Here is a 55280-nt window from a genome sequence, read left to right as displayed (position 1 = left end):
CGGCGCCCGCACCTGGACCCTCACGGACGGCACCGAGCACCCGACCGGCTACTGGGCCGAGGAACTGCTCACCCCCTACCGCGCACTTCGCGATGCGGGCCACTCCGTCTCGTTCGCAACCCCCGGTGGCGTCGCTCCGGTCGCCGACGCCGGGAGCCTCACCGAAGGCGACGCCGAGTCGATCGCCGCGATCGGCGGGCTCGCCACCCCTCTGGTGCTGGCCGACATCGATCCCTCCGCCTACGACGCCGTCTACTACCCCGGCGGCCACGGTCCGATGCAGGACCTCGCGATCGACGAGGACTCCGCCGCGCTGATCACCGCGACGCTCGCCGCCGGACGCCCGCTCGCAGCCGTCTGCCACGGTCTCGCGGCTCTGCTCCCGGCGCGTACGGCGGCAGGGGAATCGGTCGTCGCCGGACGCCGCATCACCGGGTTCACCGACGAGGAGGAGCGCCTCGGTGGCCTCGCCGACCGTGCGCCCTTCCTGCTCGAGAGCGAGCTGCGCGCCCGCGGCGCCGAGGTCGACATCGCCTCGCCGTGGAGCGATCACACCGTGGTCGACGGGCTCCTCATCACCGGCCAGAACCCGCAGTCCTCGGCATCCGCGGCTCTGGCGCTCGTCGCCGCACTCGCCTGATCGAAACCGGCGCCGCGACCTGCGCGGCGCCGGTTCCGACCGTTTTCCACGCCCGCTCCTCCCGCACACGGCGAGGCCTGCCGGTACGGTGAGCGCATGCGATCGACCCCCCGCGCCCTCCGCGTCGCTCTCGCCGCAGTCGCGGCGATCAACCTCGTGTCCGCACTGATCGGAATGGTCGGGCTGACGGTCGGCGGAGGAATGGGGCTGCCGCCGGAGTGGCTCGAGGGCAGCGTCTTCCACTCCTACGTCTGGCCGGGGATCATCCTGGGTATCGTCGTCGGCGGAATGCAGGCGCTGGCTCTCGTCGCGCAGTTCGGACGATTCGCTCTCGCGTGGGGGCTGCACGCCGCCGCCGGCCTCACCATGATGATCTGGATCTTCGTGGAGATCGCGGTGCTCCTCGAGTGGTCGCCGCTGCACGGCATCTTCTTCGCGACCGGCCTCGTCCAGACCGTGCTCGCCGTGCTGGCACTGGGCGCTCGGCCTCGACCGTTGTTCGCGCGCGACATCAGGGACCACTGATGGCGGTACCCGCGTCGAAGGACGAGCTGCTCACCGCGATCCGGACGGAGTATGCCCGCCTGCGCGCCGACCTCGATCGGGTGCCGACGGAGTCCGCCCGAGAACCCGTGCTGTCCGGTCACGTCAAGAGCACGATGATGAGCCCGGCGGATCTTCTCGCGTACTTGATCGGCTGGAACGAGCAGGTGCTCACCTGGCACGACCGTCGCGCCGCCGGGCTCCCCGACGAGATGCCGGCGGCCGGTTTCGGCTGGAATGACCTCGGCGCCTTGGCTCAGCGCTTCTACCGCGACCACGAGGACGCGTCCTGGGCGGATCTGCGGGCACGCCTCGACGACGCGGAGCAGCGGATCGAAGCGCTCGTCCTGGCCCGATCGGACGCGGAGCTATACGGCGCACCGTGGTATCGCACCTGGACGATGGGGCGCATGATCTCGCTCAACACCTCATCGCCCTACCGGAACGCCCGCGGCCGCATCCGCCGCTGGCTCCGGACGCTCTGAGCGCGGGCTCAGGTCCCCTTCCCCGGCGAGCCCCCCTCGATGACCACGCCGGCCAGGTTTCCGACCGCGAACACGATGAAGTACTGCGATGCCGAGGCCGGCGGGGTGTCGTAGAAGTTCTCGAGCACGAAGGGCGCGAGCGCGCTACGGCGCTGGCTATGCTCCTTGCTGAAGCGCACCGCGCGCTGACCGGTTGGAGGGTGGAATCATGAAGAAATCGACCAAGCTGGCATCGTTCGCCGCAGGGCTCGCGATCGTGGCGGGGGCCACGCTAGGGGCTGCTCCGGCGTATGCGGCGAACATGTGGGGATACTCCTCGCAGAACCGCACGGCCTGCATCTCCGCGACGGGGGCGCAGATGGTGGCCATCGCGAAGGCCGGCTACCGGGTCACCAGCTATTCTCCGTGCGTCAAGAGCTTCGACCGCGGCACCTGGTACACGACGACCATCCGTTACTGACGGTCGACGAGACGAGAGAACGCACCCCCGGAGCATCCGGGGGTGCGTTCTCTCTTGTCCAGAGGTCAGCTCTCGATGTGCCGCTCGTCGGGGCCGTCGTAGAAGGACAGCGGACGGATCAGCGCGTTCGATCCGGCCTGCTCGATCACGTGCGCGGTCCACCCCGTCACCCGCGCCGCCACGAAGAGCGGCGTGAAGGTCAGGGTGTCGAAGCCGATCAGGTTGTACGCCGGACCCGACGGGTAGTCGAGGTTCGGGTAGATGCCCTTGCGCGCGACGAACTCCGACTCGAGAGCATCGTAGAGGGCGGCGACCTCGGGGCGGTCGTAGTGCTCCACGAGCGTGTCGAGCGCCGCCTTCATGGTCGGCACCCGGGAGTCGCCCTTCTTGTACACGCGGTGCCCGAAGCCCATGATCTTGCGCTTCTCGGAGAGCGCCTTGTCGAGCCAGGGCACGACGTTCTCGGCCGTGCCGATGTCGTCGAAGATGTGCAGCACGGCCTCGTTGGCCCCACCGTGCAGCGGTCCCTTGAGGGCGCCGATCGCGCCGACCACCGCCGAGTAGATGTCGCTCAGGGTCGAGGTGATGACGCGCGCGGTGAACGTCGAGGCGTTGAAGGAGTGCTCGGCGTACAGGATCATCGAGCGGTTGAACGCGTCGACCACCACGCCGTCCGCCTCCTCGCCGAACGTCATCCAGAGGAAGTTCGCGGAGTAGTCGAGGTCGTCACGCGGGGCGATGATCTCCTGCCCGCGACGGCGACGCTGACCGTAGGCGACGATCGCGGGCAGTGCCGCGAACAGGCGGATGCTGCGCTCAAGGTTCTGCTCCGGGCTGCCACCGGCGTCGAGCACCGAACCGCCCGCACCGGGGTCGGAGGCGCCGATCAGGCTGACCGCGGTGCGGACCTCGTCCATCGGGTGGGCGTCGAGCGGCACGAGGTCGATCGCGGCCTTGACGTTGTCGGCGAGCGCGCGGTGCGTCCGCTCTTCGAGACGGAACGCGGCGAGCTCTTCGGGCGTCGGCAGCTCGCCGTTCCACAGGAGGTAGGCGACGGCCTCGAACGGCTGCGTGTCGGCCAGCTCCTGCACGGGATATCCGCGGTACAGCAGGCTGTTCGTCTCGGGGTTGACCTTCGAGATCGCGGTCGTGTCGACGACGACCCCCGCGAGGCCCTTCTTGATGTCCGGCTCGGTCATGGTCACTCCTTCGTGATGGTGAAGTTGAAGACGCCGGAGTCGAAATGGTTGTACGACTCGTAGTCGATCAGATCGTAGAGATCGGCGCGGTGCTGCATCTCGCCGAGCTTCGAGGTCAGGTGCCCCTCGTCGTTCAGCGTATCGAGAGCACGGCCGGCGGCCCCCATCGAGATGCGCAGCAGCGACACCGGCCAGATGACCAGGTTGACGCCGGCATCACGCAGCTGGTCCGTGGAGAACAGCTCGCTCTTGCCGAACTCGGTCATGTTCGCGAGGATCGGCACGTCGAGCGCCTCGGCCATCGCCTCGAACTCGGCGAGCGTGCGCATCGCCTCGGGGAAGATCGCGTCGGCACCGGCATCCACCAGCGCCTGGGCCCGATCGATCGCGGCATCCAGCCCCTCGATCGCGCGGATGTCGGTGCGCGCCATGATGAGGAAGTTCTCGTCGCGGCGGGCGTCGGCGGCAGCCCGGATGCGCTTGATCGCGGTGTTCTCGTCGACGACGGCCTTGCCGTCGAGGTGGCCGCACCGCTTCGGATTGATCTGGTCTTCGATGTGCGTGCCGGCGAGGCCCGCGTCTTCGAGCTCCTGGATCGTGCGGGCGACGTTCATCGGCTCGCCGAAGCCGGTGTCGGCGTCGACGATCGCGGGGAGGTCGGTCATGCGGGCGATCTGCTTCGCCCGTCCGGCGACCTCGGTCAGCGTCGTGAGGCCGATGTCGGGCAGCCCCAGGTCGGCGGAGAGCACGGCGCCGGAGATGTAGACCCCGTCGAAGCCCTTCTGCTCGATCAGCCGGGCGCTCAGCGGGTTGAAGGCTCCGGGGAAGCGCAGCAGTTCGCCGCTCGCCAGCCGCTCCCGGAACAGCCGCCGCTTCTCGGCGGGCGTGACGCTGGAGTACAGCATCAGAAGAGTCCCGCAGGCGCCGGCGCTGCCTCGAGCAAGCCGGGCTTCGCGACGATCGACAGCTCGCCGACCTCGGCGGCCGTGAGCTCGGGCAGACGCTGCACGAGGGCGAGGAAGCGCTCGATCTCGGCGGACTCGAGCACGGGCTCGGCCAGCAGACGGAACTTCGCGATGTAGTTCTCGCGCGCGAACGGACGGGCGCCCAGCGGATGCGCGTCGGCCACGGCGATCTCGTCGACCACGGTCGAGCCGTCGGTCAGGCGGATCTCGACGCGACCGCCGAAGGCCTTCTCAGCCGGGTCCTCGGAGTGGTAGCGGCGGGTCCACTCGGCGTCTTCCGCCGTGGTGATCTTGTGCCACAGCGCGACCGTGTCGGCGCGGCCCGCACGCTCGGGGGCGTAGGAGTCGACGTGGTGCCAGCCGCCGTCCTGCAGTGCCACCGCGAAGATGTACGGCACCGAGTGGTCGAGCGTCTCGCGCGATGCGGTCGGGTCGTACTTCTGCGGGTCGTTCGCGCCGGAGCCGATCACGTTGTGCGTGTGGTGGCTGGTGTGGATGACGATCGAGTCGATGTTCGCGGGGTCACGCAGCGCCGGGTTCTCGATCCCGAGCTTGCGGGCGAGGTCGATGAGCGCCTGCGCCTGATACTCGGCCGAGTGCTCCTTCGTGTACGAGTCGAGGATCGCGCGCTTGGGCTCGCCGGCGGCGGGCAGCGGCACGTCGTAGGACGCGTCCTTGCCGTCGAGCATCCACGCGATCACACCGTCTTCACCCTCGTAGATCGGCGCGGGGCTGGTCTGCCCGCGCATGGCCCGGTCGACCGCCTCGACGGCCATCTTGCCCGCGAAGGCCGGGGCGTGCGCCTTCCAGGTGGAGATCTCGCCCTTGCGGCTCTGCCGAGTGGCGGTCGTCGTGTGCAGACCCTGGCCCACAGCCTGGTAGATCGTCTCGACGTCGAGCCCGAGCAGGGTGCCGATGCCGGCGGCCGCCGACGGGCCGAGGTGGGCGACGTGGTCGATCTTGTGCTTGTGCAGGCAGATCGCACGCACGAGGTCCATCTGGATCTCGTAGCCGGTCGCGATGCCGCGCACGAGCGCCCGACCGTCCTTGCCGGTGTGCTGGGCGACCGCGAGGATCGGCGGAATGTTGTCGCCGGGGTGCGAGTACTCCGCCGCGAGGAACGTGTCGTGGTAGTCGAGTTCGCGCACGGCCACGCCGTTCGCCCAGGCCGCCCACTCGGGGCTGGTGCGGTGGTCGAGCGCCGCACCGAACAGGTTCGCTCCGACGCCGCCGGTGGAGACGGGGTGGCTGAACGCCTGCGCGCGGGCGGCGTTGATCGGCGCGCGGGTGAGGGATGCCGCAGCCACCGAGGCGTTGTCGATGATGCGGTTGATGATCATGTCGACGACGTCCTGCTCGACCTCGACCCGGTCGGCGGCGACCTCGGCGATCTTCCAGGCGAGCTGGTCTTCGCGCGCGAGGTTCTCGTCGCTGCGGTGCACACGGACGTGATGGGTGACGGTCATTTCTTATCCTTCGCTGTTGCTGGAGTCGAGAGAGTCGAGGATGCCGGTGAGGGCGTTGTGCAGGTGCACGTGGGTGGCATGGGCGGCGAGGTCGCCGTCGCGGGCGGCGAGCGCCTCGGCGATCGTGCGGTGCTCGGCGGCGGATGCCGCGAGTCGGGCGGGCTTGTCGCGGGCCATCCGGCGCACGCGCACGAGGTGCGTGCGCACGGTGCGCAGGGCCGAGGCGATGTAGTCGTTCGCGACGGCCGCATCGAGAGCACCGTCGAACCGGGCGATCAGCGCGTAGTAGGCGTCACGGCCTGCGGGAGCGGTGAGGTCGACGTGCGCGAACTCCGCGGCGAGCTCGGCGAACAGACCGGCGTCCCCCCGCACGGCGGCGAGCCGGGCGGAGCTCTCCTCCAGCGCGCGGCGGATCTCGAACAGCGAGCGGATGTCATCGGCATCCAGGTCGGCGACCACGGTGACGCGCGGCGACTGCTGGACGACGAGACCGTCGCCGGCCAGTCGGCGCAGCGCCTCCCGCATCGGAGTGCGACTCACACCGAGACGCTCGGCCTGCTCGACCTCCCCGAGAACGAAGCCGGCCGGAAGAGCACCCGACTGGATGTCGTCGAGCAGGGCCGTGTACGCGCGATCACTCGCGGAGAAGCGCTCGACAACAGGGGGCATGCCCTCAGTGTATACATAAAGCAGCGGGACGGGCCTCTCAGTCTTTTTCTACGGGCTTCCCGTATACATTCCCGGGGGTGGGCACCGGCTCCACGAACTCCGGAGCGACAGGCTCCCCCAGCTTGACCACGATGACCCCCACGAGAACGAGCACTCCGCCGAGCCCCTGCAGCAGATCGGGAAGCTGGCCGAGCAGCAGCCAGCCGAACAGGAGCGCGGCGACCACCTCGGCGAGCGCGACGAAGGAGGCGAGCCGCGAACCCAGCATCCGTGTCGAGGCGATGCCGAGCAGGTACGCGAGGGCCGTCGCCACGACACCGATCGCCAGCACGGGGACGAACCAGGGCACACTGCCGAAACGGTAGGCGATGTCGTCGGTCGTCCACGCGATCGGCAGGACGCCGATCGCCCCGGCCGCCGTGAGACCGAGTGCACCGATCAGCAGCCCGCTGCCGGCGAGCGCGAGCGGCGGCAGCCCCGTGTCGACTCTGGCCGAGAGCACGAAGTAGGTCGCCGCCCCGACCATGGCTCCGAGCGCCCACAGGATGCCGGCCACGTTCACATCGGCCCCCGTGAGGATGTCGAGCATGAGCACCAGCCCGACGATGGCGATGGCCGCCCCGATGGTGCTGCGGCGCGTCGGCCGCTCGCCCCGTCGCAGCCACAGCCACAGCAGCACCGCGACCGGTGCCGTGTACTCGATGAGCAGCGCCAGCCCCACATCCATGACGGCGACGGCCTGGAAGTAGAAGAGCTGGGTCGCGGTGACGGCGAGCAGTCCGTAGGCGAGGATCATGCCGGCGTTGCGGCGAAGGAGACCCCACCGCCCGCGCAGCGACAAGATCGTGGGGATGAGCAGCACGAGGGCCGCCACCCAGATGCGTGCGGTGACCGCGGCCCCCGGCGTCCACCCCGCGTCGATGAGCCCGCGCGCCCACGCGCCGGACATGCCGAACGACAGCGCGGCCGCGATGGCGAGCGGCAGCCCCAGACGCACACCGCGTGCGGACGCGACCGCCACGCTGTCATCACTCACCCTGCCCATGATCGATGACGCTACTCGCGCACGCTGTAAGATGTCAACGTGATCTTCACCGATGACACCCAAGAGGGCCTCCGCGCCGCCGTCTGGCTCGTGAACTCGGCCGAGGATCCGGACACGCTGGTCGACCTCGACGACGAGCGCGCCTTCCTCCGCGAGTTCCCCTACACCGGACGACTCGACCGCGATGAAGACGAGCTCGCCTCCCTGCGCCGCCTGCGCCCGCGTCTGCGATCCATGCTGCTGGCGCCGCGCGACGAGATGGCCGAACTCGTCAACGCCGCCCTCGCCGAGTCCCGCCTCACCCCGCGACTGCTCCGCCACGACGGGGTCGATTGGCACCTCCATGCCGTGGCCGACGAGCATCCGCTGGCGGAGCGCGTGCTGATCGAGACCGCGATGGCGCTGATCGACGTCATCCGCGCCGAGGAGGGCTCGCGCCTCTCCGTGTGTGCGGATGACACCTGCCTGGCGATCGCCCTGGATCTCTCCCGCAACCGCTCGAAGCGCTACTGCTCGACGACCTGCGCGAACCGCAACGCCGTCGCCGCCTATCGCGCGCGCCGGGCCGCGGACTGACGCGCGGACTCAGGCGCCGATGTACGCGCCCCGCCAGGTGTACGCCGCGATGGTGTCGGCCTTCATCTCCATGCCGTTCCCGGGAGCAGTGGGCGCCCTGTAGGAGCCACCCCGGATGTCGGTCGGCACGACGAAGTGCTCGTGCAGGTGGTCGACGAACTCGATCATGCGGCCCTCGCGGGTGCCGGTGACCGCGACGAAGTCGAACATCGACAGGTGCTGCACCGCTTCGCACAGGCCCACCCCACCCGCGTGCGGGCACACCGGCACGCCGAACTTGGCGGCGAGCAGCAGGTTGGCGATGTTCTCGTTGACGCCGCCGACGCGCACGGCATCGATCTGCATGACGGAGATGGCATCCGCCTGCAGCAGCTGCTTGAAGATGACACGGTTCTGGGCGTGCTCGCCGGTGGCGACGCGGATCGGTGCCACGCCGCGCGCGATCTCGGCGTGCCCGAGCACGTCGTCGGGGCTGGTCGGCTCCTCGATCCACGCGGGGTGGAACTCGGCGAGCGCGTTCACCCACTCGATCGCCTCCGACACCTCCCAGCGCTGGTTCGCGTCGATCGCGATGGGGAAGTCCGGTCCACACACCTCACGCGCCTTGCGGAAGCGACGGATATCGTCCTGCAGGTCGGCGCCGACCTTGAGCTTGATCTGCGTGAAGCCGTCGGCCATGGCCTCGCGGGCCAGCCGCTCGAGCTTCTCGTCGGAGTATCCGAGCCAGCCGGGACTCGTCGTGTAGGCCGGGTACCCGGTGGCGAGCAGCTGCTCTTCCCGTTCGGCACGCCCCGGCTCGACGGCACGCAGGATGTCGAGGGCATCCTCGCGGGTGAGGGCGTTCGTGAGGTAGCGGAAGTCGACGACGTCGACGAGTTCTTCCGGGGTCATCCGGGCGAGCAGCTGCCAGAGGGGCAGCCCCGCGCGCTTGGCCTTGATGTCCCACAGGGCGTTGATGACGGCGCCGATGGCCATGTGCATGACGCCCTTCTCGGGGCCGAGCCAGCGCAGCTGCGAGTCGCCGATGATCGCCCGGTAAGTGCCGCCCATGTCGTCGAGCAGGGGTTCGAGCTCGCGGCCGACGAGGTGGTCCGCGAGCGCGTCGATCCCGGCGACCTGCACGTCGTTGCCCCGCCCGATCGTGAAGACGAACGCGTGGCCCTCGATGCCGTCCTCGGCGTCCGTGCGCACGATCACGTACGCGGCGGAGTAGTCGGGGTCGGGGTTCATCGCGTCCGAACCGTCCAGGCTCAACGACGTCGGGAAGCGGATGTCGGTGGTGTCGAGGGCGACGATACGGGTCACGGGGGTCCTCTCCGTGCACGGCGGATCTCTTCCGTGCGGATACCTTGGAGTGTAAACATCCGATGTCTATACTGTCAACGAGATGGGCCGCAGCGTCGTGGCCTCCCCACCGATCAGGAGAATCATGAAGTTCGCGCGGCTCGGCACCCCCGGCACGGAGATCCCCGTCCTCGTGGAGGGTGACCACTACCTCGACCTCCGCTCTCTGACATCCGATGTGAACGGCGACTTCCTCGAGAGCGACTTCGTCGCCAGGGTCTCGGCGGCCCGCGATGCCGGGGAGCTTCCGGAACTCGCGGATGCCGCGGCGATGCGCATCGGCGCACCGATCGCCCGTCCGAGCGCCGTGATCTGCATCGGCATGAACTACGCCGCCCACGCGGCCGAGTCGGGTTCGGAGCCGCCGACCATCCCCATCCTGTTCCTGAAGACGCCCAACACGGTGGTCGGACCCGACGACGCGGTGACGATCCCCCGCGGCAGCGAGAAGACCGACTGGGAGGTCGAGCTCGGCATCGTGATCGGCGCTCGCGCGGCCTACCTCGACTCCCCCGAGGAGTCGCTCGCCCACGTGGCCGGCTTCGTCGCCGCGAACGACGTCTCGGAGCGGGCGTTCCAGATCGAGGCGTCGGGCGGGCAGTGGTCCAAGGGCAAGATCGCCCCGGGATTCAACCCCACCGGCCCGTGGCTCGTCACTCCCGACGAGGTCGACCACCACGCGCTCGGACTGCGCAGCTTCGTGAACGGCGAGCCGCGGCAGGACTCGAACACGAGCGACATGATCTTCACGGTCGAGCACATCGTGCACCACCTGTCGCAGTACGTGACGCTCGAGCCGGGCGACCTGATCCTCACCGGCACCCCGCAGGGCGTGGCCCTCTCGGGCAAGTACCCCTACCTCGCACCCGGCGACGTGGTCGAGATCGAGATCGACGGCCTCGGCCGGCAGCGGCAGGAGTTCGTGGCATGGGAGGCACAGAGATGAGCGCACTCGACGGACTGGTGGCGATCGTCACCGGCGGAGCATCCGGGATCGGTGCGGCGATCGCACAGCGCCTGCGCGCCGACGGGGCGACCATCGCGATCCTCGACCGCGACACCGCCGCGGCCGACCCCGCGTTCACGGCCTTCACCGCCGACGTCTCGGATCGCGCAAGCGTCGACGTGGCGGTCGCGGCCGTGGCCGAGAGGTTCGGGCGCATCGACATCGTCGTGAACAACGCCGGGATCGGCGCGCAGGGCGACGTCGCGGCGAACGACGACGACGAGTGGGCGCGCGTGCTCTCGATCAACGTCACCGGCATCGCCCGTGTGACGGCGTCGGCACTGCCCTGGCTGCGGAAGTCGCCGGCGGCGGCGGTCTGCAACACGGCATCCATCGCCTCCACCACCGGACTCCCGCAGCGGGCGCTCTACAGCGCGTCGAAGGGGGCCGTCTCGGCGCTGACCCGCGCGATGGCGGCCGACCACCTGCGCGAGGGTATCCGGGTGAACGCGGTCAACCCCGGCACGGCCGACACCCCCTGGGTCGGGCGACTGCTCGACTCGGCGACCGACCCCGCGGCCGAACGCGCCGCGCTCGAGGCCCGCCAACCGCACGGACGGCTCGTCGACCCCGATGAGGTCGCCGCCGCGGTCGCCTACCTCGTGAGCCCCGGGGCCGGTTCGACGACCGGCACGTCCATCGAGGTCGACGGCGGCATGGCGCGGTTGCGGCTTCGCGCGGAGTGAGTTCCGCCCGGCGTCAGCCGCGGCTGCCGCGGAACCAGCCCCGGATGCCGTGACGCGGAGGCTCCACGGTCGGCGCCTGCGGCCGGGCATCCGTGCGATAGAACTGCTCGGCGGTGGTCCAGAAGATCGCGTCGAGGTCATGCCCCCGCGCATCCGCCCAGGCGATCACCGTGTCGGCCCAGCGCGTGCGGGCCGTGGGCTGGTAGGTCGGCGAGCCGTCCTCCGGTGCGTGCGGGTCGTCGTCCTCGGCCGGTCCGATGACCGAGACGGGCCAGTCGCTCCCCCACATCAGCCGCTCGATCCCGAACGCATCGGCCGCCACATCGAGGAACGGGATCAGCTGCGCGGCATCCCAGTCGCCACCGGCCTCGCCGGGCAGACCCGAGAGCTTGCAGAAGGTGTTCGGATGCCGCGCCAGCTCGGTCAGGTCGCGGGCCCATTCCGGGGTCGGCGCCAGCGGAGCCGCGGCCGTGCCCACGGCGGGCTTCCCCAGATGATCGAGTACGAGCCGCAGCTCTGGGATGGCTCCGGCGAGGCGGGCGACATCCGGCAGCTGCGCGGCGCGCACGCACGCGTCGAAGGTCAGACCGCGCGCGGCGACCTCGCGCGCACCGGTCACGAAGGCCGCCGACACCGCCAGTCCGTCGGGCTCGCCCTGCAGGTTGTGCCGCACGCCGACGACGAGCGGCTCGGCCGCGAGACCTTCGAGGTGCGCGACCGTGTCGGTCCCCCGGTCGAGGCGGATGCCGGCGACGATGCCGACCACTCCGAGCGCGGGCGCGAGCCCTGCGACCCAGAGCACCTCATCGAGGAAGTCGTCGTCGACGGTCCCGGCCTGCACGAACACGCACTTCTCGGTCTCGGCACGTTCCAGGCGGGCGTGCTCGAGTTCCAGGTCGGCGAACCGGTACGCCATCGGGCCTTCGAGCCACGTGTAGGTCAGCGCCTCCGGATCCCACAGGTGCAGATGTGCATCGAGAACTCGCATCCCCTCATCCTGCCGCAGACATCGGAGCAATCGCTAGGATGACGCCATGGCTGTGACGGACGACGCGATCGCGAAGATCAAGGCGATGATCGTGTCGGGCGAGCTGACCCCCGGCGATCGCCTGCCTCCGGAGAAGGAGCTCTCCGAGCGGCTCGGTCTCTCCCGCAGCTCGATGCGCGAGGCGGTCAAGGCGCTCGAGGTCATCCGCGTGCTCGACGTGCGGCGCGGCGACGGCACCTATGTGACGAGTCTCGAGCCCCACCTGCTGCTGGAGGCGATCTCGTTCGTCGTCGACATGCACGACGACGACTCGATGCTCGAGATCTTCGCCGTGCGCCGGATGCTGGAGTCGCAGGCATCCGGCCTCGCCGCCACGCTGGGCACCGACGAGCAGATCGCCGAGCTGCAGCGCGAGGTCGAGGGCGTGGATGCCTCCGTGAGCATCGAGGAGCTCGTCGACCACGACATCCGATTCCACCGCGAGATCGTGGCGATGGCGGGCAATGCGTACCTCGCGAGCCTGATCGAGCACCTGAGCAGCCAGACGGTGCGCGCCCGCGCCTGGCGCGGACTCACCGAGACGGGGGCCGTCGAGCGCACCCTGTCGGAGCACCGGGCGATCGCCGACGCGGTCGCCCAGCGCGACCCCGCACTGGCGACCTCGCTGACGACCGCGCACATCGCCGGCATCGAGCGCTGGCTGCGCCACGCGACGGCGCCCTGAGCGGTTCCGGGCGCCCCGGCACCCGGACGCGGAAGTGGGTCTGACGGCGCCGCCGCGAGGGGTGTACCGTCACCGCATGATCACCGACGATCCCACCTTGACCAACCCCGACCACTACCGCACCCTCTGGGAGAACGAGCACGTCCGCGTGCTCGAATACACCGACGTCCCCGGCGACAAGACGACGCCGCACGATCATCCGAACAGTGTGATGATCACCCTCAGCGATTTCTCTCGTCGCCTCAGCGCCGGGGAGCGGACGTTCGACACGGCCCTCACCTCCGGGCAGGCGGTCTGGATACCGGCGCAGCGTCACTCCGGCGAGAACACCGGGACGACGCCGACGCACACCATCCTCGTCGAACTCAAGGGCGATGCGGCGGGCGAACCGATGGCATCGACACTCGGGCCGGAACATCCCGCCGAGGGGTGAGCGCACCCGGATGATCGACGAGGCGGCCGATAGTCTCGAGGGTATGAGCGACTGGACCAGCACCGCGATCGCCCTGCTGGAAGCCGACGCGAACCGCAGTGCCGACACGCACCTGCACCTCTTCCCGCTGCCGCCCGAGTGGGGCATCGACCTGTACCTCAAGGACGAGTCCGTCCACCCGACCGGGTCACTCAAGCACCGTCTGGCGCGCTCGCTCCTCCTCTACGGACTGGTCAACGGCCGCATCCGGGAGGACACCACGCTCGTGGAGTCGTCGAGCGGATCGACCGCCGTCTCCGAGGCGTACTTCGCCCGCATGCTGGGGCTGCCGTTCATCACCGTCGTCCCGCGCTCGACCGTGCAGGAGAAGATCGACCTCATCGAGTTCTACGGTGGCACCTGCCACTTCGTCGACCGCGCCGAAGACATGTCGCCCGAGGCGCAGCGCCTCGCGTCCGACTGCACCGGCCACTACCTCGACCAGTTCACGTTCGCCGAGCGCGCGACCGACTGGCGAGGCAACAACAACATCGCGGAGAGCGTGTTCAGTCAGCTCGCGCAGGAGCGGCATCCGATCCCCACCTGGATCGTGACCGGCGCCGGAACCGGCGGCACGAGTGCGACGTTCGGGCGGTACGTGAAGTACCGCCGCCACGAGACGAAGGTCGCCGTGGTCGACCCCGAGGGCTCCGCGTTCTACGACGGCTGGGCCGGCACGGTCGACCCGCCCGCCGGACGCCCGAGCCGCATCGAGGGCATCGGCCGGCCGCAGGTCGAGGCCTCGTTCGTGCCCACCGTGATCGACGAGATGATCCGGGTGCCGGATGCCGGGTCGATCGCCGCGATCCGGATGCTTCGCGAGCGCACCCTGCACTGGGCCGGCGGCTCAACCGGCACGAACCTGTACGGCGCGTTCCAGCTGATCGCCCGGATGCGGGCCGCGGGCGAGACCGGCAGCGTCGTCACCCTGATCTGCGACAGCGGCGTCCGCTACGCGGGCACGTACTACTCCGATGAGTGGGTCGCGGCGCAGGGCTGGGACCTCGCCCCACATCGCGCGCGGCTCGATCGGTTCCTGGAATCGGGCGTCTGGGGCGAGTGAAGGCGTCGGGCTACGCTGGCCGCATGACAACTCTGATCCTCACCGTCGCGGGTGCAGACCGTCCTGGCCTCGTGGCCGCTGTCGCCGATGTCGTGGACGCGCACGGCGGCAACTGGGAGAACAGCTCGCTGGCGGAGCTCGCCGGCACGTTCGCGGGCGTTATCGAGGTGTCCGTCGCCGAAGACCGGGCACCGGAGCTGAGTTCCGCGCTGCGCGGGCTCCAGGGACAGGGGCTGCTGACCCTGGCCGTGCTCACCGGGACACCGGATGCGGATGCCGCCGACGATCGGCTGCTCCAGATCCAGGTGCTCGGCAACGACCGACCCGGCATCGTGCGCGAGGTCTCTGCCGTCCTGAGCGCGCACGCGCTGAGCATCGAGGAGCTCGCCACCGAGACCCGGGATGCCGCGATGGCCGGTGGCCGCCTGTTCGAGGCATCCGTCTCCGCGAAGGTGCCGGCGTCCGTCGACCTGGATGCGCTGCGCGACGACCTCGAGCGCCTCGCCGCCGAGATCCAGGTCGACATCACCCTCGGCTGACCGCCGAGCCACCGACCTCCCCCGGACAACGAGAAGGCCGCCGTTCCGAGGAACGGCGGCCTTCTCGTGTCCGGCGTCAGACCAGGCGGGACTTCGGCGACACCGAGTAGGTGTGCTCGGCGTCGCGGTTGACCGTGTCGCCCAGTGCCGCGTCGATCGCGGCCAGGGTGTCGGCGTCGAGCTTGACGCCCGAGGCCTTGACCGTCTCGGCGAGCTGCTCGGGACGCGAGGCTCCGACCAGCGCGGCCGCGACGTTCGGGTTCTGCAGCACCCACGCGATCGCGAGCTGCGGCATCGACAGTCCGGCCTGCTCGGCGATCGGCTTCAGGCGCTGGACGGCGGTGAGGATGTCGTCCTGCAGGAAGCTCTTGATGAAGTCGGCGCCGCTGTGCGGGTCGGTCGCGCGCGAGCCCTCGGGCACCGGCTGGCCGGGCAGGTACTTGCCGCTGAGCACGCCCTGCGCCATCGGCGACCAGACGATCTGCGAGATCCCGAGCTCTTCGGAGGCCGGCACGACCTTGCCCTCGATCACACGCCACAGCATGGAGTACTGCGGCTGGTTCGAGATGAGCTGGATGCCGAGCTGCGTGGCGAGAGCGTGTCCCTCACGCAGCTGTTCGGCCGTCCACTCGGAGACGCCGATGTAGAGGGCCTTGCCCTGACGGACGACGTCGGCGAACGCCTGGAACGTCTCCTCGAGCGGGGTCTCGTAGTCGAAGCGGTGCGCCTGGTACAGGTCGACGTAGTCGGTGCCGAGGCGCTGCAGCGAGCCGTTGATCGACTCGAAGATGTGCTTGCGGCTCAGGCCGGTGTCGTTGGGGCCCTTGGGGCCGGTCGGGAAGTAGACCTTCGTGAAGATCTCCAGCCCCTCGCGGCGCTGCCCCTCCAGAGCCTTGCCGAGCACGACCTCCGCCGCCGTGTTGGCGTAGGTGTCAGCGGTGTCGAACGTGGTGATTCCGGCATCCAGTGCGGCGTGCACGGTCTTGACGGCGGCATCGTCACCGACCTGCGAGGCGTGGGTGACCCAGTTGCCGTAGGTGATCTCCGAGACCTTGAGACCGCTGTTGCCGAGATAGCGATAGTTGACCATGGAACAACGCTACTGGCTGCGTGTGATGACGGGGCTGGATGCCGGCATCCGCCGTCATGCGGGAGCTGTGACCGCCCGCCGGCGCAGGACGGTCACGACGCCGCCGACGGCGATCGCGGCACCGGCGAGCGCACTCACGGCGTAGAGGGGCCGCGCCCAGGGCGAGTAATCCGCGCCGCCGATCCCGAACGTATCGGCGAGGCTCATGCCCGGTCCGAACGACGCGACGAAGTAGCCGAGCGTACCGAGCATCAGCAGCGCCAGGAAGCTCATCGCGGGGATCACAGGATCGGCCCGCCCGCGGATCGAGACCACCGCGACCACCACCGCCAGCACCACGCCTATGCCGAGGATGAAGAACACCGGCTCCCACAGCAGGTCCTCGCCCACGGCAGACATCTCGGCGCGGATCTCGTCGAGCGTGCGTCCGGGAACCGCGGCGAGCGGATTAAGCACCAGGATCTGCAGCGCGGCCCACGCCGCGTAGGCCGTGACGGCGAGCACACCGGCGATCGAGATCCACAGGGTCCGGCGCTGCATCCGAGTCATGCGCGTCATCCTAGGAAGGCATCCCGAGAGTCTCCCGATACTCGCGCCAGGCCGCTCCCAGGCGACGGATGCCCTCGGCGAGCACATCGTCCGGTGCGGTGAACGGGATGCGGATGTGGTCGTCCGGAGACACCGACACCGCGAACGCGGCGCTGCCCGCGATCGAGACTCCGTGCGTGGCTGCGATCCTGGCCAGTGCCGCAGCGGAACCCGCGGGAACCCGGACCCACAGCGACAGCCCGCCGCGCGGCGGCTCGACCTTCCAGTCGGGCAGGTGCTCGGCCATCAGCTCCTGCAGCAGCCGGAGGCGCTCCTGGTGGATGCGACTGTTCGCCCGGCGGAGGTCGTCGGCGCGGGCGATCAGGTCGAGCGCGAGCAGCTGCCCCGGCACGCTCGTGGACTGGTCGGCGAGCTGCCGGGCCCCGCGCAGGCGGCGGACGAGCACGGGGTCGGCGCGCAGCCATCCGATCCGCAGCCCCGCCCACACCCACTTCGAGACCGACTCCACGACGATGATCGGGGCGTCCGCCCGCTCGGCCGCGAGGGTCGGCGGCACCACGCCGTCGAAGGAGATGCCGGCCACGACCCGGTCCTCGATCACCGGCACACCGTACTGGGCGGCGAGTTCGGCGACGCGATGCCGCGCGGCGGCAGGGAGCCGCGAGCCCGTCGGGTTCTGGTGGTGCGGATTGAGGGCCACGAGCACGGGCCGCAGCCGGGCGAGCGCCTGCTCGAGTGCGTCGACATCGAGTCCGTCCGGCCCCATCGGGACGCCGTGCACCGTGCCCCCGCGCAGCCCGACCGAGTCGGTGACGCCCGGCCAGGTGATCTCCTCGGCGAGCACGATGTCGCCGGGGCCCACGAGCGCGTTGACGACGAGGCTGATGGCCTGCTGCGCGCCGTGCGTGACGAGGATCTGCTCGGGCGTCGTCGGGGTGCCCTCGGCGGCGTACATGTCGGCGATGAGGGTGCGCAGCGCGGGGAGGCCCGCCGGGTCGGTCTCGGGCAGCAGCGCCAGCTCGAGCCGCGGCTTGTGCTCGCTGATCAGCTGCACGCCCAGCTCGGAGATCTGCGGCACGGTCCGCAGCAGGTCGATCGCATTGGGCAGGGCCGAGAACAGCGCCTCACCTCGTCCCTGCCGCTGCACGGGGGAGATGGATGCCGCCGCACCGGCGACGCGCGTGCCGCTCCCCTGCCGCCGGTCGACCAGGCCGCGCTCGGCGAGATCGGCGTACGCGGCGACGACCGTGCCGCGCGACACGGAGCTCGCCGCGGCGAGGGCGCGCTCCGCCGGCAGACGGTCGCCGGGGCGCAGCTCTCCGCCCGCGATCAGAGCCTCGATGCCGCGGGACAGCCGCGCCGCGAGCGTGCCGTCTCCGTGGGTCCATCGACCCAGCCGGGCGGAGAGCGCCTCCGAGGCGACCTCGCCCGCACGGACGAGAGTCGGCGATGAACCTGCGGATGGCGCAGGAATGGCCGATCCATGGTCCACCGGCCGGGTATTGGCCCTGTCATCGACGCTCATGAGACCTGATTCTGGACCAATGAGCACCTTCACGACCACTCCTCCGGCAGATCTCGGTCCAATCAGGCCCGATTGGACTATCGGTCAGCTCATCGAATGGCTGAGCGACGACTCCCGCCAGCACGACCCCACGCTTCAGCATCCGCTGTCCCTGATCGAAGCGGCGCTGACCGGCGAGCAGTGGTCGCGGCCGCCGTCGACCGTCGCCCTGATCCGCTCGCTGACCCTCGCCGTACCGCAGCACGGGTCATCCGTGATCGCCGACGTCCTGCTCCCGTCGCGAAGCCTGACGCTCGTCGCCTAGGCGCGACGGTGCCCCGGGAGCGCGGGCCAGGTCAGGTGGCCTGAGCGGAGACTGACGGAGGCGATGTCGCCGGAGTCGTCACGATCTCGGCGCGGTCGCGGAAGCCCTCCGCCGTCACCCGGTCCAGGGCGACCTGCTTGCGGATGGCCGCGGCCTTCTCGTACAGGCTCGGGTCGCCGTAGCTCGTGAGCACCTTCACCAGCACGGGCAGCAGCTCGATCATGAAGAACAGTGCCGCGATCAGGATGTGCGCCCACAGGATCGTGGGCTCCTTCTCGCTCAAGCGGTTCAATCCGCTGATCTGGCTGAGCAGCCCGACGGCTCCGGCGTTGCCCTGGGCCACGGCATCCGCGCGCGCGTTGTACGCGGCGAGCGCCTGGTCGTAGGTGTCGCGGGCGGCCGACAGCTGGGACTTCGCCTGCTCGCGGTTCGTCGACTCCGACGTCGAGGTGTTCTCCTTGGCGGCGGTGCCGGCGGCGGCGAGCTCCTCGTTCGCGGTGCGGAGCTGCGCAGCGAGCGCGTCGTACGTCTGCTGTGCCTCGGCGAGTTGAGCTTTGGCGGCGTCCGAGCTCGCGCCCTCGCCGTTCACGCCGGTGCAGCCGGGAACCGTGCCCGCGCCCTCACCGGTCAGCTCGCACTGGTAGAGCACGCGCGCCTGGTCGATCACGGCCTGCTGCGCGGTCATCTTGGCGGTCACGTCGTCGACCGTGGCCTGGGCGGCCGACTCGGTGGCCGAAGAGGACTCCGTCCCTGCGACGATGCCGGTCGCGGCCTGGTTCTCGAGCTCGGCGACCTTGGCGGTGGCGGAATCCAGCGCGATCTTCTCCGGGCCGGTCTCGAGCGCCTCCTGATCGGACTGCGACTGCGTGATGTTGGTCGACGCGACCTCGCGGGCGATGTCGTTGTGGAAGATCTGCAGCACGAGCGGCTCGGCGACGACGAAGCCGATGATCGCGGCCATGATCACACGCGGGATCGCGAGGCCGATGAGCCGCCACACGTTCCGCGTCGAGCTCATGGTCGAGGTGAGGAAGCGATCGAGGTTGAAGATGATGAGCGCCCACACGAGCGCGAGCGGCACGGCCAGCCAGATCGCGGCCTGTACACCGGTGGTGAGCGCGAAGAGCATCGAGATGGCGGAGACCAGCGCGGTGCCGGCGAGCACGAAGAACATCTGCACGAAGCGCGGCGTCTCGCCGGGGACGCGGTCGAGGATCTCGCCCTCCGCGCCACCGAGGATCGCGAGTGTCCGGGCACGGGAGCCCGGAGTGCGCGGGGCACGCTTCTTGCGGGGCTTGCGGACGCGGGGCTCGCGCGGGGGCTTCACGGGCGCGGACTCGTCGGCGGCGACCGCATCGGCGATCGGGGTCGCCTCGGCGGGGTCTGCGACGGGAACCTCGCGGGTGGCGTCGTCGGCGCCGGTCGGCTCGAATTCGCGCAGGAAGTCGAGGTCATCGGTGACGGCGTCGGGTTCGCCGTCGATGATGATCCGACCCTGCGAGTCGTAGCGACCCGGTCGATGGGCGGAATAGGGCATCCGAACAATCTACGAAGTATCGCCTGTGGATACCGTGGAAAAGTCCTTGGAGTGCCTCACAGGTTCCGTGCCGTCCGACGGATTCAGGATGCCGGGAGCAGACGGTCGAGGGCGGCGGCGTAGGCGGACAGCCCGTCGTCGAGCGTGAAGTGTCCGGCGGCGGCGAGGGTGCCGAGCCCGTGGATCAGGCCCCACAGCGCGACGACGTCGGTCGGTCGGTCGAGTCCCACCGCGGCCGCCCCCTCGGCGAGCACGGCCTCGAGCCCGTCGATCAGCGGCGCCATCGTGGCGGTCGGCGATCCCGGGATGCAGACGGTCGGGTCGTAGACGGCGTCGAACGCATGCGGATGCTCGATCGCGAAGCGGATGTACGCCGATCCCCCGTCGATGAGCGCCGCGCGCGGCGTCGCGGCCTTCTCGGCGGCAGCGCGGACCTGGTCGAGGAGGTCGGCCATGCTGCGCTCGGCGATCGCCTTGAGCAGTCCGAGCCGGTCGGAGAAGTGATGGTACGGCGCGTTGTGGCTGACGTTCGCCGCCCGCGCGACCTCGCGCAGGCTGATCTCCGCCGCCGGCATCCGCTCCAGCAGCTGCATGGCGGCGTCTTCCAGGGCACGGGCGAGATCGCCGTGGTGGTAGCCGTCCTTCGAACTTGACATGAGCAACATCATCTCCTATCTTGACACTGTCCACCAGCTTGACATTGTCCAGATAGGAACAACGCCATGACCGCTCTCGTGATCGACGGCCACCCCGACGCCCGCTCCTTGACCGCCGCACTCGCGCAGCGCTATGCCGCGGGGCACGGCGATGCCCGCGTGCTCGCCCTGCGCGACCTCGACTTCGACCCCAACCTGCGCTTCGGCTACCGCGAGCGCATGACGCTCGAGCCCGACCTCGTCGAGGCGAAGCAGGCTCTGCACGATGCCGACACGATCGTCGTCGCGACACCGGTGTGGTGGGGCGCACCGCCGGCCCTCCTCAAGGGCTTCTTCGATCGGGCGCTGCTGCCGCAGCAGGAGTACCGCTACTCGAAGCTCGGCCTCCCCGAGGGCCTGATCCCCGCGCGCCGTGGACGTCTGCTCCTGCTCGCCGACACTCCCTGGTTCTTCCTGCCGCTCACCGGCCTCCCGGCACAGACGCAGATCGTGCGCAACACCATGAAGTTCTGCGGCATCCGCTCGGTGCGCACGCACCGCATGCTCGGTGTGAAGGATGCCAAGGCGGCGACCATCACCCGCTGGCTCGACCGTGCCGAGCAGCTCGGCACGACAGACGCCCGCCGCGCGGGCGGGACTCAGGCCATCGCGGCGGAGGCGGCCTCGTCTTCGGTGGTGGCGACGAGCTGACCGCAGGCGCCGTCGATCTCCTTGCCGCGGGTGTCGCGGAGGGTGGTCGGGATGCCGGCGTCGTTCAGGCGGCGTACGAACTCGTTGGTGACGTCTTTCTCGGATGCCGTCCAGATCGAGCCGGGCGTCGGGTTCAGCGGGATCGGGTTCACGTGCACCCACCCGCGTCCGCGCTGGTTGAGCTTCTCGGCCAGCAGGTCGGCGCGCCAGCCGTGGTCGTTCATGTCCTTGATGAGCGCGTACTCGATCGAGACACGGCGGCCGGTCTTGGCGTAGTAGTCGTAGGCGGCATCCAGTGCCTCATCGACCTTCCAGCGGGAGTTGACCGGGATGAGCTCGTCGCGCAGGTGGTCGTCCGGTGCGTGCAGCGACAGCGCGAACGTGACCGGGATGCCCTCGTCGGCGAGCTTCTTGATCGCCGGCACCAGGCCGACGGTCGACACGGTGATGCCACGGGCGCTCATGCCGAGGCCGTCGGGCTGTGGGGCGACCATCGACCGCACGGCATCCATCACGCGCTTGTAGTTGGCCAGCGGCTCGCCCATCCCCATGAAGACGATGTTCGAGACGCGCTCCATGCTGTGGTCGTCGGACTTCTTGCCGCCGAGCCCGCCCTCGGCGATGAGCCGGTTGGCGCGGACGATCTGCTCGATGATCTCGGCGGTCGACATGTTGCGGGTCAGACCCGCCTGGCCGGTCGCACAGAACGGGCAGTTCATGCCGCAGCCGGCCTGGCTCGACACGCACAGCGTGATGCGGCCGGGGTAGCGCATGAGCACCGACTCGACCAGGGCGCCGTCGTGCAGACGCCACAGGAACTTGATCGTGTCGCCCTTGTCGGTCTCGAGGCGGCGCACCTCGGTGAGCAGCGGCGGCAGCATCCCGGCGACCAGCTGCTCCCGGGTGTCGGCCGGGAGGTCGGTCATCTGCTCGGGGTCGGACGTGTAGTGGCGGAAGTAGTGCGTCGACAGCTGCTTCGCGCGGAAGCCGGGCAGCCCGAGCTCCTTGACCTTCTCGATGCGCTCCGCCGGTGTGAGGTCGGCCAGGTGCACCGGCGGCTTGCCGCGCTTGGGGCTCGCGAACTGCAGGAGCGGACGCCCCTCGGCATCCTTCTGCTGGGTCCATCCCTCGGTCGCCGGGCGCACCTGCGCCGGGCGCGTCTCACGGACCTTGCCTTGGGCCGGCCGACCCTGCGGGGCGGACGCGGATGCTGCGGGGCGCGTCTCGCGCGTGCGGGGAGTCTCGGTCATACCCTCCAGGGTACGCGGTACCGGGTGGGAAGTGCCTGGAGCGCAGGCGGCCCGACCCGACTCACCCCAGCAGCGGGCGCTGTGCGGCGCGCTGACCCTCGTACTCCGCGCGCGCCCGTCGAGCGGTCTCGGTGCGCGAGACCTCGGCCACCGGCACATCCCACCAGCCCTCGCCGTCGGGGCCGTAGACCGTCGGATCGCTCTCGACGTGGATGAGCGTCGTCCGCTCCGAGGCCTTCGCGGCGGCGACCGCGGCGCGCAGGTCGTCGATCGCCGCGGACCCCTTCGCGATCTCGATGACGTCGACGCCGTAGCTGCGCGCGTTCATGGCGAGGTCGACCGGCAGCACGTCGCCGCGCTGGAAGTTGCGCGCCTCGTCGTCGTAGCGGCGGTACTCGGTACCGAAGCGCTCCGAGCCGACCGTCTCCGAGAGGTGCCCGATCGAGGCATAGCCCTGGTTCTGGATGAGCACGACGATGATCTTGATCCCCTCGGCCACGGCCGTCGCGAGCTCGGAGCTCAGCATCAGGTACGAGCCGTCGCCGACCATGACGACGACGTCGCGCTCGTCGCCGGATGCCGTGAGCCCGCGCTTGACGCCGAGTCCTCCCGCGATCTCGTACCCCATGCAGGAGTAGGCGTATTCGACGTGATAGCCGAGCGGATCGCTGACGCGCCAGAGCTTGTGCAGGTCGCCGGGGAGCGAGCCGGCCGCCTGCACGATCACGTCTTCGTCGGCCACGGCCCCGCGCACGGCGCCGATGATCTCGGGCTGGCCCGGCAGCTCGCGGCCCGTGGGGGCGAGCGCCCGGTCGACGACCGCATCCCACTCGCGCTTCTCGTCGGCGATCCGTGCGCTCAGCGCCGGTGCGACGCGGTATCCGTCGAGCTCGTCGCGCAGCGCGACCAGGGTCTCCCTGGCATCCGCGACGACGGGCAGTTGCGAGCCGTGCTTGTAGGCGTCGAAGGCCGCGACGTTGATGTTGACGAACACCGCGTCGGGGTTCTGGAAGGCCGTGCGTGATGCCGTCGTGAAGTCGCTGTACCGGGTGCCGACGCCGATGATGACGTCGGCCTCCGCCGCGATGCGGTTCGCCGCGGTGGTGCCGGTCGCACCGATCCCGCCCAGGTACTGGGGGTGATCCCACGGCAGCGCGCCGCCGCCCGCCTGCGTCGTGCCGACCGGGATGCCCGTGGCCTCGACCAACGCCCGCAGCGCCTGCTCCGCTTCGGAGTAGATGACGCCGCCACCCGCGACGAGGAGCGGCTGCTTCGCGCCGCGGATCGCCGCGACCGCCCGCGCCAGCGGTCCGCGCTCCGGCAGTGGTCGGCGGATGTGCCACTCCCGGTCCTGGAGGAACTCGAGGGGCACGTCCAGCGCTTCGGCCTGCACGTCTTCGGGCAGGGCGATGGTCACCGCACCGGTCTCGGCGGGATCGGTGAGGACGCGCATCGCGGCGAGCGCGATCGAGAAGAGCTGCTCCGGACGCTGCACCCGGTCGAAGAAGACCGAGAGCGGGCGGAACGCGTCGTTCACGGTGAGACCGATGTCGTATGGGCGCTCCAGCTGCTGCAGCACGGGGTCGGCGACGCGCGTGGCGAAGGTGTCGCTCGGCAGCAGCAGCGCCGGCAGCCGGTTGGTGGTCGCGAGCGCCGCGCCGGTGAGCATGTTCGTGGCGCCGGGACCGACCGAGGCCGTGCTCGCGAACGTCGCCCTGCGGCGATGCATCCGGGCGAACCCGACGGCCTGGTGCACCATGGCCTGCTCGTTGCGGGCCTGGTGGTAGGGCATCAGGTCGGGCTGCTCGAGGTTGTACTGCTGCAGCGCCTGGCCGAGACCGGCGACGTTCCCGTGACCGAAGATGCCGAACATGCCGGGCACGGTGCGCTCGCGGAGGTCGCCGTCGACCGTCCACTGCCGCGAGAGGAACTCGACCAGTGCCTGGCCGACCGTCATCCGTCTGGTCTGCATCAGAGTTCTCCCTCTGCTCGGTAGGGAAGCCGGGGATCGATGTCCTGCCCGCTCCAGCTGTCGCGCACCCACGCGTGCGCGGGGTCGTCGGTGATGAGCCAGGCCCGCTCCCGGTCGGGGCCGGCCATGACGTTGAGGTAGTAGAGGTCGTAGCCGGGAGCGGCCACGGCGGGACCGTGGAATCCGAACGGCACCAGCGCGATGTCGCCGGTGCGCACCCGTTCGGCGATGTCGATCTCGCCGGCATCCGAGGAGTAGGTAGCGAACATCCCGAAGGCCGCGTCGGCGGCGGCGGCGTATCCGCTCGAGCGCGTGGGCGCCGCCTCGAAGTAGTAGATCTCCTCGAGCCGGGATTCTCGCCCCGGCACGTGCTCGTCGTGCTTGTGCGGCGGGTACGACGACCAGTTCTCGGCGGGCGTGATGACCTCGCACACGATGAGGCGCTCGGCGTCGAGCGCCTCCGGCGTGCCGAAGTTGTGCACCTGCCGACTGGAGGCGCCGGCGCCACGGAGCTCGACCGGGGTCTCGGCCGCGAGGATGTGCCGCGTGGGATGCACGACCGAGGTGGGCGAAGACGCCACGGCCACCCGACCGGAGCCCGTGATGACGGCCGTGGCCGCCGCCGACAGGTAGAGCACGTCGCTCGGACCGTCGAACACGGAGCGGCGACCGGCGAGCAGCGTCTCGGTGGTCGATCCCTCCTCGGTGTGCGCCACGGAGAACGACCCGGAGAGCGGCACGACGATCCGCTCCACCCCGGTGTCGGCGAGCGCGAGGCTCTCCCCCGCGCCGAGCTCGCCGACGCGGATGCCGGTGTGCGCCCAGCCGGGCGTCGTGTCGTCGACCACGCTCTCCCAGCCGTCGCGGCCGATCGCGCCGCGGCGGTGGAACCAGTTCCCGTCCTCGGTCATGGCCTCTCCTGCCCGCATCCGCTGCTCAGCTGTTCTGGGGGAAGCCGAGGTCGATGCCGCCGTGGAGAGCGGGGTCGAGCCAGCGACTGGTGATCGCCTTCTCGCGGGTGAAGAAGTCGAAGCCATGGACACCGTACGCCTTCGCGTCGCCGAACAGCGATGCCTTCCACCCGCCGAACGAGTGGTACGCGACGGGAACCGGGATGGGCACGTTGATGCCGATCATCCCGACCTGGACCTCGTGCTGGAAGCGGCGGGCCGCCCCGCCGTCGTTGGTGAAGATCGCGGTCCCGTTGCCGAACCGGCCGGAGTTGATCAGGTCGACCCCCTCCTGGAAAGTCTGCACCCGCACCACCGACAGCACCGGACCGAAGATCTCCTCCTGGTAGGCCCGCGAGGAGGTCGGGATCTCGTCGATGAGCGTCGGCCCGAACCAGAAGCCGTCCTCGTTCCCGTCGACCGTCAACCCTCTGCCGTCGACCACGATGCGCGCCCCGTCGGCCTCGGCGATGTCGACGTAGCCCGACACCTTCGCGCGGTGCTCCGCCGTGATCAGCGGACCCATGTCGGGCTCGCCGTCGGCACCGCCCGCACCGTCGCCGATGCGCAGCCCCGCGATGCGCTGCGAGATGCGCTCGATCAGCGCGTCCGCCACCGGCTCGACCGCGAGCAGGACCGAGACGGCCATGCACCGCTCCCCCGCCGCGCCGAATCCCGCGTTCACGGCCTGGTCGGCGACGAGGTCGAGGTCGGCATCCGGCAGGACGAGCATGTGGTTCTTGGCGCCGCCGAGCGCCTGCACGCGCTTGCCGTGGCGGGACGCAGTCTCGTAGATGTACTGGGCGATGGGCGTCGAGCCGACGAACGAGATCGAGGCGACGTCCGGGCTCTCCAGCAGCCCGTCCACCGCCTGCTTGTCGCCCTGCAGCACGGTGAACACGCCGTCGGGCAGCCCGGCCTCGGCCCAGAGGGCGGCGAGCCAGAGTGCGGCGGACGGGTCCTTCTCGCTGGGCTTGAGCACCACGGCGTTGCCCGCGGCGATCGCGACCGGGAAGAACCACATCGGCACCATCGCGGGGAAGTTGAACGGGGAGATGATGCCGACGACGCCGAGCGGCTGCTTGAGCGAGTACACGTCGATGCCGGTCGAGACGTTCTCCGAGTAGGCGCCCTTGATCAGGTGCGGGAAGCCGGTCGCGAGTTCCACGACCTCCTGTCCGCGCAGGATCTCGCCCATCGCATCGGAGCGGACCTTGCCGTGCTCGGCCGTGATGATCGCCGCCAGCTCCCCCTTGCGCGCGTTCAGCAGCTCACGGAACGCGAACATCACCGCCTGGCGCCGCGCGATCGAGTAGGCGCTCCACACCTGGAATCCGCGCTGCGCGGACGCGATGGCGTCCGCGATCTCGGAGTCGTCGGCCAGGGCGACATGCCCGGTCACCGCCCCCGTCGCGGGGTTGTGGACGGGAGCCGTGCGACCGCTCGCGGAGGCGCGGGCGGCCCCGTCGATCCAGTGGCCGATGACGGGGATGTCGGAAGCGGAGGTCATGCGTGTCCTTCTGCGGAGAGGGCGATCAGGCGGTCAGCCCGGGGTGGACGAGGGAGGCCGCGACGTCGATGGCGGATGCCACGTCGATGTCCGACGAATAGAGGAGAGTGCGGCCGACGGTCAGGCCGCGCACGCCGGGGAGCGACAGGGCGTCCTCCCAGGACGAGAACGTGTCGTCGGGGTCTGCGCCCGCGTCGCCGCCGAGCAGCAGCACGGGCAGCGTCGTCGCCGCGAGCACGCGTTCCATGTCGTCGACGACCGGCAGCTTCAGCCACGTGCTGGCGCTGCTCGCACCCAGACCGCTGGCGATCGCGATCGACAGCATCACGGCATCCGGGCTCAGGTCGTTGACGACCCGGCCGTCGACCCGGCGGCTGAGGAACGGCTCGAGCATGATCGGCAGGTCGGCCCGTGCGGCCGCGGTCACCGCGTCGGCCGTCGAGGCCAACGTGGGGGCCGTCCCGTCGTCGTCGAGGTTCACGCGCAGCAGAGCCTTGGCGAAGTCGATGCCGGAGTCCACCATCGCGGGCACGTCGTACCCGGTGTAGCGGTCGTCCATCTCGAATGTCGCTCCGCGGAGCCCGCCGCGGTTCATCGATCCGACGACGATCTTGTCGTCGAGCAGGCCCAGCATCGCCAGGTCGTCGATGATGTCGGGGGTGCCGAGCACACCGTCCACCCCCGGATGCCGCAGGGCGATCGCGAGCCGATCGAGCAGCTCGTAGCGGTCGGCCATGGCGAACGGCGACCCGCCGACCGCGAGCGCACCGCGCGCGGGGTGGTCGGCGGCGATGATGAACAGCCGTCCGTCCCCGCGGATGATGTCGCGGCGGCGGCGTCCGGCCAGCGTCTCGCGGATCGCGTGCGGCGACTCCGCGCGCACCGTCCGGAGTCGGTGGAAGTCCTCTTCGGTCAGGGCTGTCATCTCACGCATCTCCGTTCACGACCTCGGCGACCTCGCGCTCGGTCGGCATCGCCGTCGAGCATTCCCGGCGTCCGGCGACGATGCCGCCCGCCGCATTCGCATAGGTCAGGGTCTTCTCCAGCTCCCACTCGGCGAGCAGTCCGTGGCAGAGCGCACCGCCGAACGCGTCGCCGGCACCGAGTCCGTTCACGACCTCGACCGCGGTCGCGGGGATCTCGACCTGCCTCGACCGCGTCTTGGCGAGCACGCCGCGGGGTCCCTGCTTCACGATCGCCAGCTCGACGCCGCGCTCGAGGAGCGCATCCGCCGCACGCTGCGGGTCGGTCTCACCGACCGCGACCTCGCACTCCTCGCGGTTTCCCACGGCGACCGTGGCGAACTCCAGCGCCCGCTGGATCTGCGCGCGGGCCTCGTCGAGCGTCTCCCAGAACATGGGGCGGTAGTCCAGATCGAACACCGTGTGCGCTCGGCGCCCGCGCGCCCGGAGAAGGTCGAGGTGCGTCTGCCGGCTCGGCTCCTCGCTCAGGCCGGTCGCGGTGAACCAGACGAGCGCGGCCTGCCGCACCGCGGCCTCGTCGACGTCTCCCGGCCGGATCTGCAGGTCGGGGGCGGTCGGTTCGCGATAGAAGTACAGCGGGAAGTCGTCGGGCGGGAAGATCTCACAGAACGTGATCGGGGTCTTGTACGTCGGGTCGGTCGCGACGTACCGGCTGTGCACCCCGAGGCGCTCGAGCTCGGTGCGCAGGTACCGCCCGAAGGGGTCGTCACCGACACGGGAGAGCAGTGCGGTGTCATGTCCGTACCGTGCGGCGGCGACCGAGACATTCGCAGCGCTGCCGCCGAGGTACTTGCCGAAGCTGGCGACCTCGCCGAGGCCGACGCCGTCCTGCAGCGGATACAGGTCGACACCCAGGCGCCCGATGGCCAGGATCTCCGGGACCGGTGTGTGCTCGGTCATCGTGCCCCCTCTCCCTCGATCATTTGTCTTAACATTAGCACTTAGTCGCTCTCTTGCCGAGATCAGTCGATCACCCGGCGGATGCTGAGCATCCCGCCGCCGACGGCACGAGCAGCCGCCGCGTCGAAGGCGCCGTCCTGCACCTCACCGGCCAGGTCGACCCGCGCCCAGTCGCCGGGTGACGTGAACGCCACCTCGCGCTCCTCGGTCAGGTAGTTCACGAACCGGAGCTCGGCCTCGGTGCCGACGCGTCGCGCCGACTCCAGCACCACATCACCCGACAGCCGCACGGGGAACGCCGCCTCGGGCAGCGGGCCGTCGGCCGCACCCGAACCGCGGACCACGAGCGGGTCGTGCCGGAAGAGATCGGCGGCGCGCACCGCGGTCGCATCGTCGGCGCCGACCAGGATCGCCAGATCGGTGTGCACGGCGACCCCGAGGTACTGGGCGCCCGGCACGGGGATCTCGGATCCGGCCGGCTCGTCGCGCAGCGGGTGCACGTTCACGCTCATCATCCCGACCGAGCGCGACAGCGTGACCGCGAGAGCATCCGGCGCGTCGGCCGTCGACACCAGCTCGTACTCCGACAGCTTCTGCACCAGCACCGCGGTCGAGCCCGCCGCGGCGAAGCGGTACGCCGGATAGGTCGGCAGCGGGAATTCGCCCCAGCCCCCCTCGGCCTCGCGTCCGCGCACGGTCGTGCCGTACTGCCCGGCACTGCGGGAGGAGTCGAGCCCGGCGCCGTCGACGGGCACCAGCACCCGGAGCCGGTGGTCGGAGGCGGTGTTCACGTAGTCGATGCCGACGCGCAGGAAGCCCTCGCCCTCGCGCAGCTCGATCGTGGTCTCGGTCACGAGCGGCACCGTCGAGGTCGAGCGCCGGCGGTCCGCGTCCAAGCGCTCCGGCAGGTCGTAGACCCGGCGGATGCGGATGCGTCCGCGCAGCGGCCCCTCCTCGAGCACGGTCACCTCGACCGACGAGGGCGTCGAGACGGCGGATGCCGCATCGACCGGACCGTAGTTGTACGAGTCGCCGCAGTCGCCGTCGTCGACGAGAGCGAGCGCGCCGTCGATCGACGAGCCGTCCGCGCCGTCGATGCGGACGGTGCCGTCGGCGTTCACGGTCGCGGTGAGGGCCCCGTTCGAGAGCGATCCGCTCGTCACGGTGACCGCGTCGGCCGATGCCGGCGCCGTGGTCTCGCCGACCGCGGCGAGCGCGAGCCCGTCGACGTCGACGGCCAGGAGCGCCCGGTGCCGGGGGTCGGCGATGGTCTCGACGTGCCAGACGTCGTCGCCCGCGGCATCCGCGGCGACGCGCTCCTCGAGCTCGACGGTGAACGCGGCCAGGTCCCACACGCCCTGCGGGCTCTCGGCGACCTGGAAGCGCAGCGACCGCTCGCCCCACTCGTATCCGTTGATCTGCTGGCCGAAGAGCTCGCGGCCGTGGATGCGGCGGAGGATCTTCGGCAGGTCGGCCGTGCGCATCCGCTCGTCACCGAGGACGGTGGTCAGCGGGTCGAGCAGCTGCACGCCCGCGGAGAGCGAGCCCGCGTCGACCCCGTGCAGCGTGACCTCGACCTGCGCGCGCCGCGTGAAGCCCGAGGGGTTGAACACGAGGTGCAGCGCGGGCGAGACGGCCGTCGAGACGTCGCGGAGCACGGTGTCGATCACGCCGCGGGCGATGTGGCCGGCGGTGTGGATGCGCGTGCCCACCTGCTCGGCCGTCGCGTCGACGCCGCATCCGGTCACGGAGTCGTGCGCGGTGCTCTCCACGATCCGGTACCAGGCCGTGTCGAAGAAGGAGCGGTGGTCGCGGGTGCCGTACATCAGGTCGAGGCGCTCGGCGGCGGTGAGCGCCTGCTCGGAGCGGGCCATCTCGCGCTTGAGGTTCGTGCGGATGGAGAAGACGCCGGGGAGGAGGTTGCCGCGGGCGTGCGAGCGCATCTCACCGTGCACCTGCGGGAGGGCGGCGAGGGTGGCGGCATCCGTCGCGTAGCGGGCGAGGTGGCCGTCGAGCGTCGCGATCGAGAGGTGCGGTTCGCGCCCGCCCGCGTCGTAGTCGCGGATGACCTCGGCGAGATCCTCGGGCGGCGCCGAGTGGTCGGTGCCCAGCATCGCGAGTACCGGGTCGTCGCCGTACCAGGATGCGGTGCGGGCGGCGTAGTCGGGGGCGAGTTCGGGCAGCTGCCCCGGCAGGGCGAACATGTCGAGGCCGTTGCCGTAGCCGTCGAAGAGGTACTCGCACCGCACGGCGTCGCCGTTGGGGGCGACCCAGGAGAAGGCGTGCTCGGCGATGTCGGCGGGGACGCCGCGCCAGAGGGCGCTGTGGCGGATGCCGAAGCCGGACAGGATCTGCGGCATCTGGGCCGCGTGGCCGAACATGTCGGGGAGGTAGCCGACGGGCATCGTGCGTCCGAGGCGGGCGCTCGCGGCGCGGCCGAGCTCGAGGTTGCGGATGATCGTCTCGCCGTCGCAGCCGAACTCGTCGAGGAGGATGAGGAACGGACCGACGCTGAGCTGCTCCCGCTCGACCAGCGCCACGACCCGGTCGCGCATGTCCGGGCGCATCTCGAGGTAGTCCTCGATCGCCGCGGCCTGTCCGTCGAGCGTGAACCGGTACTCCGGCTCCGCCTCCAGGATGCCGATCAGCCGGTCGAGCATGTGCACCAGGCGCAGACGGAATACATCGTGCGGCTCGTACCACTCGCGGTCCCAGTGGGTGTGGGGGACGACGACGATCTCACTGGTCACGGGCGGGGACTCCTGATTCTCTGGGGAAAGCTGTGGGGCGTGCGGCCGGTCAGGCGCACAGAGCGGCGATGCTGCGGTCGGGGTACAGCAGGTAGTGGGGGCCGGCGGAGCGCGCGGCCGGGAACGCGACGCGATCACCGTGCACCGAGCGGCGCTTGCCGGCACCGTCGACGAGGATCAGACCGTCGGCATCGATGGCGAGCAGTTCGTCCTCGATGCGCAGGAGCACGGGGGCGGTGAAGAGGTCCGGTGCGGTGAGCCCGTCGCGCACGGTCACCCCGCCCATGATGGCGGTGCGCCCGGCGGCGACTCCGGCGAGGATCGCCTCGGGCGAGGCATCCTCCGCCGCGACCCAGGTCGTCGGGGTGCCCGGGCCGACGCCCTGACTCTGCATGTGGAAGTCGGCGCCGCCGAGGAGCACGGCATCCTTGTCCCACCGCTCGTGGAAGGCGAGCGGCGAGGTCGCGATGAGCTCCCGATACCAGGTCGAGTGCCACAGCTCGATCGCCCGCGGGGTGCGCTCCAGCGGATGCAGCCACGAGCAGTCGCCCGAGATCGGGTGGTTCACGCTGAGCACGCCGCCGCGGCGCTCGACCTCGTCGACCCACTCCTGCGCGGGGCGGCGGAAGTCGATCCAGCCGATGTCGCCGAAGGCGTTCGCGTGACCGCGGTGCGTGGTCACCTCCTGCCCGGGGAGCAGCGTGATGGCGTGCTGCATCCCGACAACCGGGAGGTGCGCGTGGTGGCTGGTGGTGTTGTGGTCGGTGACGGCGAGGAAGTCGAGCCCGGCCCTCGCGCCCAGTGCGGCGAGCCCCGAGATGCTCTCGCGGCCGTCGGAGTGGAGGGTGTGGGCGTGGAAGTCGCCGGCGAACCAGCGCAGGCCGGCGGGCGCCGGGAGGTTTCTCGAACTCCCCCGCGGGACCCCGGTCACGGGAGCCGCATCCGGTCCGTGATCGATCGTCGACTCCGCGGGGAGCGAGATCTCGACCGTGATGTCGGCGCCGCCGGCACTCAGCCGGTGCACGCCGAGGATCACATTCCACTCGCCCTCCTCGGGACGCCCCGGCAGGTACCCGGGCGTGGCGTCGTCGGTGCGGATCACGTACGCGGTCCGCGCTCCGCCCGACCATCCGCGCCACCCTGCGGCGCCCTCGCAGCCGAGGTCGATCACCGCCGCCTCGCTGTCGTAGGAGATGCGCACCTCGAGCGAGTCGGTGCCCGCGGGCACGTCGAACGGCACCCGCACGTAGCGGTCGGCGTTCTGGATCTCGTGGGTGAGGTGGAGGGTGGTGCGGATGGTGCTCATCAGCCGATCCGCTCGGTGCTCTCGGCGTCGAACAGCAGCACACGGTGGAGCTGCGGGACGATCCAGCCGCGGTCGCCCGGCGCCGGCTCCTGCTCCTCGGGCACGACGACCTGCAACTTGTGCTCCCCCGCACTCACGAGCACCAGGCTCGTCGCACCGAGGGTCTCGGTCACGACGACCTCGGCGGCGATACCGCCCTCGACGGGCTCGGTCGACCAGCGCAGGTACTCGGGACGGATGCCCCAGATCACGGTCTGGCCGTCGCGCGCGGCGGCGGCGGCTTCGGCGGGCACCGCCACGTCGGACTCACCGATCCGCACGGTTGCGCCCGAGACCGCGGTCTCGAGCAGGTTCATCGGCACCGAGCCGATGAACCCTGCGACGAACGTGTTGTTCGGGCGGTGGAAGATCTCGCGCGGCGAGCCGATCTGCTGCAGCTTGCCGGACTTCATGACGGCGATCCGGTCGGCGAGCGCGAGCGCCTCGGCCTGGTCGTGGGTCACGAACACAGTCGTGACACCCAGGTCGCGCTGCAGCTCCTTGAGGAACGTGCGCGCCTCGAGGCGCAGCCGGGCGTCGAGGTTCGACAGCGGCTCGTCGAGCAGCAGCACGTCTGGCCGGGTCGCGACGGCGCGGGCGAGAGCCACGCGCTGCTGCTGACCACCGGAGAGCTGGCCGGGGCGGCGCTCGATGAGTCCGTTCAGCGACAGTCCGTTCGCGACCGACTCGGCCGTGGTGCGGCGCTCGGTCTTCCCCACGCGGCGGATCCGCAGCGGGTAGGCGATGTTGTCGCCCACGTCCATGTGCGGGAACAGCGCGTAGTCCTGGAAGACCATCGCGACGCCGCGCTCGCCCGGCTCCGCATTCGTGACGTCTTTCTCGCCGATCGTGAGCTTTCCGGAGGTGATGCTCTCCAGACCCGCGATCGACCGCAGCAGCGTGGTCTTCCCGCAGCCGGAGGGGCCGAGGAGCGCGAAGAACTCGCCGTCCGCGATCTCGACGTCGACACTGTCGACGCCGCGCACCCCGCCGGGGTACTCCTTGACGAGTTCGGTTGCAATGATGGCGGCCATCAGGACTTGATCCCTCCGTGGAAGCGGAAACCGTAGCGACGGTTCACAAAGAAGTAGATGAGCAGGACAGGCACCGAGAACACCAGCGAGAACGCCGAGATCAGTCGGAGGTCGGCCTGGCCGCTCTCGGTGTAGAAGGTGTACATGAGCACGGCGGCCGGCTGCATGTCGGGCGTGCGCAGCAGCAGGAACGGAACGAGGAAGTTGCCCCAGACCTGCACGATCGTCCAGATCGCGATGAACGCGAGACCCGGGCGGGCGATCGGCACCACGATGTCCTTGAGGATGCGGAACGGGCCGGCGCCGTACAGCCGCGCCGACTCCTCGTACGACTTCGGGATCGAGTCCATGAAGTCCTTGAGGATGAAGATCACCGTCGGCAGGATCCCGCCCGCCAGCACCAGGATGACGCCGACGTGCGTGTTGATCAGCTGCAGCTGGTTGATGAGCTGGAACGTCGGCACCATGGCCGCCGTCCCCGTCACGATCGACGAGAGCAGCAGCAGACCGTAGAGGATGCCGTCGCGGCCGGGGATGCTGATCCGGCTCATCGCATACGACGCCAGGGCGCCGAGGACGATCACGAGCGCCATGGTGCCGACGCCGAGGATCAGCGAGTTGAGGATCGACTTCATCGCGTACGGGTTCTCGACCAGCCGCGCGAAGTTGTCGAGCGTCCAGTCCGGCCACGACACCGTCAGCGACGGGGTCGCGTCGAACGGAGCCAGGATCAGCCACACCATCGGCAGCGCGAAGAACAGCGACACGATGACGAGCACGACCGTGAACAGGATCCGCGAGACGAAGTGGGTCACCGAGCGGTCGCGCACGACCGTCTTGATGGTGGTCATCATGAGGTCACCTTCTTCTTCTTGGTGCTCTTACCCCGCGAGACGCGCGTGTACATCAGCGCGATCACGAGGTTGATGAGGAGCATGATGAGCGAGATCGCTGCGCCGAGACCCAGCTGCCCGCCGGGGATGGCGGTCTGGTAGATGTACACCGACAGGATGTCGGTCTGACCGTTCGGCCCGCCCGCGGTGAGCAGGTAGGGCGTGAAGGTGTTGAACGTCCACAGCGTGATCAGCAGGGTGTTGGTCAGCAGGTGGCCCTTGATATTGGGCAGGATGACGTCGCGCAGCTGCTGCCACGTGTTGGCGCCGACCATGCGGGCGCTCTCGAGCTGCGACGGCGGCACGGCGCTGATCGCCGAGGAGAACAGCTGCATCGAGAACGCGGTCCCGACCCAGATGTTGAAGATGATGATGCACTCCATCGGGTGCTCGATCAGCCACGCCGCCCCCTCGGTGCCGAGGAGGGAGTTCAGGGTGCCGGTGCGCCGATCCAGGAGCGCGAGCCAGAGGAACGAGGCGACCGAGGCGGGGATGACCCAGGCGGCCAGCACGAGCGTCTCGATGAAGGTCTTCACCCCCGCACGCACGTTGCGCAGCATCCAGGCCAGCGCGAAGCCGAGGATCGTCTGCCCGATGATGCCCGAGACGAGCACGAAGACGAGCGTGAGCCACAGGGAGTTCCAGAAGCGCGGATCGTTGAGAGCCGTGGAGAAGTTGTCCAGGCCGATGAACTCCGGGTTGGCGGCGGCGAAGCCGGTCAACCGGTAGTTGGTCATGCCGAGGTAGACGGTCCAGATCGCCGGGAAGAGGAGGAACAGTCCGATCAGGAGCAGACCGGGCGCCGCGAAGAGCGTGGCCCTGGCCCGACCGAGACCCGCGACATCCTCTGCGCGGCGCCGGCGGGGAGTGGTGACGCTCCCCGCCGGCATCGTTGCTTGCGTCATGGTCACTCGGAGATCGCGTCCGGACCCACGACGCCTTCGAGACCACGGACGTAGGTCTTCAGTGCATCGTCGACCGAGGTTCCGGTGGCGACGTCGAGCGTGGCCTGCTGCAGCAGCACCGACACCTGCGGGTAGGCCGCGAGTCCCGGACGGTAGGCCGTGATCGGCAGCACCTCTTCGCTGACGAAGGTGAGCATCGGGTCGGAGGAGAGCAGCTTCTCGTTCACGTCGTTGCGGGGCGAGATCGCCAGGGTGCCGGCGGCACGCGCCTCATACGCCTCGGGAGAGTTCATGAAGGCGAGCAGCTCCCACGCGAGTTCGGCGTGCTTCGAGTTGGGGTTGAGCACACGACCGGTTCCGCCGGACATCGAGACGAAGTCCTGACCGTCGATGCCCTCGCCGGGCTCGACCGCCGGGATCTTGGCGTAGCCGACGGCGCTGTCCCGGTCGACCATGGGGGCGGTTCCCACACCCTCCTCGGGGTTGATCACGGAGCGCCAGAAGTAGTCGCCCTCGAGCAGGATGCCGATCTTGCCCTCGGCGAAGAGCTGGAACGAGGTGTCGCGTCCCGAGGCCTCCTGCTGGAGGACCGGGTCGCCGAGGCCCTCGTCGACGTAGATGGTCTCGTAGAGGTCGAGCGCCTTCTCCATGCCGTCGGTCGCGCCGATCCACTTGCCGTCCTCGTACACCTGCTCGCCGGTGCCGACCAGCATGGGCAGCAGCCCCTGCATGGTGGTCGCCTCGCCCATCGCCGTGCCGGCGTTGAGCTGGATCGGGGTGACGCCGTCGAGCTTCTTGAGGTCGCGCGACGCGTCGAGGATGTCGTCCCAGCTCTCGGGAGCCCAGTCCTCGTCGAGCCCCGCCTGCGCGAAGAGATCCTTGTTGTAGTAGAGCACGCGGCCGTCGGCGCCCTGCGGCACCCCGTAGCGGTCGCCGTCGAACGAGAGGGCGTTCTGCACGGCATCCGGGATCTGCGCCCAGCCGTCCCAGTCGTCGACCGCGTCTCCGCCGACATCGGCGAGCGGCTTGATGTACCCGGCCTCGGCGAACTCGCCGACCCAGATGCCGTCCATGCCGATGATGTCGGCGCCCTTGCCCGACTGCAGGTCGAGGGCGATCTTGGTCTTGTAGTCCTCGTCGTCGACGCCCTGGGGCTGGAACTCGACGGTGACGTCCTTATCCTCCGCCTTCATGGCCTTCTCGAACTCGGGGATGACCCAGTCCGCGATCCAATCTGCCTCGGCGGCGTTCTTGCCGCCGGTGATGGAGTTGGTCGTGAGGGTGAGGGTGACCGGTCCGGATTCCTCCTCAGCCTCCGGCTCTGATCCTCCGGAGCAGCCGGCGAGGACGACCGCACCGACAGTGGTGAGGGCGAACGCCGCAAGAAGGCGGCGCTTTCCATTCGTGACCATTTCTGGACCTTTCTGTGTCGCTGATCGCCGAGCGGATGCCGCTCGGTCTCGGGTGGGGGTGACTACTGCGCGGCTTCGGCGCTCGGGTCGAGTGCGAAGCCCTTCGAGAGCGCGAGCGCGCGGATCATCCGCTGCCCGACGCGCACATCGGCGATCGACTCCTCGACGCTCGCCCCGTCGGGGCGCTCGCCGCGGACCAGTGCCGCCAGCGCGAACAGCTCGTTCTCGAAAGCCTCTTGCTGCATCCAGCGCGATTCGCTCACGCGGATACCCAGCTCCGGGTGGTTCTCGGTCACACGGAGGATCGTGGGGAGGTTGGTCACATACGGCACCCCGAAGACGAGCTCGATCGAGCCGGTCTCGTGGTGGAAGGTGACGGTCTCCTGGTAGTCGGGGTAGGCGTCGATGTAGTGCCAGTCGAGGGTCCACGGGGTCTCGTCACGGGCGAGCGCACCGCGCAGGTGGACCGAACCGGGCATCTTCCGCCCCCAGTGCTGCGCGAAGTCCACGTCGCCCAGACCCCCGACGAGCATGCGCAGCAGTCCGACGTCGTGGACGATCGAGCCGAGCACGACGTTCGTGTAGAGCGTGCGCAGGTCGACGGGGAGGTCGGAGCCGACGGCCGAGTCGACGATCGCCGACGTGGCGTCGATCAGCGGAGCGAGGGTGTCGCGGGAGACGTCTCCGGTGGGCGCCGCGAGGCGGGCGTACGCGAGCTGGGAACCGTCCAGCGGGTGCATCACCTGCACGCTCACCGCGCGCAGGTCGACGTCGGCGAGGAGCTCCTTCGCTCGGAGCGATGCGAGGTCGTACTCCTTCATGTAGCCGACGCGCACCCAGTCGCGCAGATCGATCCCCGCCTCGGCGGCGTGGGCGGCGAGCGCGTCGAGCTCGCCGAGCGAGTAGGCGAGGGGCTTCTCGGCGAGCACCCGGATGCCGGCTCGCACCAGGCGCAGCGTGTCGCCGGCGTGGGAGCCCGTGGTGGCGAGGATGGCGGCGTCGATCACGAGCGCGCCCTCGTCCTTCGCGGCGATCAGGGCGTCGACGGACGAGAACCGACGGTCGTCGGCGACTCCGTAGCGGGCGGCCATGTCGGCGGTGCGCTCGGCGGAGAGGTCGACGAGGGCGGCGATCTCGAAGCTCTCGGCGTTCCGGCGCAGCAGCGGCAGGTGGACGCTCTGGCTGATCGCTCCCAGACCGATGACGGCGACGCGGGTGATGCTCATGCGAACCACTTCCGGAGGGCGTCGCGATTGGCGATCTGCTCGGCCTTGGCCTGCTCGACCTCGGCGGCGGAGCGGGGAACCACGTCCTGCTCGACGATCAGCCATCCGTCGTATCCGCTGTCGATGATCTCGTCGACGAGCTCGGTGACGGCGAGGTCGCCTTCGCCCAGGGGCACGAAGACGCGCTTCTCCCACACCGACCGCATCGGGTCGTCGGTCTGCAGCGCCTCACGCAGGATCTGCGTGCGTGCGTCTTTCAGGTGCAGGTGGTTGATGCGGTCGCGCCAGCGACGGTAGTCGGGCAGCGGGTCGCCTCCGCCGATGAGGAGGTGACCGGAGTCGAAGGTGAGTCCGACATCGGTCGTCTCGAGCAGGGCGACGACTTCTTCCGGTGTCTCCACGTAGGTGCAGGCGTGGTGGTGGAACGTGGGCTCGAGGCCGCGGTCGCGCACCCGGGCAGTCGTGATGTTCACGCGATCGGCGAACCGGGCCCAGTCGTCGCCGCGGAGCGTGAGCTCGGGAGCACCACCGGGGCGCGCCTTGCGCTCGGCGCTGCCGGAGTCGGCGAGGGTCGGGAGCGGGGCGAGGACGGGGCCGGTCTCGGCGGCGGCGACGAAGACGTCGAGGATGCCGTCGAGGTCGGCGAGCGCGCGCTCGAATTCGTCATCGGTGCCCGCGAAGGGCAGATCGATCCATCCGCCGGCGAGCTCGAGGCCGTACCTCTGCAGGCGCTCCGTGAGATCCGCCCCGCGACCGAGGAGGCCGACCGGACCGAGGTCGATGCCCTGGTAGCCGGCTTCGCTGATCCAGCGCGCGAGCTCCTCCCCTTCGGGGAGAGCGACGAGATCCGGCCGAGCCAGCTCGAAGACTCCGTAGCTCACCGGCGCATTCGCGATACGGATCACTCGATTTCCTTTCTCCATTGAACGGTCAGACCCGAGGCCCGGTGAAAATGTTAGCAGGTAATTACATATGCATCAATCGTCGTCCGAGAAGCCCTGGACGACGACGGATCGCACCCCGTCGAGTCGCGCGATCGCGTCGATCAGCTCCGACCTCATCTCGGGGGAAGCCTCCGCGAACTCGAGCGTCGCGCGCATGTCAGAGTCCCCGTGGATCCGCGCGGCACCGAGGAGGGTGGCGGGAAGACCGCGGCGCTCAGCGGCGGCGAGCACCTCGCGGATGGCGCCGCGCTCGGACTCGTACTGCAGCGTGACCCGCAGCCGCTCCGGCTCGGGGCGCACACGATCACGCACGCGGGACAGGGGTCCGACCGTCAGCAGGTGCAGCCCCGTGCCGGCGATCGCCAGCAGCGGCATGTTGGCCCCGCACGCCATGCCGATCGCCGCCACAACCCAGATGGTCGCGGCGGAGGTCAGCCCGGAGACGGCGTTGTTGCGCACGAAGATGACGCCGGCGCCGAGGAAGCCGATGCCGGAGACCACCTGCGCCGCGATGCGAGAGGGATCGACGGCCACGTCCGGGCCGAGCACTCCCTCGAATCCGTACGCCGAGATCAGCGTGAAAATCGCCGAGCCGATCCCCACCAGGACGTGCGTCCGCAGCCCTGCGCTCTTGAGCTTGCGCGACCTCTCGACCCCGACGGCGAGCGAGAGGACGAATGCCAGGGCGAGGAGCCCGAGCTCCACGAGCAGGTGCGGATCCCCCACGATGCTCACGAGAACTCCACCATGTCCGAACAATAGCACTTTATGCATTTCACGAGCCAGGTGGCCCTCGGAACCGATGTCTCCGCGCGCCTCACCGCCCGGATCCGCCGAAAATGAGCCGACATAGGCGATCGTATGATTGTCGCTACAATATGACTCCCTCACAGAAAGCGGAGCACCATGGCCGATCTCGTCACTCCGTGGCCGAACGATCTGTTCGCCGACATCGACCGCACGGGACCCGTCCCGCTCTACTTCCAGGTCTCGACCCGCCTCCAGAGCGCGATCCAATCCGGCGCCATCCCCGCCGGCGCCCGCCTCGAGAACGAGGTCTCGATCGCCGAGCAGCTCGGCCTGTCGCGACCCACCATCCGACGCGCCATCCAGGAACTCGTCGACAAGGGTCTGCTCGTGCGACGCCGCGGCATCGGCACCCAGGTCGTGCAGGGATCCGTCACGCGCCAGGTCGAGCTCACCAGCCTGTTCGAAGACCTGCAGAGCGCCCATCACGAACCGGGGACGCAGGTGCTCACCCACGAGGTCATCGCGGCATCCGACGAGGTCGCGGCCGCATTGGCACTCGCCCCCGGCACCGAGGTGCTGCACCTGCGCCGACGACGCAGCACCGACGGCGTCCCCGTCGCCGTGCTGGAGAACTACCTGCCGGGCGAGTTCGCGAACATCTCGTCGGAGCAGCTCGAATCCCGCGGCCTCTACCAGGTGCTGCGTGCGCGCGGCGTCGCCATCCGCGTCGCCAAGCAGAAGATCGGAGCGCGGCGGGCGGAGGCGGACGAGCCCGAGCTGCTGGAGATCGAAGCCGGCGGGCCGCTGCTGACGATGGAGCGCATCTCGTTCGACCAGTCCGGCGCGGCGATCGAGTTCGGACACCACTGCTACCGGCCCGACCTCTACCGCTTCGAGACCACGCTCGTCGCCAAGTAGTCCGCAAGCCCCTGGGGCGGCGGATGTCGCCTCCGTAGACTGACCCCATGGATGACGCGCTGTGGATCATCGGGATCGTCGTCGGCCTGATCGTCGTCGTCGCGATCCTGGCCGTCGCGCTGCGCGGAATGCGGCCGAAGCTGCCGGAGCCGCAGGTCTTCACACCGACGGCCGCGACACCGCGCTCCGCGCCCGCCTCCTCGGCATCGGCACCCACCTCCGGACTCACGCCCGACGTCGTCGCCGAGATCGACCGGCTCGTCGGAGCGGGGCACAAGATCCACGCTATCAAGCTCTACCGCGACCACACCGGCGTGGGCCTGAAAGAGGCGAAGGATCGCGTGGAGCACTGGTCGGCCAGCACGACCGCGCCGCACCTCGCCGCCGTGTCGAACGCCACCGCCGTGCACTCCGCCATCACCCCGAGCGCGCTGACGCCGTCGACCGTGCGCGCCTCGCTGCCGGCATCCGTGGCATCCGAGATCGATGCGCTCATCGCCCGCGATTCCCGGATCGGCGCGATCAAGCTGCTCCGGGAGCAGACGGGCCTCGGCCTCAAGGAGTCGAAGCTCCTGATCGACGCCTGGGCACCGCACCGCAGCTGAGCGCGACGGCCCGGCACCCGCGGTGCGCGGAAGCGGTCTCCCCGGCGAGGGAGAATGGAACCGTCCCCGATCACAAGGAGCCTCATGACCGACCGTCTCGACCGCGCCCGCCGCACCGGCATCCTCGCCGTGCTCCGCGCTTCGTCCCCCGAGCTGGCCCTGGAGGCGTCCGAGGCGATCATCCGCGGTGGGGTCACCGGTATCGAGGTGACCTTCTCGACGCCCGACGCGCCCGCCGTGATCCGCGAGCTCATCACCCGCCACGGTGACGCCGCGTACATCGGCGCCGGAACCGTGACGACCGCCGCGCAGGCAGCGGCAGCCGCGGATGCGGGGGCGGAGTTCCTCGTCAGCCCCGGCACGCTCCCCCACCTGACCCGCACGATGCTCGACACCGATCGCGTCGTGATGACCGGGGCCATGACACCCAGCGAGGTCATGAGCGCACTCGAACTCGGCGTCGACGTGGTGAAGATCTTCCCGGCGTCGCTGGGAGGTCCGTCGTACCTCGGCGCGCTGCGCGGACCGTTCCCCGACGCCCCGCTCATGCCGACCGGCGGCGTGAGCCCCGACAACCTCGCAGCCTGGTTCGCGGCGGGTGCCGTCGCGGTCGGCGCCGGCGGCGACCTGGCCAACGGCGCATCGATCGCGGCATCCGACTGGGCGGACATTGAGCAGCGCGCCGCCCGCTTCACGGCAGCGCTCACCGCCGCTCGCGGCTGATCGACCCGGCGGCGTTCAGCCTCGTTTGGTATACCAGACGCATGCGTGCGCGACCGACTCTCTTCCTCAGTGCACTCGTCGCCGTCCTGCTGACCGCGGCGGCCTGCACCGCGAACCCTGCCCCGCCCGCACCGACACCGGAGGTCTCCATGTCCGACGCCACTCAGGACCTGCTCGTCGCCGCCGCCAGCGGAGACGCGGATGCCGTTCGCGCGGCCCTCGATGCGGGAGCGGCGATCGAGGCGCGGGGCGACGGCGGCATGACCGCCCTGGTCGCGGCGACCAAGGGGAATCAGGTCGACGCGGCACGGGTGCTCATCGAGGCCGGCGCCGACGTGAACGCGAAGGACGACATCCAGGATTCCGCCTACCTGTACGCCGGCGCCCGCGGGCACGACGAGATCCTGCGTCTGACGCTCGAGAGCGGCGCCGACCTGACGAGCACGAACCGCTTCGGGGGCACCGCCCTGATCCCGGCCTCCGAACGCGGACTGCTGTCGACGGTCGAGATCCTGCTCGAGGCGGGTGTCGACCCGAACCACGTCAACAACCTGAACTGGACGGCGCTGCACGAGGCGATCGTGCTCGGCGACGGCTCCTCCCGCTACGTCGAGGTCGTGCGCGCGCTCATCGACGGCGGGGCGGACACCGGTATCCGCGACGGCGACGGTGTGCTGCCGGTCGACCTCGCGAGGAACCGCGGCTACGACGCGATCGTCGCCGAGCTCGAACGGTGATCGCCCTCGACCCGTGGGCCTGGGCCGCCCTCGCCGTGGCCGCGGTCACGATCGGCATCTCGAAGACGGCACTGCCCGGCGGCAGCATCCTGGCCATCGCCCTGTTCGCCGCGGTGCTGCCCGCCCGCACCTCGACGGCCGCGACCCTGCTGCTGCTCATGGTGGGCGACCTGTTCGCGCTCTTCGCCTACCGCCGGCACGCCCACTGGCCGACGCTGCTGCGCCTCGCCCCCGCGGTGATCGCGGGGCTCCTCGTCGGGTTCGCGTTCCTCGCACTCGCCGGTGACGGGGTGGTCCGCCGGGCCATCGGCGTGATCCTGCTCCTGATGATCGCCGTGACCCTCTGGCGCCGGTGGCGGCAGAGCAAGGCCGACGCGGCGGCCCCGCCGTCGGGCGGCATCGTGCTCGCGGGCGCCTACGGCACGCTCGGTGGTTTCACGACCATGGTCGCCAACGCGGGCGGACCGGTCATGTCGATGTACTTCCTGGCTACCCGCACGCCCGTGCAGGTGTTCCTCGGCACCTCGGCGTGGTTCTTCGCCATCATCAACGTGATCAAGGTGCCGTTCCTCGCCGGCCTCGGGCTCTTCCACGCGCCGGTGCTGCTGATGGATGCCGTGCTCGCCCCGCTCGTGGTGATCGGCGCCCTGCTCGGCCTGCGGGTCGCGCGGCGCATGAACCAGCGCGTGTTCGACCGCATCGTGATCGTGCTGACGGTCCTCGGCGCGGTGTACCTGCTGATCTGAGCGCTCGGGCGCCCACCCTCAGTCGAGGAAGATGTCCGGGAACAGCGCGCTGTCGGGTGTACCGGGGATCGCGGCGTAGCCAGAGAAGTCGGTCACGCCGTCGGCCTCGAGCACGTCTTCCACGATGAGCGACTGCCCGGTGTACGACGCCGCGGGCTTGAGCAGCACGGCGTACGCGGCATCGGCATAGATCTCGGGTGTGCGGCTCGCGGCCATGACCTTGTCGCCGCCAAGAAGGTTCTGCACCGCCGCGGTCGCGATCGTGGTGCGGGGCCACAGCGTGTTGGCGGCGATCCCGTCGCGCGCGAACTCCGCCGCGAGACCGAGCGTCGCCAGCGTCATGCCGAACTTCGCCAAGGTGTATCCCGTGTGCGCGCCGAGCCACTTCGGGCTCGGGTTCAGGGGCGGCGAGAGCGAGAGGATGTGGGGATTCTCGGCATCCTTCAGGATCGGCACGGCCGCGCGGGACAGCATGAAGGTGCCGCGCACGTTGACGTCCTGCATCAGGTCGTACTTCTTGGCCCCCAGGTCGAGCGAGCGGGAGAGGTCGATGACGCTGGCGTTGTTGATGACGATGTCGATGCCGCCGAACTCGCCCTGCGTCTTCATCACCGCTTCGGTGATGTCGTCGTCGTCGCGCACGTCGCCGACGATCGGGAGTGCGTTGCCGCCGGCTGCCCGGATCTGCTCGGCGGCGGTGTGGATGGTGCCTTCGAGCTTCGGATGCGGGGTGTCGGTCTTCGCGAGCATGGCGATGTTCGCCCCGTCGGCGGCCGCCCGCAGCGCGATGGCGAGTCCGATTCCGCGGCTGCCGCCCGACATCAGGATGGTCTTTCCGGCAAGGGACATGGTTTCTCCTGGGTTCTGATCGCGACGGGAAGTGGGGGCTGCGGTCATCTCGGGGCCATGCGGATGGCGCCGTCGAGACGGATGGTCTCGCCGTTGAGGTACCCGTTCTCGACGATCTGCTGCACGAGGGCGGCGTACTCGTCGGGGCGACCGAGGCGCGACGGGAAGGGGACCTGCTGGCCGAGGGAGTCCTGAGCTGCCTGCGGGAGGCCCATCAGCATCGGGGTCTCCATGATGCCGGGGGCGATCGTGCACACGCGGATGCCGTGGCGGGCGAGTTCGCGTGCCACGGGGAGGGTCATCGCGTGCACCCCACCCTTGGACGCGGAGTAGGCGGGCTGGCCGATCTGTCCGTCGAAAGCCGCGACGCTCGCGGTGTTGACGATGACGCCGCGCTCCTCGTCGTGCAGCTCGTTCCGGGCCATCACGGCCGATGCCTGGGAGATGACGTTGAACGTGCCGACGAGGTTGATGCGGATCACACGCTCGAAGTCGGCGAGCACCGCGGGATTGCCCTCACGGTCGAGCACCTTGGCGGGCGGCGCGATGCCGGCGCAGTTCACGACCACGCGCAGCGGAGCGGCGGACTGGGCGGCGGCCACGGCTGCCTGCACCTCGTCGGCGCTCGTGACGTCGGCCGCGACGAAGAGTCCGCCGAGCTCGTCCGCGATCTCCGCGCCCTTCGACGAGGGGAGGTCGATGATCGTGACGTGGGCTCCCGCGGCGACGAGCCGGCGCGCGGTGGCGAGCCCGAGGCCCGAGGCCCCTCCGGTGATGAGTGCACCCTGACCGCTGATCTGCATCTGAGGTTCTCCTTCGAACGTCGTTGCGACACGCTTCGCTGGAACGCGGTCTCAGCCTACGTGGTTCCTGGTTCCACCACGAAACGGGTGGCACCCGCCCGCAGGAAGCGCGTTCAGAGCGAGCCTACGACACCGCCTCCACGAAGAACGGTCCCGTCGTCCGAAGCCTCCCGCAGATATCGGTCCCCTGTCCGAAGCCTGCGGCAGGATGGGAGCATGACCATCCCCACCGACGACGTCGTCGTGCCCGATCGCGTCCGGCTCCTCGCCCGCGGCGCCGACCTCGAGTGCGTGTGGCGGAACGACTACGGCGGGCTGACGTTCCGTGCCACCGGCCAGGGCGATCCGTTCTTCATCAAATGGGGGCCGCGCAACCTCGAGTTCACCCTGAGCGACGAGGCGGAGCGGATGCAGTGGGCGTCGCAGTGGATCACGGTGCCGACCGTGCTCGAGAGCGGCGGCGACGAGACGCACGAGTGGATGGTCACGGCCGCGCTCGACGGGCTGAGCGCCGTGGACCCGCGGTGGGTCGCCGAACCCGCGGTCGCCGTTCGTGCCGTCGGCGAGGCACTCCGCGCCCTGCACGACGCCCTTCCCGTCGCGGACTGCCCCTGGGACTGGAGCGTGTCATCGCGCATCGAGAACGCCGAACGGCGCGGGATCGTCGTGCCGGACGAGCTCCGGACCGCGCCCGAGATCGACCTCCTCGTCGTCAGCCACGGCGACGCCTGCTGCCCGAACACACTGGTGGGCGAGGACGGACGCTGGCTCGCGCACGTCGACCTGGCTCTGCTCGGCGTGGCCGACCGCTGGGCCGACATCGCGGTCGCCTCCATGAGCACCGAGTGGAACTACGGCCCCGGCTGGGAGGACGCTCTCATCGAGGCCTACGGAGTCGAGCCCGACCGCGCGCGCCTCGCCTACTACCGCGAGCTCTGGAACGCCGCCTGACCCCGCGCTGACACCGCGCTCAGGCGCCGGGGCCGGGGCCGAGGATGAAGTTCCACGCCCCGGTGGCGACGGCGGCGGCGATCGCGATGCCGGAGATCGCGGCCCCCACGGCGAGCAGCATCCACTCGGCCGCACCGAACCGTGACTCGCGCGCCCAGGTCCGCCGCCCCGGCGCTCCGAATCCCCGTGCCTCCATGGCGGTGGCGAGCTTCGCCCCGCGCCGGATCGACAGCACGAGCAGCGCGAACGCCATCCCGAGGAACCGGCGGATGCGACCGCGATCGGCCACGCCCCTCGCCCGGCGGGCGAGCTCGAGCGCACGCCAGTCGTCGAGGAACAGACCCACCATCCGCAGCCCGGCGAGCGCCCCGAGCACGAACCGGGCGGGAAGTCGCAGGACCTGGCCGAGGCCGTCGGCGAGGTCGGTCGGGTCGACCGTGATGAACAGGACCACCGAGGGCAGCGCGATCGCGAGCACCCGCAGCATCGTGGCGAGGGCGAGCGCGAGCGATCCCTCGCTGATCCGCAGCACGAACCAGTCGACGTAGACGGTGCCGCTCGTCTCGCCGTAGAGCGCGATGGTCAGGCCGGTCAGGGGTGCGGCGAGCCAGACCGGCCAGGTGCGCATCCAGAACTCGCGCCAGCCGATTCCGGCGAACAGGAAGAGCACGAACTCCAGCACGAGCGCGACGGATGCCGACACCGGATCGAGCGTCAGGATCAGCGGCACCGCGATCAGCGCACTGACCCCGAGCTTGGCCACCGGGTTGACGGCGGCGAGGGCTCCGGTGCGCGCCTGCGTGTCGAGCAGGGTCACGACACGCCCCCGAGTTCGAACCGCTCGGCGTGCAGCGCGCGCGCGACATCGAGGTCGTGGGTGATCGTGACGATCGCCGACCCCTCGTCGCGGAGCGCCGCGAGCATGGCGACGAGTTCCGCCCAGGTGCGGGCGTCCTGCCCGAAGGTGGGCTCGTCGAGCACGAGCACCCGCGGCCGGGTCGCGATGGCCGCGGCGACCGTGAGGCGACGTTTCTCGCCGCCGGAGAGCGTGTACGGGTTGGCGGCGGCGAGGTGCGTCAGGCGCAGTCGCGCGAGCAGCTCGTCGCTGCGCACGGCGATCTCGTCTTCGTCCATCCCGAGCGCGCGCGGTCCGACGGCCAGCTCGTCGCGCACGGTCTTCGCGAGCAGCTGATGCTCGGGCTCCTGGAACACCATGCCGATGCGGGTCAGCAGATCCCGCGAGGCCCAGCGGATCGGCGAGGGGTCCGCCCCGGCGGCGAGCACGGCGGATGCCGTCAGGTCACCCGCAGCAGGCGGAAGCAGCCCCGCGAGGGTCAGTCCGAGCGTGGACTTGCCGGCGCCGTTCGGGCCGGTGATCGCCAGCACCTGACCGGCGCGCACATCGAGGTCGATGCCGGTAGCGACCGGGCGTCCCTTGACGCGGGCGACGGCGAGTCCGCGCGCCGAGAGCAGAGTCTCGCCCGGTTTCCCGCGCGGGGGCGGCGGGGCGGCGGGGGCGTGCCCCGGCACCCACACGCCGTCGGCCGCGAGTCGTGCACCCTGGTCACCGAGCACCTCAGCGAGCGCTCCGTCTGCCACCACTCCCCCGGCGCCGATCACGATCACCCGTGTGATGAGCGGCAGCCACACCTCGAGGCGGTGCTCGACGACGATGAGTGTCGCCGGCTGCGACTGCAGCATCCGCTCCACCGCGTCACGCACCTCGACGACACCGGCCGGGTCGAGGTTCGCGGTCGGCTCGTCGAGCAGCACGAGCCCCGGACGCATCGCGAGCATGCCGGCGAGCGCGAGCCGCTGCTTCTGTCCGCCGGAGAGCGCCTTGGTCGGGTGGTCCAGCGGCACATCGAGGCCGACGGCATCCAGCGCCGCCTCCACCCGGGGCCAGATCTGCGCCCGTGGCACGCCGAGGTTCTCGCAGCCGAACGCGACGTCGTCGCCCGCCCGTGCCAGGATCACCTGCGAGTCCGGGTCCTGCAGCACGAGGCCGGCGCGCCCCCGGGTGGCGACGGCGGGAGCACCGTCGACGAGCAGTTCGCCCGTGCTCTCGCCCTCCTCCTCGCCGCCGAGCACGCCCGCGAGACCGTGGAGCAGCGTGGACTTGCCCGCCCCGGAAGCCCCGAGCACCAGAACGCGCTCACCGGGGTCGATGCGGAACGAGACGTCGCTCAGCGCCCAGGCGAGGCGACTCGCGTGGCGCCACCCCCAGCCGCGCGCCTCGACGGCGGCGGGGACGGTGTGATCCGCCGCCATCAGACGCGGACGCGTGCCTCGCGCCCGGAGCCGAATCGGTCGAGCGCTCCGGTCGCGGCGATGCCTCGCGCCAGCACCCACGACAGCGCACCCGCGATGACGGCACCGGAGATGACCGTGCTGATCAGGTAGATCGTCGTGAAGGCGGTGCCGGAACCGGCGTACCAGAGCACGAGGTTGTTGATCCCGCCGGCGAGGGCGGCACCGGCACCCGCGAGGATCGCGACCGGCAGCGACCAGCGGCGGTAGAAGAAGAGGAGGAAGACCAGTTCGGCGCCGAGACCCTGCACGAGTCCGGCTTCGAGAGTGAGGAATCCGCCCCACTGGTTGCCGATGAGGGCCGAGACGACCGCCGCGAGCAGCTCGACGTAGATCGCCGCGCCGGCCTTGCGGATGATCAGCCCGCCGAGGACGCCGGCGAAGAGCCACGGGCCGTCGAGGAGGCCCTGGACGCCGGGGAGCAGCGGCTCGAGCAGGGCCTTCGGGCCGAGGTACCCGACGTTCCACGCGAGGAAGATCAGGCCGGCGGCGACACCGATGACGCTGGCGACGACGATGTCGACGATGCGCCAGCGCAGGAAGCTCCTGGCCGGGGGCGTGGCCTGGGCCTTGGTGGACGCCGATGTGGACGTGGACGTGCTCATCTGAACTCCTCCCTGCGCTGGCATGACCCAGATCAGGTTCGACGGTCGAAGCGCGATTCGCTCCCTCTCAGCCCGGCTCGCCGGACTCCCGTGGTTGTGCTGAAGAGCCTACCGGCTCACGACACCCCGCGGGCGACGAGGCTGCGCGCCGCGCAACGCGCCCGGGATTGGGTACCGTAAACGAGTGACCGCTTCAGATCCCGCCGACGAGGCGACGGGCGTCGTCGATGGCGACGGCTCGCCGGACGCCGTCCCCTCCGGACCGGTCGACGACCTGCCGGTCGCGGTGGATGCTGCCCCCGCAGACTCCGCCGACACCTCCGCGTTCGCCGCCGACCGGCTGTTCGCGGGCGATGTGCGACCCCCGGATGCCGCCGTGTCAGCGGCCATCCCGGTCGACTCCGCGGCGATCGGCGCGCTGTTCACGACACCGGGCTCCACGGGCGGCGGCGTCGATCACGAACCCGAGCTGCTCTCCGAACCCGCAGCGGAGCCCGTCGAGGCCGCCGGCCTCGTAGAGCCCATCGAGCCCATCGAGCCCGTCGAGCCTGTCGAGCCTGTCGAGCCCGTGGATGCGACGCCGCCGACACCCCCGCTGACCAAACCGCCGTTCGTCCCGGCCGAGCGGACAGCCGGTGAAGAGCCGGCGGACGACGCGAATGCTCTCCTCGACGCGAGCGCACCGCAGTGGGCGGATGACACGACCGGGGCGACGGCCCTCACCTGGGTCGATGCCGCGACGGTCGCCGCGCACCCGCCTCTCGCCACTCTCGACGAGCCGGCCGAGGCCGAGCAGTCAGGCGGGCTGATGCGCGGGGCCCACCTGCGACCGGCGATCGCCCGTCCGGGGGTCCTGGTGCCGTTGGCGACGCTCGTCGCGATCGTCGCCGCCTACGCCGGTACGACGATGCTGTGGCCACTGCATGAAGTCCCTCCGACGGTGCAGTCCGTCGAATTCGAGACCACTCCCGCCGCCGCGGCTGCGATCACCTGGCCCGGCGAGGGCAGCGCGGCTGTCGGCATCGGCGGGCTGAGCACGGTGGTCTCGAATCCCGGTGCCGTGAGCATCGCGAGCATCACCAAGGTCGTGAGCAGCCTGATGGTGCTCGACCGGATGCCGCTGGCGCTCGGCGAGCAGGGCCCCGAGTTCCGGTTCAGCTACCGCGACAGCGTGGAGTACTGGGACTACCGGCGCAGTGATCAGTCCGCGCTGGATGTGCCCGTCGACGGTGTGCTGACCGAATACCAGATGCTGCAGGGCACGCTCCTGGGGTCGGCGAACAACTACATCGACCGGCTCGCGTCCGAGATCTGGGGCTCCGACCGGGAGTTCGCGTCCGCCGCGGAGACCTGGCTGAGGGAGCGCAACCTCACCGGCATCACGGTCGTGACCCCGTCGGGCTTCGACGAACGCAACGTCTCGACGCCCGACTCGCTCATCGCACTGGGCGAGCTGGCGATGCAGAATCCGGTGTTCGCGGAGATCGTGGGCACGAAGTCGGTGGACCTCCCCGGCGCGGGCACGGTCGTCAACACGAACGGGATGCTCGCCGATCCGGGTGTCGTCGGCATCAAGACCGGCACGCTGGTCGGATGGAACCTGCTCACGGCGAAGGATGTGACGGTCGGCGACACGACGGTGAAGTTGTACGCCGCCGCGCTGAACCAGGCGGGCGACGATGAGCGGCTCGCCCTGACCCGCTCGCTCTTCGCCGAGACCGAAGCTGCACTGCAGGCGCAGGGCCCGGCGGTCGCCGCGGGCACGGTCGTCGGACGCGTCACGACCCTGTGGGGCGAGGATGTCGAGGTCGTCACCGACTCCGACGCCGATGTGGTGCTGTGGAACGGCGCCCTTGCGACGGCGACGCCGACCTTCGACCTCGCGGACGAGCGCGATGAAGACGACACGGTGGGAACGATGACCGCTGCCGGCCCGCTCGACAGTGTCACGGTTCCCCTGGTCCTGGCCGAAGATGTCGAGGGACCGAGCCCCTGGTGGCGTCTGACCCACCCGCTCGAGCTCCTGGGCATCACCACCGACCCGCGCTGACTCTCGCGCCGAGATCGCGCCGATCGTCGCCGAACCACCGCCGCCTGACTCTCTCACTCCGAGGAGTCAAAGAACGCCGCCTCCAGCCCTTCGGAGGCGGCGTTTTTTGGCTCCTCACCTGCTGAGCATGTCGCTCTGCGCGGCAGGATGCCGGTCGAGCAGAACAGCGCACGCAGAACAGCGCCCCACCCCGCGAGTGCGGGATGGGGCGCTGTTCTGCGTGCGTCGCTGCGCCGGACGCGGATCAGCCGCGAGGGGCGGAGCCGTCGGCCCCGTCCTCGAGGAGAGCCTGCGCGGCGGCGACCTCGGCCGCGGGCGCCTGGGCCCCGACCGAGGCTCCGGCCACGGCAGCGGCTTCTTCCTTCGCGCTCTCGTCGTCGCCGGCCTCTCCGGTGACGACGACGGGCGTCGATCCGGTGAGGGCGTCTTCGGCGTCGATGTCGGTCGCCGCCTGCTCGAACTGCGACTGGTACAGCCGCCAGTAGGCGCCCTGCGCGGCGATGAGCTCGTCGTGCGTGCCCTTCTCCACGATGTCGCCGTGCTCCATCACGAGGATGAGGTCGGCGTCGCGGATGGTCGACAGACGGTGCGCGATCACGAACGACGTGCGTCCTTCGCGGAGCGCGGCCATCGCGTGCTGCAACAGCAGCTCGGTGCGGGTGTCGACCGCCGACGTGGCCTCATCGAGGATGAGGATCGACGGCTGCGCGACGAATGCCCTGGCGATCGTGATGAGCTGGCGCTCGCCCGCCGAGACGTTCGCGGCATCCTCGTCGAGCACCGTGTCGTAGCCCTCGGGGAGGGCGTGCACGAAGCGGTCGACGTAGGTCGCCTTGGCGGCGGCGAGAACCTCTTCGTCGGTCGCCGTGGAGCGACCGTATCGGATGTTCTCGCGGATGCTGCCGGCGAACAGCCACGGGTCCTGCAGCACCATGCCGGTGCGTGAGCGCAGTTCGTCGCGGGTCGCCTCGGCGATGTCCTGGCCGTCGAGCATGATGCGCCCGCCGCTGAGCTCGTAGAAGCGCATGATCAGGTTGACCAACGTCGTCTTGCCGGCGCCCGTCGGGCCGACGATCGCGACCGTCTGCCCCGGCTCCACCCGGAACGACAGGTCCCGGATGAGCGGGCGCTCGGGCGTGTACGAGAACGCGACGTTCTCGAACTCGATGACACCCTTGCCCTCCACGAGCTCGGGAGCATCGGCGTCGTCCGCCTCCTGCTCGTCGGCGTCGAGCAGCTCGAACACCCGCTCGGCGGATGCCGTGCCCGACTGGACCACCGCAGCCATGCCACCCAGCTCGGACAGCGGCTGCGTGAACTGCTGCGAGTACTGGATGAACGCCTGCACGTCGCCGAGTCGCAGCTGTCCGTTCGCGACCATCAGACCGCCGAGCACCGCGATGCCCACATAGCTGAGGTTTCCGACGAACATCATCGCCGGCATGATGATGCCGGAGAGGAACTGCGCCTTGAAGCTCGCCTGGAACAGCTCTTCGTTCTCGACCTGGAACTTGTCCAGAGCGTCCTTCTCGCGTCCGAAGACCTTCACCAGCGCGTGGCCGGAGAACGCTTCTTCGACGCGGGCGTTCAGTCGCCCGACCTTGCGCCACTGCGTGCCGAAGGCCTTCTGCGAACGCGGTCCGATGATGCCGAAGATCACGCCCATGAGAGGCAGTGTGATGAGTGCGACGAGCGCGAGCTGCCACGAGATCGAGAACATCATGACGAGCACGCCGATCACGGTGAGCACCGAGGTGAGTGCACCGGAGAGCGACTGCTGCATCGTCTGCGTGATGTTGTCGATGTCGTTCGTGACGCGCGAGATCAGTTCACCGCGCTGCACCTTGTCGAAGTACGCCAGCGGCAGACGGTTGATCTTCGCCTCGACGGACTCGCGCAGGCGCCACATGGTGCGCACCATGATCACGTTGATGACGTAACCCTGGATCCAGGTGAGGAATGCCGCAGCCACGTAGATCGCGAGCACCGCGGCGATCACCAGACGCAGCGCCTCGAAGTCGACGCCCTGGCCGACCGTGAAGTCGCCCAGCGCCCCGACCTGGTTCGCGAAGTCGTCCTGACCGGAACCACGCAGCGCATCGATCACGACGTCCTGCGGTGTGCCCGCGGGGAAACCGGGGAAGTCGCCGTTCGGCTGCCCGAGCTGGATGGAGATGAATCCCTTGTAGACGAGGTTCGTCGCCTCGGCGAGCACCTTGGGCGCCGCGACCGTGAGCACGACGCCGATGGCGCCGAGGATCGACACGAAGACGAACCAGATCGCGGAGGGCTTCAGCAGCCCGATCATGCGCGCGAAGCTCGGACCGAAGTTGTCGGCCTTGCCCGGCGCGACGCTGTCCCAGTCGCCGGAGTTCTGACGAGCCTGCTCGGCGAGCTCGGCCTCGTACTGCTCTTCGGCCGACAGCTCGACCTCGGCCACGGCCGTCGTCGCCTTGCCGCGGCCGCGGCCGCGCTTGGCCTTGCCCTGTTCTTCGTTCAGTTCGCTCATGCGTCCACCCCCAGCTGCGACTCGACGATCTCTCGGTAGGTGTCGTTCGTCTCGAGCAGCTGCTCATGCGTGCCGACGCCGACCATGGTGCCGCCGTCGAGGACGACGATGCGGTCGGCGTCCGTGATCGTGGAGACGCGCTGCGCGACCACGATCTTCGTCACGTGCGGGAGTTCCCGCCACAGCGCCTGGCGCAGCCGGGCATCCGTGGTGAGGTCGAGCGCCGAGAACGAGTCGTCGAACACGAGGATCTTCGGCTGGTGCACGATCGCACGCGCGATCGCGAGACGCTGACGCTGACCGCCGGAGACGTTCGTGCCGCCCTGGGCGATGCGCGAGTCGAGCCCGTCGGGCATCTCCTCGACGAAGTCACGTCCCTGCGCGATGTCGAGCGCGTGCCAGAGCTCCTCGTCGGTCGCCTCCTCGCGGCCGTAGCGCAGGTTCGACGCGACGGTGCCGGTGAAGAGGAACGGACGCTGCGGTACGAGGCCGATGCTGTCCCACAGCGACTCGACGTCGGCCTCGCGCACATCCGTGCCGCCGACGTGCACGGATCCGCCCGAGACGTCGAAGAGCCGCGGGATGAGCGAGATGAGCGTCGTCTTGCCGGAACCGGTGGATCCGACGATCGCGACCGTCTCACCCGGCTCGGCCGCGAAGCTGATGCCGCGGAGCACCGGGGAGTCGGCACCGGGGTAGGTGAACTCGACGTCGTCGAGCGCCACTGCTCCGGGCACCGGGAACTCGGTGACGCCGTTCTCGGGACGGACGAGGGTGGACTCGGAGTCGAGCACCTCGCCGATGCGCTCGGCGGAGACCGCCGCACGCGGGATCATCATCGCCATGAAGCTCGCCATGATGACGCCGCCCATGATCTGGCCGATGTACTGCATGAAGGCGAACAGCGTGCCGACCTGCACCGTGCCGTTGTTGACCTCGATGCCGCCGAACCAGATGACCGAGACGACGGTCACGTTGAGGATGAGCATGAACAGCGGGAACAGCAGCACGAACAGGGAGCCGACCTTGCGGCCGACGACCATGATGTCGGTGTTGGCTCCGCGGAAGCGCTCTTCCTCGATGCGTTCGCGCACGAAGGCGCGCACGACGCGCACACCGGTGAGTTGCTCGCGCATGATGCGGTTGACGTTGTCGAGCTTGCCCTGGTAGCTGCGGAACAGCGGCACCATGCGCCCGATCACGAGCGCGGCCAGGATCAGCAGCGCGGGCACCGAGACGGCGATCAGCCAGCTGAGGCCGACGTTGGTCTGGATGGCGAAGAAGATGCCGCCGATCGCGAGCAGCGGGGCGGTGACGAGCATGGTGGCGCCCATCATCGCGAGCATCTGCACCTGCTGCACATCGTTGGTGTTTCGCGTGATGAGCGAGCCGGCGCCGAACTGCGACACTTCGCGCTCGGAGAAGCCGC

54 protein-coding genes and 1 riboswitch (2 of these 55 cut by a window edge) are annotated in these 55280 nt (G+C 70.1%); of the genes, 20 read left to right on the top strand and 34 right to left on the bottom strand.

Translation table 11 applies throughout. The annotated features are described in order from the left end of the window. The 4 genes from CQ034_RS12275 to CQ034_RS12260 all read left to right on the top strand — a co-directional run. Window positions 1-640 carry the 3' portion of a type 1 glutamine amidotransferase domain-containing protein gene (locus tag CQ034_RS12275; RefSeq protein ID WP_105711260.1) on the top strand. It extends 26 nt beyond the left edge of the window, so only the last 640 of its 666 coding nucleotides appear in the window; its start codon lies off the left edge, out of view; the stop codon is at window positions 638-640. A 96-nt stretch (window positions 641-736) separates the two neighbouring features. Then, window positions 737-1165 (top strand): hypothetical protein, encoded by a 429-nt coding sequence (locus CQ034_RS12270; protein WP_197021081.1) that lies wholly within the window; start codon window positions 737-739, stop codon window positions 1163-1165. Beyond that, window positions 1165-1668, top strand: coding sequence for a ClbS/DfsB family four-helix bundle protein (locus tag CQ034_RS12265; RefSeq protein WP_105711259.1), 504 nt, complete (start codon window positions 1165-1167; stop codon window positions 1666-1668). The genes CQ034_RS12270 and CQ034_RS12265 overlap by 1 nt, the downstream gene beginning before the upstream one ends. Window positions 1669-1876: 208 nt before the next feature. Then, a complete protein-coding gene (locus CQ034_RS12260) occupies window positions 1877-2128 on the top strand; it encodes a hypothetical protein (protein WP_105711258.1) in 252 nt (83 codons plus the stop codon). A gap of 65 nt (window positions 2129-2193) precedes the next feature. Here CQ034_RS12260 and CQ034_RS12255 read toward each other — a convergent pair whose 3' ends face one another. The 5 genes from CQ034_RS12255 to CQ034_RS12235 are packed head-to-tail and all read right to left on the bottom strand — an operon-like array spanning window position 2194 to window position 7472. Beyond that, entirely contained in the window at window positions 2194-3327 is a 1134-nt protein-coding gene (locus CQ034_RS12255; RefSeq protein ID WP_105711257.1) for a bifunctional 2-methylcitrate synthase/citrate synthase, read from the bottom strand. A gap of 2 nt (window positions 3328-3329) precedes the next feature. Then, window positions 3330-4232, bottom strand: a complete 903-nt coding sequence (gene prpB, locus CQ034_RS12250; protein WP_105711256.1) for a methylisocitrate lyase — start codon at window positions 4230-4232, stop codon at window positions 3330-3332. Further along, entirely contained in the window at window positions 4232-5758 is a 1527-nt protein-coding gene (locus CQ034_RS12245; protein WP_105711255.1) for an MmgE/PrpD family protein, read from the bottom strand. Before CQ034_RS12245 ends, prpB begins: the two co-directional genes overlap by 1 nt. Window positions 5759-5761: 3 nt before the next feature. Next, on the bottom strand, window positions 5762-6427 hold the full coding sequence (locus tag CQ034_RS12240; RefSeq protein WP_105711254.1) for a GntR family transcriptional regulator: 666 nt from the start codon (window positions 6425-6427) through the stop codon (window positions 5762-5764). 37 nt (window positions 6428-6464) lie between these two features. Further along, entirely contained in the window at window positions 6465-7472 is a 1008-nt protein-coding gene (locus tag CQ034_RS12235) for a DMT family transporter (RefSeq protein ID WP_105711253.1), read from the bottom strand. Window positions 7473-7511: 39 nt separating this feature from the next. Between CQ034_RS12235 and CQ034_RS12230 the strand changes: the two genes are divergently transcribed. Beyond that, a complete protein-coding gene (locus CQ034_RS12230; RefSeq protein ID WP_105711252.1) occupies window positions 7512-8048 on the top strand; it encodes a CGNR zinc finger domain-containing protein in 537 nt (178 codons plus the stop codon). 9 nt (window positions 8049-8057) lie between these two features. Here the strand turns inward: CQ034_RS12230 and CQ034_RS12225 are convergent, their stop codons facing one another. Beyond that, window positions 8058-9353, bottom strand: coding sequence for an L-fuconate dehydratase (locus tag CQ034_RS12225; RefSeq protein ID WP_105711251.1), 1296 nt, complete (start codon window positions 9351-9353; stop codon window positions 8058-8060). A gap of 124 nt (window positions 9354-9477) precedes the next feature. Between CQ034_RS12225 and CQ034_RS12220 the strand changes: the two genes are divergently transcribed. Beyond that, window positions 9478-10338, top strand: a complete 861-nt coding sequence (locus CQ034_RS12220; protein WP_105711250.1) for a fumarylacetoacetate hydrolase family protein — start codon at window positions 9478-9480, stop codon at window positions 10336-10338. Beyond that, window positions 10320-11084, top strand: a complete 765-nt coding sequence (locus CQ034_RS12215) for an SDR family NAD(P)-dependent oxidoreductase (protein ID WP_258134192.1) — start codon at window positions 10320-10322, stop codon at window positions 11082-11084. Before CQ034_RS12220 ends, CQ034_RS12215 begins: the two co-directional genes overlap by 19 nt. A gap of 13 nt (window positions 11085-11097) precedes the next feature. Here the strand turns inward: CQ034_RS12215 and CQ034_RS12210 are convergent, their stop codons facing one another. Continuing rightward, entirely contained in the window at window positions 11098-12072 is a 975-nt protein-coding gene (locus tag CQ034_RS12210) for an amidohydrolase (RefSeq protein WP_105711248.1), read from the bottom strand. A 46-nt stretch (window positions 12073-12118) separates the two neighbouring features. Between CQ034_RS12210 and CQ034_RS12205 the strand changes: the two genes are divergently transcribed. From CQ034_RS12205 to CQ034_RS12190, 4 genes are all read left to right on the top strand, one after another. Next, a complete protein-coding gene (locus tag CQ034_RS12205; protein ID WP_105711247.1) occupies window positions 12119-12796 on the top strand; it encodes a FadR/GntR family transcriptional regulator in 678 nt (225 codons plus the stop codon). 76 nt (window positions 12797-12872) lie between these two features. Continuing rightward, the gene (locus CQ034_RS12200) at window positions 12873-13229 is read left to right on the top strand and encodes a cytoplasmic protein (RefSeq protein ID WP_105711302.1); all 357 of its coding nucleotides are present in this window, start codon (window positions 12873-12875) and stop codon (window positions 13227-13229) included. Window positions 13230-13272: 43 nt separating this feature from the next. Beyond that, window positions 13273-14331, top strand: a complete 1059-nt coding sequence (locus tag CQ034_RS12195) for a PLP-dependent cysteine synthase family protein (protein WP_029263904.1) — start codon at window positions 13273-13275, stop codon at window positions 14329-14331. Window positions 14332-14354: 23 nt separating this feature from the next. Continuing rightward, window positions 14355-14870: a glycine cleavage system protein R gene (locus tag CQ034_RS12190; protein ID WP_105711301.1), complete on the top strand. Its 516-nt coding sequence runs from the start codon at window positions 14355-14357 to the stop codon at window positions 14868-14870. 76 nt (window positions 14871-14946) lie between these two features. Here CQ034_RS12190 and CQ034_RS12185 read toward each other — a convergent pair whose 3' ends face one another. Genes CQ034_RS12185 through CQ034_RS12175 form a run of 3 tightly spaced genes read right to left on the bottom strand, consistent with a single transcriptional unit; the run spans window position 14947 to window position 18034 of the window. Continuing rightward, a complete protein-coding gene (locus CQ034_RS12185) occupies window positions 14947-15960 on the bottom strand; it encodes an aldo/keto reductase family protein (RefSeq protein WP_105711246.1) in 1014 nt (337 codons plus the stop codon). Window positions 15961-16014: 54 nt separating this feature from the next. Beyond that, window positions 16015-16509 (bottom strand): hypothetical protein, encoded by a 495-nt coding sequence (locus tag CQ034_RS12180; protein WP_258134191.1) that lies wholly within the window; start codon window positions 16507-16509, stop codon window positions 16015-16017. 10 nt (window positions 16510-16519) lie between these two features. After that, window positions 16520-18034, bottom strand: a complete 1515-nt coding sequence (locus CQ034_RS12175) for a PLP-dependent aminotransferase family protein (protein ID WP_181156309.1) — start codon at window positions 18032-18034, stop codon at window positions 16520-16522. A gap of 19 nt (window positions 18035-18053) precedes the next feature. On the opposite strand from CQ034_RS12175, the gene CQ034_RS12170 reads away from it, so the two are divergent. After that, entirely contained in the window at window positions 18054-18338 is a 285-nt protein-coding gene (locus tag CQ034_RS12170) for a hypothetical protein (protein WP_105711245.1), read from the top strand. 31 nt (window positions 18339-18369) lie between these two features. Here CQ034_RS12170 and CQ034_RS12165 read toward each other — a convergent pair whose 3' ends face one another. Both CQ034_RS12165 and CQ034_RS12160 read right to left on the bottom strand, forming a co-directional pair. Beyond that, entirely contained in the window at window positions 18370-19875 is a 1506-nt protein-coding gene (locus tag CQ034_RS12165) for a DUF4407 domain-containing protein (RefSeq protein WP_105711244.1), read from the bottom strand. 83 nt (window positions 19876-19958) lie between these two features. Continuing rightward, a complete protein-coding gene (locus CQ034_RS12160) occupies window positions 19959-20531 on the bottom strand; it encodes a TetR/AcrR family transcriptional regulator (RefSeq protein WP_105711298.1) in 573 nt (190 codons plus the stop codon). 66 nt (window positions 20532-20597) lie between these two features. On the opposite strand from CQ034_RS12160, the gene CQ034_RS12155 reads away from it, so the two are divergent. After that, window positions 20598-21221: an NAD(P)H-dependent oxidoreductase gene (locus tag CQ034_RS12155; RefSeq protein WP_105711243.1), complete on the top strand. Its 624-nt coding sequence runs from the start codon at window positions 20598-20600 to the stop codon at window positions 21219-21221. Here CQ034_RS12155 and rlmN read toward each other — a convergent pair. From rlmN to CQ034_RS12075, 15 genes are all read right to left on the bottom strand, one after another. After that, window positions 21170-22471, bottom strand: a complete 1302-nt coding sequence (rlmN, locus tag CQ034_RS12150; protein ID WP_181156308.1) for a 23S rRNA (adenine(2503)-C(2))-methyltransferase RlmN — start codon at window positions 22469-22471, stop codon at window positions 21170-21172. The genes CQ034_RS12155 and rlmN overlap by 52 nt on opposite strands. Before the next feature lie 61 nt (window positions 22472-22532). Then, complete coding sequence (gene iolD, locus CQ034_RS12145) at window positions 22533-24443, bottom strand: 3D-(3,5/4)-trihydroxycyclohexane-1,2-dione acylhydrolase (decyclizing) (protein ID WP_219860795.1); 1911 nt, start codon at window positions 24441-24443, stop codon at window positions 22533-22535. Beyond that, entirely contained in the window at window positions 24443-25354 is a 912-nt protein-coding gene (gene iolB / locus CQ034_RS12140) for a 5-deoxy-glucuronate isomerase (protein ID WP_105711242.1), read from the bottom strand. The genes iolD and iolB overlap by 1 nt, the downstream gene beginning before the upstream one ends. A 25-nt stretch (window positions 25355-25379) precedes the next feature. Next, window positions 25380-26903, bottom strand: coding sequence for a CoA-acylating methylmalonate-semialdehyde dehydrogenase (locus tag CQ034_RS12135; RefSeq protein ID WP_029261199.1), 1524 nt, complete (start codon window positions 26901-26903; stop codon window positions 25380-25382). 25 nt (window positions 26904-26928) lie between these two features. Continuing rightward, a complete protein-coding gene (locus tag CQ034_RS12130) occupies window positions 26929-27828 on the bottom strand; it encodes a deoxyribose-phosphate aldolase (RefSeq protein ID WP_105711241.1) in 900 nt (299 codons plus the stop codon). Window position 27829: 1 nt separating this feature from the next. After that, window positions 27830-28786, bottom strand: a complete 957-nt coding sequence (iolC, locus tag CQ034_RS12125; RefSeq protein WP_105711240.1) for a 5-dehydro-2-deoxygluconokinase — start codon at window positions 28784-28786, stop codon at window positions 27830-27832. Window positions 28787-28848: 62 nt separating this feature from the next. Beyond that, window positions 28849-31536 (bottom strand): alpha-mannosidase, encoded by a 2688-nt coding sequence (locus CQ034_RS12120; RefSeq protein ID WP_181156307.1) that lies wholly within the window; start codon window positions 31534-31536, stop codon window positions 28849-28851. A gap of 49 nt (window positions 31537-31585) precedes the next feature. Continuing rightward, window positions 31586-32842, bottom strand: a complete 1257-nt coding sequence (locus CQ034_RS19440) for a CehA/McbA family metallohydrolase (protein WP_146114838.1) — start codon at window positions 32840-32842, stop codon at window positions 31586-31588. Beyond that, window positions 32842-33915 (bottom strand): ABC transporter ATP-binding protein, encoded by a 1074-nt coding sequence (locus tag CQ034_RS12105; RefSeq protein WP_105711236.1) that lies wholly within the window; start codon window positions 33913-33915, stop codon window positions 32842-32844. Before CQ034_RS12105 ends, CQ034_RS19440 begins: the two co-directional genes overlap by 1 nt. Beyond that, window positions 33915-34769: a carbohydrate ABC transporter permease gene (locus CQ034_RS12100; RefSeq protein ID WP_197021025.1), complete on the bottom strand. Its 855-nt coding sequence runs from the start codon at window positions 34767-34769 to the stop codon at window positions 33915-33917. Before CQ034_RS12100 ends, CQ034_RS12105 begins: the two co-directional genes overlap by 1 nt. Beyond that, window positions 34766-35713, bottom strand: a complete 948-nt coding sequence (locus CQ034_RS12095; RefSeq protein WP_091031549.1) for a carbohydrate ABC transporter permease — start codon at window positions 35711-35713, stop codon at window positions 34766-34768. Before CQ034_RS12095 ends, CQ034_RS12100 begins: the two co-directional genes overlap by 4 nt. Window positions 35714-35715: 2 nt before the next feature. Beyond that, entirely contained in the window at window positions 35716-37125 is a 1410-nt protein-coding gene (locus CQ034_RS12090; protein WP_105711235.1) for an extracellular solute-binding protein, read from the bottom strand. Window positions 37126-37187: 62 nt separating this feature from the next. Further along, a complete protein-coding gene (locus CQ034_RS12085) occupies window positions 37188-38351 on the bottom strand; it encodes a Gfo/Idh/MocA family protein (RefSeq protein ID WP_181156306.1) in 1164 nt (387 codons plus the stop codon). Next, window positions 38348-39256, bottom strand: a complete 909-nt coding sequence (locus CQ034_RS12080; protein WP_181156305.1) for a sugar phosphate isomerase/epimerase — start codon at window positions 39254-39256, stop codon at window positions 38348-38350. Before CQ034_RS12080 ends, CQ034_RS12085 begins: the two co-directional genes overlap by 4 nt. Window positions 39257-39328: 72 nt before the next feature. Beyond that, the gene (locus CQ034_RS12075) at window positions 39329-40030 is read right to left on the bottom strand and encodes an MgtC/SapB family protein (protein ID WP_051662376.1); all 702 of its coding nucleotides are present in this window, start codon (window positions 40028-40030) and stop codon (window positions 39329-39331) included. A gap of 171 nt (window positions 40031-40201) precedes the next feature. Between CQ034_RS12075 and CQ034_RS12070 the strand changes: the two genes are divergently transcribed. The 5 genes from CQ034_RS12070 (at window position 40202) to CQ034_RS12050 (ending at window position 43774) form a co-directional block, all read left to right on the top strand. After that, window positions 40202-40963: a GntR family transcriptional regulator gene (locus CQ034_RS12070; RefSeq protein WP_029261211.1), complete on the top strand. Its 762-nt coding sequence runs from the start codon at window positions 40202-40204 to the stop codon at window positions 40961-40963. Window positions 40964-41010: 47 nt separating this feature from the next. Then, window positions 41011-41568 (top strand): ribosomal protein L7/L12, encoded by a 558-nt coding sequence (locus tag CQ034_RS12065; RefSeq protein ID WP_146114837.1) that lies wholly within the window; start codon window positions 41011-41013, stop codon window positions 41566-41568. An 84-nt stretch (window positions 41569-41652) separates the two neighbouring features. Further along, window positions 41653-42291, top strand: coding sequence for a bifunctional 4-hydroxy-2-oxoglutarate aldolase/2-dehydro-3-deoxy-phosphogluconate aldolase (locus tag CQ034_RS12060; protein WP_105711233.1), 639 nt, complete (start codon window positions 41653-41655; stop codon window positions 42289-42291). A gap of 41 nt (window positions 42292-42332) precedes the next feature. Further along, window positions 42333-43028, top strand: coding sequence for an ankyrin repeat domain-containing protein (locus CQ034_RS12055; protein ID WP_105711232.1), 696 nt, complete (start codon window positions 42333-42335; stop codon window positions 43026-43028). Further along, on the top strand, window positions 43025-43774 hold the full coding sequence (locus tag CQ034_RS12050) for a sulfite exporter TauE/SafE family protein (RefSeq protein ID WP_105711231.1): 750 nt from the start codon (window positions 43025-43027) through the stop codon (window positions 43772-43774). Before CQ034_RS12055 ends, CQ034_RS12050 begins: the two co-directional genes overlap by 4 nt. A gap of 18 nt (window positions 43775-43792) precedes the next feature. Here the strand turns inward: CQ034_RS12050 and CQ034_RS12045 are convergent, their stop codons facing one another. Both CQ034_RS12045 and CQ034_RS12040 read right to left on the bottom strand, forming a co-directional pair. Next, entirely contained in the window at window positions 43793-44623 is an 831-nt protein-coding gene (locus tag CQ034_RS12045; protein WP_029261216.1) for an NAD(P)-dependent oxidoreductase, read from the bottom strand. 44 nt (window positions 44624-44667) lie between these two features. After that, window positions 44668-45426, bottom strand: coding sequence for an SDR family NAD(P)-dependent oxidoreductase (locus CQ034_RS12040; RefSeq protein ID WP_105711230.1), 759 nt, complete (start codon window positions 45424-45426; stop codon window positions 44668-44670). A 216-nt stretch (window positions 45427-45642) separates the two neighbouring features. Between CQ034_RS12040 and CQ034_RS12035 the strand changes: the two genes are divergently transcribed. Continuing rightward, the gene (locus CQ034_RS12035; RefSeq protein ID WP_105711229.1) at window positions 45643-46377 is read left to right on the top strand and encodes an aminoglycoside 3'-phosphotransferase; all 735 of its coding nucleotides are present in this window, start codon (window positions 45643-45645) and stop codon (window positions 46375-46377) included. A 19-nt stretch (window positions 46378-46396) separates the two neighbouring features. Here the strand turns inward: CQ034_RS12035 and CQ034_RS12030 are convergent, their stop codons facing one another. The 3 genes from CQ034_RS12030 to CQ034_RS12020 all read right to left on the bottom strand — a co-directional run bounded on the left by CQ034_RS12030 (window position 46397) and on the right by CQ034_RS12020 (window position 49292). After that, a complete protein-coding gene (locus tag CQ034_RS12030; RefSeq protein WP_105711228.1) occupies window positions 46397-47194 on the bottom strand; it encodes an energy-coupling factor transporter transmembrane protein EcfT in 798 nt (265 codons plus the stop codon). After that, a complete protein-coding gene (locus tag CQ034_RS12025; RefSeq protein ID WP_181156304.1) occupies window positions 47191-48648 on the bottom strand; it encodes an ABC transporter ATP-binding protein in 1458 nt (485 codons plus the stop codon). The genes CQ034_RS12030 and CQ034_RS12025 overlap by 4 nt, the downstream gene beginning before the upstream one ends. Next, window positions 48648-49292, bottom strand: a complete 645-nt coding sequence (locus CQ034_RS12020; RefSeq protein ID WP_105711227.1) for an ECF transporter S component — start codon at window positions 49290-49292, stop codon at window positions 48648-48650. Before CQ034_RS12020 ends, CQ034_RS12025 begins: the two co-directional genes overlap by 1 nt. After that, window positions 49283-49394: riboswitch (TPP riboswitch) on the bottom strand. (Overlaps the previous gene by 10 nt.) A gap of 82 nt (window positions 49395-49476) precedes the next feature. Between CQ034_RS12020 and CQ034_RS12010 the strand changes: the two genes are divergently transcribed. Next, window positions 49477-51342 carry a D-alanyl-D-alanine carboxypeptidase family protein gene (locus tag CQ034_RS12010; RefSeq protein WP_181156303.1) on the top strand — a complete coding sequence of 622 codons (1866 nt, stop codon included), beginning with the start codon at window positions 49477-49479 and terminating at the stop codon, window positions 51340-51342. A gap of 244 nt (window positions 51343-51586) precedes the next feature. Here the strand turns inward: CQ034_RS12010 and CQ034_RS12005 are convergent, their stop codons facing one another. After that, complete coding sequence (locus CQ034_RS12005; RefSeq protein WP_105711225.1) at window positions 51587-53851, bottom strand: ABC transporter ATP-binding protein; 2265 nt, start codon at window positions 53849-53851, stop codon at window positions 51587-51589. Further along, on the bottom strand, window positions 53848-55280 hold the 3' portion of the coding sequence (locus CQ034_RS12000; protein ID WP_029261224.1) for an ABC transporter ATP-binding protein. It continues 295 nt past the right edge of the window; 1433 of the gene's 1728 nt are visible here — the last part of the coding sequence; the start codon falls outside the window, past its right edge; the stop codon is at window positions 53848-53850. Before CQ034_RS12000 ends, CQ034_RS12005 begins: the two co-directional genes overlap by 4 nt.

The sequence above is a fragment of the Microbacterium sp. MYb45 genome, from assembly GCF_002979655.1.
Lineage (GTDB): Bacteria > Actinomycetota > Actinomycetes > Actinomycetales > Microbacteriaceae > Microbacterium.
This window is presented reverse-complemented; position numbering and strand designations above follow the sequence as displayed.

Excerpts from the sequence above, each read along its gene's own strand:
- CQ034_RS12270 (WP_197021081.1), top strand. The coding sequence starts at position 737 with ATGCGATCGACCCCCCGCGCCCTCCGCGTCGCTCTCGCCGCAGTCGCG.
- CQ034_RS12265 (WP_105711259.1), top strand. The coding sequence starts at position 1,165 with ATGGCGGTACCCGCGTCGAAGGACGAGCTGCTCACCGCGATCCGGACG.
- CQ034_RS12260 (WP_105711258.1), top strand. The coding sequence starts at position 1,877 with ATGAAGAAATCGACCAAGCTGGCATCGTTCGCCGCAGGGCTCGCGATC.
- CQ034_RS12255 (WP_105711257.1), bottom strand. The coding sequence starts at position 3,327 with ATGACCGAGCCGGACATCAAGAAGGGCCTCGCGGGGGTCGTCGTCGAC.
- prpB (WP_105711256.1), bottom strand. The coding sequence starts at position 4,232 with ATGCTGTACTCCAGCGTCACGCCCGCCGAGAAGCGGCGGCTGTTCCGG.
- CQ034_RS12245 (WP_105711255.1), bottom strand. The coding sequence starts at position 5,758 with ATGACCGTCACCCATCACGTCCGTGTGCACCGCAGCGACGAGAACCTC.
- CQ034_RS12240 (WP_105711254.1), bottom strand. The coding sequence starts at position 6,427 with ATGCCCCCTGTTGTCGAGCGCTTCTCCGCGAGTGATCGCGCGTACACG.
- CQ034_RS12235 (WP_105711253.1), bottom strand. The coding sequence starts at position 7,472 with ATGGGCAGGGTGAGTGATGACAGCGTGGCGGTCGCGTCCGCACGCGGT.
- CQ034_RS12220 (WP_105711250.1), top strand. The coding sequence starts at position 9,478 with ATGAAGTTCGCGCGGCTCGGCACCCCCGGCACGGAGATCCCCGTCCTC.
- CQ034_RS12215 (WP_258134192.1), top strand. The coding sequence starts at position 10,320 with ATGGGAGGCACAGAGATGAGCGCACTCGACGGACTGGTGGCGATCGTC.
- CQ034_RS12210 (WP_105711248.1), bottom strand. The coding sequence starts at position 12,072 with ATGCGAGTTCTCGATGCACATCTGCACCTGTGGGATCCGGAGGCGCTG.
- CQ034_RS12205 (WP_105711247.1), top strand. The coding sequence starts at position 12,119 with ATGGCTGTGACGGACGACGCGATCGCGAAGATCAAGGCGATGATCGTG.
- CQ034_RS12200 (WP_105711302.1), top strand. The coding sequence starts at position 12,873 with ATGATCACCGACGATCCCACCTTGACCAACCCCGACCACTACCGCACC.
- CQ034_RS12195 (WP_029263904.1), top strand. The coding sequence starts at position 13,273 with ATGAGCGACTGGACCAGCACCGCGATCGCCCTGCTGGAAGCCGACGCG.
- CQ034_RS12190 (WP_105711301.1), top strand. The coding sequence starts at position 14,355 with ATGACAACTCTGATCCTCACCGTCGCGGGTGCAGACCGTCCTGGCCTC.
- CQ034_RS12185 (WP_105711246.1), bottom strand. The coding sequence starts at position 15,960 with ATGGTCAACTATCGCTATCTCGGCAACAGCGGTCTCAAGGTCTCGGAG.
- CQ034_RS12180 (WP_258134191.1), bottom strand. The coding sequence starts at position 16,509 with ATGACTCGGATGCAGCGCCGGACCCTGTGGATCTCGATCGCCGGTGTG.
- CQ034_RS12175 (WP_181156309.1), bottom strand. The coding sequence starts at position 18,034 with ATGAGCGTCGATGACAGGGCCAATACCCGGCCGGTGGACCATGGATCG.
- CQ034_RS12170 (WP_105711245.1), top strand. The coding sequence starts at position 18,054 with ATGAGCACCTTCACGACCACTCCTCCGGCAGATCTCGGTCCAATCAGG.
- CQ034_RS12165 (WP_105711244.1), bottom strand. The coding sequence starts at position 19,875 with ATGCCCTATTCCGCCCATCGACCGGGTCGCTACGACTCGCAGGGTCGG.
- CQ034_RS12160 (WP_105711298.1), bottom strand. The coding sequence starts at position 20,531 with ATGTCAAGTTCGAAGGACGGCTACCACCACGGCGATCTCGCCCGTGCC.
- CQ034_RS12155 (WP_105711243.1), top strand. The coding sequence starts at position 20,598 with ATGACCGCTCTCGTGATCGACGGCCACCCCGACGCCCGCTCCTTGACC.
- rlmN (WP_181156308.1), bottom strand. The coding sequence starts at position 22,471 with ATGACCGAGACTCCCCGCACGCGCGAGACGCGCCCCGCAGCATCCGCG.
- iolD (WP_219860795.1), bottom strand. The coding sequence starts at position 24,443 with ATGCAGACCAGACGGATGACGGTCGGCCAGGCACTGGTCGAGTTCCTC.
- iolB (WP_105711242.1), bottom strand. The coding sequence starts at position 25,354 with ATGACCGAGGACGGGAACTGGTTCCACCGCCGCGGCGCGATCGGCCGC.
- CQ034_RS12135 (WP_029261199.1), bottom strand. The coding sequence starts at position 26,903 with ATGACCTCCGCTTCCGACATCCCCGTCATCGGCCACTGGATCGACGGG.
- CQ034_RS12130 (WP_105711241.1), bottom strand. The coding sequence starts at position 27,828 with ATGACAGCCCTGACCGAAGAGGACTTCCACCGACTCCGGACGGTGCGC.
- iolC (WP_105711240.1), bottom strand. The coding sequence starts at position 28,786 with ATGACCGAGCACACACCGGTCCCGGAGATCCTGGCCATCGGGCGCCTG.
- CQ034_RS19440 (WP_146114838.1), bottom strand. The coding sequence starts at position 32,842 with ATGAGCACCATCCGCACCACCCTCCACCTCACCCACGAGATCCAGAAC.
- CQ034_RS12105 (WP_105711236.1), bottom strand. The coding sequence starts at position 33,915 with ATGGCCGCCATCATTGCAACCGAACTCGTCAAGGAGTACCCCGGCGGG.
- CQ034_RS12100 (WP_197021025.1), bottom strand. The coding sequence starts at position 34,769 with ATGATGACCACCATCAAGACGGTCGTGCGCGACCGCTCGGTGACCCAC.
- CQ034_RS12095 (WP_091031549.1), bottom strand. The coding sequence starts at position 35,713 with ATGACGCAAGCAACGATGCCGGCGGGGAGCGTCACCACTCCCCGCCGG.
- CQ034_RS12090 (WP_105711235.1), bottom strand. The coding sequence starts at position 37,125 with ATGGTCACGAATGGAAAGCGCCGCCTTCTTGCGGCGTTCGCCCTCACC.
- CQ034_RS12085 (WP_181156306.1), bottom strand. The coding sequence starts at position 38,351 with ATGAGCATCACCCGCGTCGCCGTCATCGGTCTGGGAGCGATCAGCCAG.
- CQ034_RS12070 (WP_029261211.1), top strand. The coding sequence starts at position 40,202 with ATGGCCGATCTCGTCACTCCGTGGCCGAACGATCTGTTCGCCGACATC.
- CQ034_RS12065 (WP_146114837.1), top strand. The coding sequence starts at position 41,011 with ATGGATGACGCGCTGTGGATCATCGGGATCGTCGTCGGCCTGATCGTC.
- CQ034_RS12060 (WP_105711233.1), top strand. The coding sequence starts at position 41,653 with ATGACCGACCGTCTCGACCGCGCCCGCCGCACCGGCATCCTCGCCGTG.
- CQ034_RS12055 (WP_105711232.1), top strand. The coding sequence starts at position 42,333 with ATGCGTGCGCGACCGACTCTCTTCCTCAGTGCACTCGTCGCCGTCCTG.
- CQ034_RS12045 (WP_029261216.1), bottom strand. The coding sequence starts at position 44,623 with ATGTCCCTTGCCGGAAAGACCATCCTGATGTCGGGCGGCAGCCGCGGA.
- CQ034_RS12040 (WP_105711230.1), bottom strand. The coding sequence starts at position 45,426 with ATGCAGATCAGCGGTCAGGGTGCACTCATCACCGGAGGGGCCTCGGGC.
- CQ034_RS12035 (WP_105711229.1), top strand. The coding sequence starts at position 45,643 with ATGACCATCCCCACCGACGACGTCGTCGTGCCCGATCGCGTCCGGCTC.
- CQ034_RS12025 (WP_181156304.1), bottom strand. The coding sequence starts at position 48,648 with ATGGCGGCGGATCACACCGTCCCCGCCGCCGTCGAGGCGCGCGGCTGG.
- CQ034_RS12020 (WP_105711227.1), bottom strand. The coding sequence starts at position 49,292 with ATGAGCACGTCCACGTCCACATCGGCGTCCACCAAGGCCCAGGCCACG.
- CQ034_RS12005 (WP_105711225.1), bottom strand. The coding sequence starts at position 53,851 with ATGAGCGAACTGAACGAAGAACAGGGCAAGGCCAAGCGCGGCCGCGGC.